This window comes from Pelorhabdus rhamnosifermentans (genome assembly GCF_018835585.1).
Lineage (GTDB): Bacteria > Bacillota > Negativicutes > UMGS1260 > UMGS1260 > Pelorhabdus > Pelorhabdus rhamnosifermentans.
Window position 1 is genome coordinate 57,672 of sequence record NZ_JAHGVE010000018.1, and the last position, 47,616, is coordinate 105,287.

At 42.5% G+C, this 47,616-nt stretch carries 45 protein-coding genes (1 of these 45 cut by a window edge); 37 read left to right on the plus strand and 8 right to left on the minus strand.

Annotated features, from left to right (window positions below):
- On the minus strand, positions 1–507 hold the 5' portion of the coding sequence (gene xdhB, locus Ga0466249_RS18335) for a xanthine dehydrogenase subunit XdhB (RefSeq protein WP_215830931.1). It extends 375 nt beyond the left edge of the window; the window shows 507 of its 882 coding nt (coding positions 1–507); its start codon is at positions 505–507; the stop codon falls past the left edge of the window.
- Entirely contained in the window at positions 500–2,809 is a 2,310-nt protein-coding gene (gene xdhA / locus Ga0466249_RS18340; protein ID WP_215830932.1) for a xanthine dehydrogenase subunit XdhA, read from the minus strand. Before xdhA ends, xdhB begins: the two co-directional genes overlap by 8 nt.
- Positions 2,810–2,898: 89 nt before the next feature.
- Between xdhA and Ga0466249_RS18345 the strand changes: the two genes are divergently transcribed.
- The 22 genes from Ga0466249_RS18345 to gatB all read left to right on the plus strand — a co-directional run bounded on the left by Ga0466249_RS18345 (position 2,899) and on the right by gatB (position 28,578).
- Positions 2,899–3,084, plus strand: coding sequence for a hypothetical protein (locus tag Ga0466249_RS18345; RefSeq protein WP_215830933.1), 186 nt, complete (start codon positions 2,899–2,901; stop codon positions 3,082–3,084).
- Positions 3,085–3,236: 152 nt separating this feature from the next.
- Entirely contained in the window at positions 3,237–4,520 is a 1,284-nt protein-coding gene (locus tag Ga0466249_RS18350) for an amidohydrolase family protein (RefSeq protein ID WP_246588857.1), read from the plus strand.
- A 111-nt stretch (positions 4,521–4,631) separates the two neighbouring features.
- On the plus strand, positions 4,632–5,960 hold the full coding sequence (locus Ga0466249_RS18355) for an NCS2 family permease (RefSeq protein ID WP_215830934.1): 1,329 nt from the start codon (positions 4,632–4,634) through the stop codon (positions 5,958–5,960).
- Between the two features lie 76 nt (positions 5,961–6,036).
- Positions 6,037–7,767 carry an adenine deaminase gene (gene ade / locus Ga0466249_RS18360; protein WP_246588858.1) on the plus strand — a complete coding sequence of 577 codons (1,731 nt, stop codon included), beginning with the start codon at positions 6,037–6,039 and terminating at the stop codon, positions 7,765–7,767.
- A gap of 175 nt (positions 7,768–7,942) precedes the next feature.
- The gene (locus Ga0466249_RS18365; RefSeq protein ID WP_215830935.1) at positions 7,943–9,190 is read left to right on the plus strand and encodes a YgeY family selenium metabolism-linked hydrolase; all 1,248 of its coding nucleotides are present in this window, start codon (positions 7,943–7,945) and stop codon (positions 9,188–9,190) included.
- A gap of 62 nt (positions 9,191–9,252) precedes the next feature.
- The gene (locus Ga0466249_RS18370) at positions 9,253–10,257 is read left to right on the plus strand and encodes an ornithine carbamoyltransferase (RefSeq protein WP_215830936.1); all 1,005 of its coding nucleotides are present in this window, start codon (positions 9,253–9,255) and stop codon (positions 10,255–10,257) included.
- A gap of 1 nt (position 10,258) precedes the next feature.
- Positions 10,259–11,653 carry a dihydropyrimidinase gene (gene hydA, locus Ga0466249_RS18375; protein WP_215830937.1) on the plus strand — a complete coding sequence of 465 codons (1,395 nt, stop codon included), beginning with the start codon at positions 10,259–10,261 and terminating at the stop codon, positions 11,651–11,653.
- 100 nt (positions 11,654–11,753) lie between these two features.
- Entirely contained in the window at positions 11,754–12,548 is a 795-nt protein-coding gene (gene yqeB / locus Ga0466249_RS18380; protein WP_215830938.1) for a selenium-dependent molybdenum cofactor biosynthesis protein YqeB, read from the plus strand.
- Between the two features lie 18 nt (positions 12,549–12,566).
- On the plus strand, positions 12,567–13,346 hold the full coding sequence (locus Ga0466249_RS18385) for an XdhC family protein (RefSeq protein ID WP_246588859.1): 780 nt from the start codon (positions 12,567–12,569) through the stop codon (positions 13,344–13,346).
- Positions 13,339–13,650: an XdhC family protein gene (locus Ga0466249_RS18390; protein ID WP_215830939.1), complete on the plus strand. Its 312-nt coding sequence runs from the start codon at positions 13,339–13,341 to the stop codon at positions 13,648–13,650. Before Ga0466249_RS18385 ends, Ga0466249_RS18390 begins: the two co-directional genes overlap by 8 nt.
- Before the next feature lie 243 nt (positions 13,651–13,893).
- The gene (pcrA, locus tag Ga0466249_RS18395) at positions 13,894–16,239 is read left to right on the plus strand and encodes a DNA helicase PcrA (RefSeq protein WP_376769310.1); all 2,346 of its coding nucleotides are present in this window, start codon (positions 13,894–13,896) and stop codon (positions 16,237–16,239) included.
- Positions 16,240–16,395: 156 nt separating this feature from the next.
- Positions 16,396–18,600 (plus strand): NAD-dependent DNA ligase LigA, encoded by a 2,205-nt coding sequence (ligA, locus tag Ga0466249_RS18400; protein WP_215830941.1) that lies wholly within the window; start codon positions 16,396–16,398, stop codon positions 18,598–18,600.
- Between the two features lie 390 nt (positions 18,601–18,990).
- Positions 18,991–20,229 (plus strand): pyridoxal phosphate-dependent aminotransferase, encoded by a 1,239-nt coding sequence (locus tag Ga0466249_RS18405; protein WP_215830942.1) that lies wholly within the window; start codon positions 18,991–18,993, stop codon positions 20,227–20,229.
- Positions 20,230–20,283: 54 nt separating this feature from the next.
- Positions 20,284–21,543 carry a Glu/Leu/Phe/Val family dehydrogenase gene (locus Ga0466249_RS18410; RefSeq protein ID WP_246588860.1) on the plus strand — a complete coding sequence of 420 codons (1,260 nt, stop codon included), beginning with the start codon at positions 20,284–20,286 and terminating at the stop codon, positions 21,541–21,543.
- Positions 21,544–21,594: 51 nt separating this feature from the next.
- On the plus strand, positions 21,595–22,947 hold the full coding sequence (locus Ga0466249_RS18415) for a pyruvate carboxylase subunit B (RefSeq protein ID WP_215830943.1): 1,353 nt from the start codon (positions 21,595–21,597) through the stop codon (positions 22,945–22,947).
- 145 nt (positions 22,948–23,092) lie between these two features.
- Entirely contained in the window at positions 23,093–23,218 is a 126-nt protein-coding gene (locus tag Ga0466249_RS27275) for a hypothetical protein (RefSeq protein WP_281422671.1), read from the plus strand.
- Positions 23,219–23,377: 159 nt separating this feature from the next.
- Positions 23,378–24,460 carry a type II asparaginase gene (locus Ga0466249_RS18420; RefSeq protein ID WP_215830944.1) on the plus strand — a complete coding sequence of 361 codons (1,083 nt, stop codon included), beginning with the start codon at positions 23,378–23,380 and terminating at the stop codon, positions 24,458–24,460.
- 399 nt (positions 24,461–24,859) lie between these two features.
- Positions 24,860–25,093: a BRCT domain-containing protein gene (locus Ga0466249_RS18425; RefSeq protein WP_312889797.1), complete on the plus strand. Its 234-nt coding sequence runs from the start codon at positions 24,860–24,862 to the stop codon at positions 25,091–25,093.
- A complete protein-coding gene (locus Ga0466249_RS18430; protein WP_215830945.1) occupies positions 25,086–25,325 on the plus strand; it encodes a DUF1653 domain-containing protein in 240 nt (79 codons plus the stop codon). The genes Ga0466249_RS18425 and Ga0466249_RS18430 overlap by 8 nt, the downstream gene beginning before the upstream one ends.
- Positions 25,326–25,377: 52 nt before the next feature.
- A complete protein-coding gene (gatC, locus tag Ga0466249_RS18435; protein WP_215830946.1) occupies positions 25,378–25,668 on the plus strand; it encodes an Asp-tRNA(Asn)/Glu-tRNA(Gln) amidotransferase subunit GatC in 291 nt (96 codons plus the stop codon).
- A 13-nt stretch (positions 25,669–25,681) separates the two neighbouring features.
- A complete protein-coding gene (gatA, locus tag Ga0466249_RS18440; protein ID WP_215830947.1) occupies positions 25,682–27,139 on the plus strand; it encodes an Asp-tRNA(Asn)/Glu-tRNA(Gln) amidotransferase subunit GatA in 1,458 nt (485 codons plus the stop codon).
- 2 nt (positions 27,140–27,141) lie between these two features.
- Complete coding sequence (gene gatB / locus Ga0466249_RS18445) at positions 27,142–28,578, plus strand: Asp-tRNA(Asn)/Glu-tRNA(Gln) amidotransferase subunit GatB (protein ID WP_215830948.1); 1,437 nt, start codon at positions 27,142–27,144, stop codon at positions 28,576–28,578.
- Positions 28,579–28,962: 384 nt separating this feature from the next.
- Here the strand turns inward: gatB and Ga0466249_RS18450 are convergent, their stop codons facing one another.
- A complete protein-coding gene (locus tag Ga0466249_RS18450; RefSeq protein WP_215830949.1) occupies positions 28,963–29,301 on the minus strand; it encodes a helix-turn-helix domain-containing protein in 339 nt (112 codons plus the stop codon).
- A gap of 291 nt (positions 29,302–29,592) precedes the next feature.
- Here Ga0466249_RS18450 and Ga0466249_RS18455 point away from each other — a divergent pair, with 291 nt between their 5' ends.
- On the plus strand, positions 29,593–30,654 hold the full coding sequence (locus Ga0466249_RS18455; RefSeq protein ID WP_215830950.1) for a PocR ligand-binding domain-containing protein: 1,062 nt from the start codon (positions 29,593–29,595) through the stop codon (positions 30,652–30,654).
- 24 nt (positions 30,655–30,678) lie between these two features.
- The gene (locus Ga0466249_RS18460; RefSeq protein WP_215830951.1) at positions 30,679–31,137 is read left to right on the plus strand and encodes a chemotaxis protein CheW; all 459 of its coding nucleotides are present in this window, start codon (positions 30,679–30,681) and stop codon (positions 31,135–31,137) included.
- A 91-nt stretch (positions 31,138–31,228) separates the two neighbouring features.
- Here the strand turns inward: Ga0466249_RS18460 and Ga0466249_RS18465 are convergent, their stop codons facing one another.
- Both Ga0466249_RS18465 and Ga0466249_RS18470 read right to left on the minus strand, forming a co-directional pair.
- Complete coding sequence (locus tag Ga0466249_RS18465; protein ID WP_215830952.1) at positions 31,229–31,789, minus strand: CBO0543 family protein; 561 nt, start codon at positions 31,787–31,789, stop codon at positions 31,229–31,231.
- A gap of 27 nt (positions 31,790–31,816) precedes the next feature.
- Positions 31,817–32,266, minus strand: a complete 450-nt coding sequence (locus tag Ga0466249_RS18470) for a CBO0543 family protein (RefSeq protein WP_215830953.1) — start codon at positions 32,264–32,266, stop codon at positions 31,817–31,819.
- Between the two features lie 229 nt (positions 32,267–32,495).
- Here Ga0466249_RS18470 and Ga0466249_RS18475 point away from each other — a divergent pair, with 229 nt between their 5' ends.
- From Ga0466249_RS18475 to rlmD, 8 genes are all read left to right on the plus strand, one after another.
- The gene (locus Ga0466249_RS18475) at positions 32,496–34,334 is read left to right on the plus strand and encodes a spore germination protein (RefSeq protein ID WP_215830954.1); all 1,839 of its coding nucleotides are present in this window, start codon (positions 32,496–32,498) and stop codon (positions 34,332–34,334) included.
- Positions 34,335–34,356: 22 nt separating this feature from the next.
- Positions 34,357–35,460, plus strand: a complete 1,104-nt coding sequence (locus tag Ga0466249_RS18480) for a GerAB/ArcD/ProY family transporter (RefSeq protein WP_215830955.1) — start codon at positions 34,357–34,359, stop codon at positions 35,458–35,460.
- Entirely contained in the window at positions 35,442–36,689 is a 1,248-nt protein-coding gene (locus tag Ga0466249_RS18485) for a Ger(x)C family spore germination protein (RefSeq protein WP_215830956.1), read from the plus strand. Before Ga0466249_RS18480 ends, Ga0466249_RS18485 begins: the two co-directional genes overlap by 19 nt.
- Before the next feature lie 16 nt (positions 36,690–36,705).
- Positions 36,706–36,867: a hypothetical protein gene (locus Ga0466249_RS18490; protein WP_215830957.1), complete on the plus strand. Its 162-nt coding sequence runs from the start codon at positions 36,706–36,708 to the stop codon at positions 36,865–36,867.
- A gap of 42 nt (positions 36,868–36,909) precedes the next feature.
- A complete protein-coding gene (locus Ga0466249_RS18495) occupies positions 36,910–38,184 on the plus strand; it encodes a Ger(x)C family spore germination protein (RefSeq protein WP_215830958.1) in 1,275 nt (424 codons plus the stop codon).
- 10 nt (positions 38,185–38,194) lie between these two features.
- Positions 38,195–38,875: a CPBP family intramembrane glutamic endopeptidase gene (locus Ga0466249_RS18500; protein ID WP_215830959.1), complete on the plus strand. Its 681-nt coding sequence runs from the start codon at positions 38,195–38,197 to the stop codon at positions 38,873–38,875.
- Positions 38,876–39,063: 188 nt separating this feature from the next.
- Positions 39,064–41,469 (plus strand): Lon protease family protein, encoded by a 2,406-nt coding sequence (locus Ga0466249_RS18505; protein ID WP_312889798.1) that lies wholly within the window; start codon positions 39,064–39,066, stop codon positions 41,467–41,469.
- Between the two features lie 74 nt (positions 41,470–41,543).
- The gene (rlmD, locus tag Ga0466249_RS18510) at positions 41,544–42,923 is read left to right on the plus strand and encodes a 23S rRNA (uracil(1939)-C(5))-methyltransferase RlmD (protein WP_215830980.1); all 1,380 of its coding nucleotides are present in this window, start codon (positions 41,544–41,546) and stop codon (positions 42,921–42,923) included.
- Positions 42,924–42,975: 52 nt separating this feature from the next.
- Here the strand turns inward: rlmD and Ga0466249_RS18515 are convergent, their stop codons facing one another.
- The 3 genes from Ga0466249_RS18515 to Ga0466249_RS18525 all read right to left on the minus strand — a co-directional run bounded on the left by Ga0466249_RS18515 (position 42,976) and on the right by Ga0466249_RS18525 (position 45,207).
- Complete coding sequence (locus Ga0466249_RS18515; protein WP_215830960.1) at positions 42,976–44,214, minus strand: site-specific integrase; 1,239 nt, start codon at positions 44,212–44,214, stop codon at positions 42,976–42,978.
- 70 nt (positions 44,215–44,284) lie between these two features.
- The gene (locus tag Ga0466249_RS18520) at positions 44,285–44,830 is read right to left on the minus strand and encodes an ImmA/IrrE family metallo-endopeptidase (RefSeq protein WP_215830961.1); all 546 of its coding nucleotides are present in this window, start codon (positions 44,828–44,830) and stop codon (positions 44,285–44,287) included.
- Between the two features lie 32 nt (positions 44,831–44,862).
- On the minus strand, positions 44,863–45,207 hold the full coding sequence (locus tag Ga0466249_RS18525) for a helix-turn-helix domain-containing protein (RefSeq protein ID WP_215830962.1): 345 nt from the start codon (positions 45,205–45,207) through the stop codon (positions 44,863–44,865).
- 238 nt (positions 45,208–45,445) lie between these two features.
- On the opposite strand from Ga0466249_RS18525, the gene Ga0466249_RS18530 reads away from it, so the two are divergent.
- The 5 genes from Ga0466249_RS18530 (at position 45,446) to Ga0466249_RS18550 (ending at position 47,550) form a co-directional block, all read left to right on the plus strand.
- Positions 45,446–45,640 carry a helix-turn-helix transcriptional regulator gene (locus tag Ga0466249_RS18530; RefSeq protein ID WP_215830963.1) on the plus strand — a complete coding sequence of 65 codons (195 nt, stop codon included), beginning with the start codon at positions 45,446–45,448 and terminating at the stop codon, positions 45,638–45,640.
- Between the two features lie 63 nt (positions 45,641–45,703).
- A complete protein-coding gene (locus Ga0466249_RS18535) occupies positions 45,704–45,922 on the plus strand; it encodes a helix-turn-helix domain-containing protein (RefSeq protein WP_215830964.1) in 219 nt (72 codons plus the stop codon).
- Between the two features lie 16 nt (positions 45,923–45,938).
- Positions 45,939–46,889 (plus strand): DUF3102 domain-containing protein, encoded by a 951-nt coding sequence (locus Ga0466249_RS18540; RefSeq protein ID WP_215830965.1) that lies wholly within the window; start codon positions 45,939–45,941, stop codon positions 46,887–46,889.
- Positions 46,889–47,305 (plus strand): hypothetical protein, encoded by a 417-nt coding sequence (locus Ga0466249_RS18545; protein ID WP_215830966.1) that lies wholly within the window; start codon positions 46,889–46,891, stop codon positions 47,303–47,305. The genes Ga0466249_RS18540 and Ga0466249_RS18545 overlap by 1 nt, the downstream gene beginning before the upstream one ends.
- Positions 47,302–47,550: a hypothetical protein gene (locus Ga0466249_RS18550; protein ID WP_215830967.1), complete on the plus strand. Its 249-nt coding sequence runs from the start codon at positions 47,302–47,304 to the stop codon at positions 47,548–47,550. Before Ga0466249_RS18545 ends, Ga0466249_RS18550 begins: the two co-directional genes overlap by 4 nt.
- Positions 47,551–47,616 lie beyond the last annotated feature (66 nt).

The following is a 47,616-nucleotide window of genomic DNA, read 5'->3' on the forward strand; positions in this document are numbered from 1 at the left end:
AATGGCTGTTAAAATTTCGCCGTGCGTCAGCGCGACCTTGCCTGGGCCTTTGTAGAAATCCTGGATGGTGCTGGTACGAATACCGCTAGGCCCGGTGATGCAGAGTCGAGCGTTAAGAGCAAACAGAGTGGATGCGCTGTCAGCAGAGGTGGCGCCGTTACAAACGTTGCCGCCGATTGTTCCGACGTGACGGGTTTGCGGGCCTCCCACTGTACTGACAGCTTCACCTAAAAAGGGAAGATGCTGCTTAATGATGGGGTGTTCAGCGAGCGATGTGAAGGTGGTGACGGGTTTGATGACAATGGTTCCGTCTGTTTTGATACTGACGCCTTTTAGTTCGTCTAGATCATGAATGCTGATGAGATTGGCGTCTGAGACTTTCCCTTCACGGAGGCGGATGATGACATCTGTGCCACCGGCGATCAGTTGGGCTTGGGGATTGGCAGCAAGCAGGTCGATGGCATGCTGTACTGAGTTTGCTTCTTCATAGCTTGTGATATCAAACACGAGGACATCCTCCTTTATCTAGCAGTCCTGCTGCTTTGAAATTTTCAAACAGAACTTGCGGCGTCATGGGCACTTGGTTAATTGCCACGCCTGTCGCGTCAAGAATGGCGTTGCGAATGGCAGGTGCCTGAGAGATAGCAGGAGGTTCGCCAAGGGCTTTATTGCCAAACGGCGCTGTTGGATCGTCTGTTTCCACGAAGGCCACACCGATATCCGGCGTATCGGCTACAGTCATGAGTTTGTAGTCCAGCAGGTTGTTGTTGAGTGGTTTACCTGTTTTGGAGTCAAACAGGAGTTGTTCATAGAGGGCATAGCCTAACCCCATGCTGACACCACCGCATACTTGGCCTGTCGCCAGTTGTGGATTAATAATTTTGCCTGAGTCGTGGATGTTGTAGATAGTCCGTACTGCTACTTTGCCTGTAGGAATATCCACTTCTACTTCGGCAAAGGTACAACCGTAAGCGAAGGCATTCGTTTTGGTCTGATAAGAAACATCTGCCGTTATGGGAGACGCCGCTGTGAGGTTGTAATAGCTGTCTAAGGCGACATCCGCGACAGACTTCAGTTTGGTGCTGTCCTTTCGATAGAGGATCCAACCGTCAGCAATGGTAAGGGAAGCGGGGGGCAGACCCGTCATTAACTGGCAGCGGCCTAATATTTTATTATGGATTTCTTCCGCTGCCTTTTTGACGGCTGCACCGGAAACATAGGTTTGCCGTGAGGCGTAAGAGCCAGTGTCGAACGGGCTGATATCCGTATCTTGGTTGGAGATGACATGCACCCAGTCGATCGGGATGCCGATAGTGTCGGCTGCCATCTGCGCTAAAACGGTATCACTGCCCTGCCCAATTTCCGTTGCACCGATCTGGAGCTGTACGGAACCATCTTGGTTGAGGACGATGCGGGCACCAGCCAGTTCCAAGCTAATCGGCCAGGTAGCTGTGCCATAATGGAAGCAGGCCATGCCGACGCCGCGTCGCTTGGTACCTGCTTGGTTGCGATACAAGACTTTCTTTTTATCCCAGTCAAGGAGGTCACGACCTTTAGCCACGCATTCATTCATGCCGCAAGTATGATATTTCATGCCTGATAAGGGATCGACGAAGCCAGGATCATGAAAGTTTTTCATGCGAAAATCGATGGGGTCGGCGCCGATTGCACGGGCCAGGTCTTCCATATGGCATTCGAGAGCGAATATGACCTGCGGAATGCCATAGCCTCGCATCGCGCCTGCTGTGGGCATGTTGGTATAGATTGTGGTGGCATTGCAGGCCACGGCCTGATGCTTATACTGCACCCGGATGGTGCCTGATGCTTTCGCGGCGATGGCATGGCCGTGTGAGGCGTAAGCACCATTGATAGAAATAATATTGCCTTGGCAGGCTGTCAGCGTACCATCTTTTTTTACGCCCGACTTGAGCTGATACTGGGTGGAATGGCGGGTACGGGTGGCGATGAATGTTTCTTCTCGGGTCAATTCTAGCTTAACGGGACGTCCGTTGACTTTGGTACTGAGGAAAGCGGCGAGCGGTTCTACGACAACATCCTGTTTGCTGCCAAATCCACCACCGACCCAGGGCTTGACGACTCGAATTCTGCCCCAGGGTATGCCTAGGGCCTGACCGACGATGCGGCGGCAAATGTGGGGAATTTGGGTTGACGAATAAATGACAATGCGCCCATCTGGGTCCATATAAGCAAAAGCGCTGTGGTTTTCCATGGCGCAGTGTTGAACGACACTTGTTGAATAATTTGCGTCTAGTGTGTAGTCCGATGCGGCGAAAGCTTGTTCTAAATCACCGAAATGGTAGCTTGTTTCTTTGATAATGTTATCTTTTCTGCTCGAATGGATCTTCGCGGCGTCTTTTTTTAACGCATCATCAGGTGTCAGGATTGGCGGATATTCTTCATATTCCACTTCGATCAGACGCAAGGCTTTTTCAGCTGTTAATTCATCCTCAGCCACGACGGCCGCGATTTCGTCTCCCCAAAAGCGTACGTGTCCAGTAAGAAGATGGCGATCGGCTACATCCTGGTGAGCAGGGTCCATGCTATAAGGGTGTCCAGCCGTCGGAAAGGTGAACGCGGGGATATCTTCAAAGGTAATTATTTTTACCACGCCTGACAGTGCTGTTGCTTTGTCCGTATGGATGCTTTTGACTCGTCCGTTTGCGATGGTGCTGCGAAAAATTTTGGCGTATAACATATCATGGACAAAGAGATCGTCTACATATTGCGCTTTTCCAGTTACTTTTTGGACACCGTCAATGCGGGCGACGCTTTTGCCAATCGTTGGCATCGGGATCACTCCTGTTTTTTTCTATATAAATACAGCAAAATTCATGCCAAAAAGTTAAAAAGCTTTGTTAAAATTCTGTCGGTTCTGGCATGAGTTTTGCTTATACTATACGGTATATCCGGTTGGGTACTGAGATCCATACTTTGGGCCTGCCGAATCTTTATCAGAACTTTCCTGAAGGAGCCAAAGTTATTTACAACAGCCCTATGATTGCTGGCCGTGTTACGGCAGCTTTTCTGAATGTTGCTCGGAATGGTACAATTATCTCATTTTGACACAGGAACAGTTGCGAGTGCTTAGCTAAGAGCGTAAGTATTACTTGCTTTTTTGCCCGCTTGATATTGCAGCTAGGGTGGCTTCATTGCTGGATGAAATAGATAGATTCTGCCGCTTGAGGTTATCAAGCACGGAAAGGATGGATAGTGATATGTCTGATAACATCATGATCATGAAAGGAAATATTATTTTTACCCCTACCATGGGACAGTTTAAAGTTCTAGAAAATAGTTATATTGTTGTTAAAAAAAAGCAAGTAATTGGAACTTATGGTGAGCTTCCGTCCGAATATAACGGATTGCCTATTACGGATTATGGAGATCATTTAATTGTCCCAGGGTTTGTTGATTTGCATTCCCATGCCCCACAGTTTGTCAATCGAGGGCTTGGTCTTGATTTGGAATTACTTCCTTGGTTGAAGAAATACACGTTTTTTGCTGAGGCTCGGTTTGAAGATGTTTCTTATGCCGAAGAAGTTTATAAACAAGTTGTTTTAGAATTGTGGCAGCAAGGCACGACGCGTGTAGTCTTGTTCGGTACTATCCATACAGAGGCAACCATGAAGTTAATGGAACTTCTTGCTCAGGCGGGTCTTGGTGGATGTGTTGGTAAAGTCAACATGGATCGAAATTCTCCTGAATTTTTAATTGAAACAACGGAACAATCTATTGATGATACTGAAACCTTTATTAAAAATACGCTTGATAAGTATGAACGGGTAAAGCCGATAATTACGCCAAGGTTTGTACCCTCCTGTACGCCGGAATTGATGATGGGTCTTGCTCGTTTGGCTAAAAAGTATCAGGTACCTATCCAATCCCATTTATCCGAGAATCTGGATGAAATTGCGCTGGTTAAAAAATTGCATCCTGAGTGTTGTAACTATGCGAGTGTTTATCAGAAATTTGAGTTATTTGGTCAACAGCCGACGATCATGGCGCACTGTGTTCATAGTGATGAGTTGGAACAAAAATTAATGGAAGAAAACAGCATATATGTAGCCCACTGTCCATATTCTAATAATAATCTATCAAGTGGGATTGCGCCCATTAGAAGCATGATCAATCAAGGCATCGCTGTTGGACTAGGTTCTGATGTATCTGCCGGACATGAGGTATCAATAGCAAAAGTGATGGCCATGGCTGTTCAGGTTTCTAAATTAAAATGGTTAGATACTAAAAAAGAAGACCGCTTTCTTACGATACCTGAGGCGTTTTATTTAGCTACTAAAGGTGGCGGAAGTTTTTTTGGCAAAGTGGGAAGCTTTGAAGAAGGCTATGAATTTGATGCATTAATTATTGCTGAAAGATCTTTAGCCGATTCAAATCAACGTTCTGTGGAAGAACGTTTAAATAGATTTATTTATATTGGTGATGAGCGAGATATTGTTGCAAGATATGTAGCGGGTGAAAAAATTGATCGGCCAGAATTTTAGCTGCCTATTACACAACAAATACCTGAAAAGTATGAGGAGGGTGATCAAAAAAAAGGCTGAAGAGATTAAAGAGAAGGTCTTTGACACGAGGATAGGAGAGGGGAGTGAAATATGTCAGTTAACGAGGGAATACTAGAACGCGTGTTCCATCTTAAAGCGAAGAATACTGATGTCAGAACAGAAATTTTGGCGGGACTGACAACTTTTGTAGCGTTAGCCTACATTATTTTTGTTAATCCTAACATTTTGGCTGATGCTGGTATTCCAAAAGAGGCCGCCATCGCCTCTACTATTTGCGCAACTGCTGTGGCGACATTTCTCATGTCAATTTGGGCCAATTTTCCGATTGCAGTGGCACCAGGCATGGGGCTCAACGCGTTCTTCGCTTATTATGTTGTGGGTGTTTTGCACTTATCGTGGCAGGTGGCTTTAGGTGCCGTATTTTTTTCCGGTATTTTCTTCTTGATTTTGACACTAGGGGGTATTCGTCAAGCGATTATTCGTGCCGTACCAATGAATTTGAAGAGTTCCATTGGCGTCGGAATCGGATTGTTTATTGCCTTTATCGGTTTAAAAAATGCGGGAATTGTTGTTGCAGATAAGGCTACTTTTGTTACTGTTGGGCATCTTGCTGCACCAGCACCTTTCTTGGCGTGTATCGGACTTATTATTACAGCTGTATTGGTTGCCCGTGAGATAAAAGGTGCTATCCTCATCGGTATTCTGGTTACAACGCTTATGGGGATGGTAGCCGGTGTTGTACAGGTGCCTCAAGGCATTGGCGATATTATGAGTTTTCATTTACCGAATATGACGCCTACTTTTATGGAATTGGATATTAGAGGTGCCTGGGAATTCGGCATCTTTTCTATCGTCTTTACGTTTACTATTGTTGAGCTCTTCGATAATATGGGTACACTGATTGGACTTACTCGAAAAGCTAAACTGATGGATGACAAAGGGGAAATAGAGAACCTGGATCGTGCCTTGACAACTGATGCGATTGGTACGTTAATGAGTGCGATATTTGGCACTTCGACTGTCACTTCTTACGTCGAAAGTGCCGCTGGTATTGCTGAAGGCGGCAGAACTGGTCTTACGGGTATTACTATTACGGTGCTCTTTCTTGTGTCGCTTATTTTTGCACCGCTCATTGGTTTGGTGCCGGGGTTTGCTACTGCGCCCGCGTTGATACTTGTTGGCGCGATGATGATGGCTGAAATTAGTAATGTATCATTTGATGATATAACAGAAGCTGTGCCGGCCTTTTTGACAATTATCATGATGCCACTTACTTACAGTATTGCCAATGGATTTGCTTTTGGATTTGTCAGCTATACCTTCGTTAAAGTTTTGGCAGGAAGGTACAAGGATGTTAGCATCGTTATGTGGGTAGTGAGTTTAGCTTTTCTTGTTAACTTTTATATGCGGCTATATTAAATAGGAATTGAATTTTTTTTGCCAGGCAGTGCTTCGATATTGCCTGGCAAAACTATATTAAAATACTGGGTGGTTTATGATGAAACCAATCAATGATTTGGTGTCTGTGGCCCGCGGGATGCTTCCTGCCGACTTGGTGTTAAAAAACGCCAAGGTATTTAATGGGTTTACTGGTGAATTTATAGCTCAAGATGTGGCCATTGTCAAAGGCTGGATCGCTGGTGTCGGCAATTATACGGGTATTGAAGAGTTGGATTTGGCGGGAAAATACATTACACCTGGTTTTATTGATGGGCATGTCCATATTGAAAGCTCATTAGTCAGCCCGGCGGAATTTGCCAGGGCGCTCGTGGCATGCGGAACAACGACAGTGATGGCTGATCCGCATGAAATTGCTAATGTGGCGGGAGTCGATGGGATACGTTACATACTGGCGGCTTCGGAATATTTGCCTCTCAATGTTTATATCATGCTGCCTTCCTGTGTACCAACCAGTCGATTGGAAAATGCCGGTGCCAATTTAGCGGCAACCCATCTTAAGGAGTTTATTCATCATCCACGTGTGTTGGGGTTAGGAGAAATGATGGATTATCCGGGTGTGCTGGCCCAAGATTCAACAGTGCTGGAAAAGATTTATTTGGCTGATGGCAAAATTATTGACGGCCATTCGCCAGGTCTGACAGACAAAGATTTGACTGCCTATATTGCTGCGGGTATCCGTTCTGATCATGAGTGTATGAAACCAGCGGAGGCATTGGAAAAACTGGCCCAGGGGATGTTTATCATGCTCCGTGAAGGTTCGGCAGCTAAAAATCTGCTGAATTTACTACCGATCCTTAATCGATATACGGCGCGCCGCTGTTTTTTTGCGACAGACGACCGTCATCCAGAAGATCTGATTACTGTCGGACATATTAATTATATGGTGAAACTGGCTAGTGAAGCAGGGACAGACTTAGCAACAGTTCTTCAAATGGCAACAATTAATACGGCCCGCTATTTTCATCTCGATGATGTGGGAGCTATTGCCCCTGGTTACCATGCAGATATTTTGGCGTTTCCTGATTTGTCAGTCTGGCAGCCTGAGCTGGTATTAAAAGATGGCCACATTGTGGCACGCGAGGGGCGGACAACCGTGACTGTCCCCAAAATTGATGATACAGTGGTTCGGGATACGGTACATTTAGGCAGGGTAGAACAGGGGCAGCTGCGTATTGACGCTGTTTCGTCCTGGGCCAGAGTCATCGGCCTGGTACCTTATGAATTGATTACCGAGACGTTGGAAATGGAGATGCCTGTTTCAGATGGCGAATTACGGATTGACGCGGCGGAAGACTTATTAAAAATCGCTGTTTTTGAACGCCATAATAGGACAGGCAATGTTGGGGTGGGCATCTTAAAAGGGTTGGGTTTAAGAAGTGGTGCCATTGCGACTACGATTGCACATGATTCACACAATCTGGTTGTTGTCGGGGCGAGTGATGAAGATATGATTGCGGCTGTACAGGAAATCAATCGCGTGCAGGGCGGCATTACTCTTGTCAGGGAAGGGCGAGTATTGGGGACTCTGCCGCTACCACTGGCAGGATTAATGTCTGACAGGAATATTTACACGGTAAGAGAAGAGTTAGCTGCTTTGCAACAACTCGCCCGTAGTTTGGGCGTGAAAGAGTGTTATGATCCTTTCATGACCTTAGCCTTTCTCAGTCTTCCGGTGATTCCGTCGCTGAAACTGACTGACAAAGGGTTGGTAGATGTTAACCAACATCGGATTGTACCTGTATGTATTTCGAACGAGGAACAGTGAGAATGTATCAAAATAAGACAGAAATATCATATTTTCCTTGACTTTTGCTTAGAGTCATACGATTTTTCGCTGGGAGTCATAAGAACGAGCTTGGCATGATTATTGCAAAGCATATAGTTTATATTGCTTGAATTGAGTTTGTTGAAACAAGCTCAATCGGGAAGGGGATAGTATCTTGAAAGATAATTTTCAAAGAGTTTTTGAACTTGCCCAAAAATATGAAACGGATATGACGCAATTTTTGCGGGATATGATTGCCATCCCCAGCGAAAGCTGTGGCGAGCAACAAGTGATTCAAAGGATTAAACGGGAAATGAAAAAAGTGGGTTTTGATAAAGTTGAGATTGATCCGATGGGGAATATCCTGGGTTATCTGGGACATGGCAGACACGTAATCGCCATGGACGCTCATATTGACACAGTAGGTATTGGAAATCCCGCTAATTGGGGATTTGATCCTTATCAAGGGTGTGAGGATCAGGCTGTGATTGGAGGGCGTGGTGCCAGTGATCAAGAGGGCGGTATGGCTTCCATGATTTATGCCGGAAAAATTATTAAAGAACTGGGTTTGGAAGACGACTATACACTCGTTATTGTCGGCTCCGTGCAGGAAGAAGATTGTGATGGGCTATGTTGGCAGTATATTCTTCAGGAAGATAAGATTAAGCCGGAATTTGTTGTGCTGACGGAACCGACGGATGGCAAAATTTATCGCGGGCATCGCGGTCGCATGGAGATTAAAGTAGCGACGAAGGGTGTCAGTTGTCACGGTAGTGCGCCTGAGCGGGGCGACAATGCCATTTACAAAATGGCACCTATTTTAACGGAACTCCGTGCGCTGCATGAGAATCTGACTGAGCATACTTTTCTTGGCAAGGGGACACTTACTGTATCAGAAGTATTCTTTACTTCTCCCTCACGATGCGCTGTTGCGGATGGATGCTGGATTTCCATTGACAGGAGGCTTACGGCGGGAGAAACAGGCGAATTTGCTATCAAGCAGATCAAAAACCTGCCAAGCGTCCAAGCGGCTAAGGCTGAAGTGAGTCTGTATACTTATGAACGTCCGGCTTATACCGGGCTTGTTTATCCGACGGAATGCTATTTTCCAACCTGGTTGATTGAAGAAGACCATCCCGTATGCACACTACTGATGAAAGCTTACGAGGCGCTGTTCCATGCAGCTCCTGAATTAGATAAGTGGACCTTTTCAACAAATGGTGTTTCTATTATGGGACGTTATGGGATTCCTTGTATTGGCTTTGGACCGGGGCACGAAAATCAAGCGCATGCACCGAATGAAAAAACTTGGAAAGCGGAACTTGTCCGAGCAGCCGCTATGTACGCCGTCATTCCTCAATCTTATGTTAGCGAGTATGCGAAGAAAATGCCGAAGATTACGGAAAATCTGATGGAATTTTGAGGAGATTTAGGAATAAACAGGGAGTCTCAGAATGAGATAAATGGGATGGAGGAGAAATTTTTATGCAAACTGTATTTCGTGGCAGACATTTTATTAATTTAGAGGATTTTACAAAAGAAGAAGTTGACAGCATGCTTGACGTGTCGTTTGACCTCAAGAAAAGTTTTGCTATGGGTGTTCCCACCCCTTATTTACTCTATCAAACAATGTTTTTGATGTTTTTTGAGCAATCGACACGCACGCGAAATTCTATGGAAGCTGGTATTGCCCAGCTTGGTGGACATGCCAACTTTCTTGATGCAAGCAATATGCAAGTGGCTCATGGTGAAACAGCTAAAGATACGGCGATCATCTTATCACGATTTGGTCATGCCATTGCCTGTCGTTATTGCAATTGGGGGTATGGCAATAAATATTTGAATGAAATGGCCCAATGGTCAACCAAGCCTATTATGAATCTGCAATGCGATTTGTATCACCCTTTCCAGGCACTAGCCGATCTCATGACACTCAAAGAAAAAATTGGTTCGTTAAAGCGGACCAGAATATCGATTATCTGGGCTTATGCGGAGAGTCATAAAAAACCAATTTCAGTACCTGTTTCACAACTTTTGTTATTTCCTCGCTATGGTATGGATGTCACACTGGCCCATCCGAAAGGCTGGGAACTGCCTGAGTGGGTCATTGAGCAAGCGCGAGCGAATGCGTTTCAATATGGCGGCACTGTAACTGTAACGGACAATGAAGCGCAGGCCTATGAAGGGGCTCATGTGATCATTCCGAAAAATTGGGGCAACTGGGTTACGGATCAAACAGGTGCCAGCTTAGCTGGTGCTGCAAAAGTTGTTGATGATAAGCTTATGGCGCAGAAATCCTGGAAATGCACCCAGGCCAAAATTGCGACAGCTGATAAAAATGTGCTCTACATGCATGCACTTCCTGCTGACAGGAATAATGAAGTAGAAGAGTCTGTGATTGACGGCCCTCATTCGATTGTCTATGATGAAGCGGAAAATCGGATTCATACGGCTAAAGCTGTTATGACGCTGCTTATGGGTGGCAGATAAGATGGGAATTGTCTTACAAGGCGGGACAGTTGTAACTGCGACAGATTGTTATCAAGGCGATGTGAGACTAGAGGGTGAAAAAATTGCGGCCATCGGATCGCAGGTGATTCAACCGGACGATGAGGTTATTTCTGTAAACGGCTGTTATCTTTTTCCCGGTGGGATCGATACACATACGCATTTCGACTTAAATACAGGTACAACGGTGACAGCGGATGATTTTTCCAGTGGCACGGCGGCGGCTGTGCTTGGCGGAACAACGACGATTCTTGATTTTGCAACACAAAATAAGGGAGAGACATTACAGCAGGCCGTGGAAAATTGGCAGCAGAAAGCAGTCGGTAAGAGTTATAGCGATTTTGGTTTTCATATGGCCATTACAGACTGGCATGAGCAGATAGAGCAAGAAATGTTTCATTTAGTCCATGATGAGGGCATTTCATCCTTCAAATTATATTTGGCCTATAAAGGCACCCTTCAAGTCGATGATGGTGTGTTGTTTGCCGCATTAAAGCGCAGCCCCCAAATAGGTGCTTTGATGGCATTTCACTGTGAAAACGGCGATGTTATTAGTCAACTAATCAAGGAAAAACTCGCGCAAGGTCTGGTTTCTCCGCGCTATCATCCGATTAGCCATCCTGCTGCTGCGGAACAGGAAGCTGTAGCACGTGTGCTTTCCTTGGCAGAAATTGCGCGTGCTCCTGCTTATATTGTTCATGTAAGTTGCGCTAGTGCTTTAGAAAGCATTGCTGCTGCGCGAAATCGTGGTGTAGAAGTGTATGCAGAATCGTGTCCTCAATATTTGCTGCTTCATGAGTCTTGTTATGAGACAGACGATTTTACTGCGGCTAAATACGTTATGTCACCACCGCTGCGGTTGATGAGTGACACACAGGCGTTATGGACGGGACTGAGTCGTGGCGCAATTAATACACTGGGTACGGACCACTGTTCCTTTAATTATGCGGGACAAAAAGACTTGGGAATCCATGATTTTAGTAAAATTCCTAATGGCATACCAGGTGTGGAGAATCGCCTGGGATTGATGTATACTTATGGCGTTCTGACAGGGAAGATTACGTTGAATCAGTTTGTGGCATTAATAGCTACAAATGGGGCCAAACTATTTGGCCTGTTTCCGCAAAAAGGGACGATTGCACCAGGAAGTGATGCCGATATTGTTGTTTGGGACCCGACTTATCGTGGGATGATTCGTCAGGAAACCCTTCGGCAGCGCGTGGATTACACACCTTATGAAAGGTTTGCTCAGACAGGAAAGGCCCGTCATGTTTTTTTGCGCGGCAGACAAGTCGTCGTCAGTGGCAAGCTGCAAGAAGAACCTAGCGGGCGTTATTTGTTCCGCAAACCCTTTTACTCGGAGACTGTAAAAAATTAGCTCAAACTAAATGACGAAAAAATTAATGTCCTTAAAGGATTGAGCGAGGCTGAGCAAGAAATCTATCAAGAGAATTTGTGTTCCTAGTCGGAGGTTTTCCATGAGTAGATTGATTTTAATCAAAGGAGCAGGTGATTTAGCCACAGGGATCGCCCATCGGCTTTATCGGTCGGGTTTTCTTGTTGTCATGACTGAGCTTGCTCAGCCCACTGTCATTCGGCGTCCCGTAGCTTTTGCTGAGGCTGTCTATCGAGGACGGACAGAGGTGGAAGGTGTTACAGCCGTGCGCACGGAAATGGATGGTCTTGCTGCCACGTTTGAACAGGACGCCATTCCTGTTGTTGTCGATGAAACAGGAAGGTGTGTGCAAGAAAGAAACTGGGCGGCTGTTGTGGATGCCATTCTCGCCAAGCGTAATATTGCGACGGCTTTGACAGATGCTCCGCTTGTTGTTGGCGTAGGGCCGGGATTTACCGTAGGGAAAGATGTGCATTTTGTTGTAGAGACCAAGCGCGGTCATGATTTGGGACGAGTACTTTTGTCAGGGACGGCTGCTCCCAATACAGCCATTCCTGGCAATATTGGTGGTTATACGATTGAACGGTTGCTCCAGTCACCTTGTGCAGGTGTTTTTCAAGGCATGAAGAATATTGGTGATATTGTAAGAAAAGGCGAAGTCGTTGCAACTGTGGAGAAGCAGCCTGTGCCTGCTAAGATTGGCGGTGTTTTAAGAGGGTTGCTTAGAAGTGGCCTGACCGTTCAGGAGGGGATGAAAATCGGGGATATTGATCCACGGAGTTGCCGGGAATACTGTTTTACTATTTCTGATAAGGCCCGAGCCGTTGGTGGCGGCGTGCTGGAAGCCTTGCTTATGAGTAGATTGACTGGCGAGTAGTCAAGAGGAGGAATCAAATTGGCGCAGTTTGAACAATTGTTTGAGGCAACCCAAGATCATCCGGAAGTGCAAGTTCTAACACTCGTGCGAGCCCTGCCTGACCAGGTTCAGTCTGTGGGGGAGATGCTGCTTCTTTATCCTGATGGGCGTAGCGACGGTTGTCTCATTGATCAAAATTTTACAGATGAAGTGTTGCGGCATCTTCAGGAACAGGTGTGGCAAGGTCCCCGTTTACTTGAATTTGCTGAAGGAAAACAGCAGGTCTTTTGGGACAAGTGGTTGGATCGGCGCAAAGCTGTTGTTCTTGGCGGCGGTCATATTAGTCAGCCCCTTGTGCAATTTTTAGCACAACTTGATTTTGATGTGACTGTTGTGGATGATCGACCTGATTTTGCCAATGAGGCGCGGTTCCCTGAGGCTCAGCGAGTTGTGTGCAATAGCTTTGCTCAAGGCATTACGGATTTGCAATCTGAAATGAATGACCAGACGGCTGTTGTCATTGTGACGCGCGGCCATCGCTATGATCTGGAATGTTTAAGAAAAATATTAGCCATCCCGGTTGGGTATCTCGGCATGATCGGCAGTAAGCGCCGGGTTCGGGAAATTGTCCACTTGCTTGTTGAAGAAGGCTTTTCACCTGCTTTGCTGCAAAAAGTTTATGCACCTATCGGCATTGATCTTGGCGGGGCAATGCCTGCCGAAATCGCACTAAGTATTGCTGCTGAAATTATTGCAGTCTTTAATCAGGGATCACTGCGATTTCTCACTCAAACAGGAAAGGCTGAACATCATGAATAAACAAGTGCTTGAAAAGGTATGTGAGTTACAAAAAGCAGGCCAAAAAGGTGCATTAGTGACGATTATTCGGACCTGGGGTTCGACACCACGCAAGGCGGGCAGTAAAATGGTTGTCCAGCCTGACGGGGCTATGACCGGTTCCATTGGCGGCGGCTGCGCCGAAGCGGCAGTTCGTTTACAGGCGTTATCTGCCATGGATGAAGGGCGTTCTTTTGTTTATAAAGTGGATATGCTGCAGTCTGTTGCCGCTGATGAAGGTATGGTCTGTGGCGGTGTCATGGATGTATTTATTCAAATGATTTGATTGGAGTCGAAGGGGCTTGAGAGCAGGACTGTGTAGTTCCTAAGGAACTGTACAGTCCTGCTCTTGTCTAGGCTTTTCTTATTTAGGGGCAGGTTTACAATCAATTGAGTCGAATAATTTACAGTTAGGGTTTAGCAAATGTGTCATTTGGCGTATTGGAAGGGGTAGTGAACGATTTTGGCATTAAATCAATCGGAAATTACAGAATATCAGTTATTAAGGGGAAAGCTAAAAGAACAATTTTTGGCGGGACTCAATGGTGCTCAGCAGCAGGCTGTCATCCAAACAAGGGGACCGCAACTCATTATGGCAGGAGCTGGCAGTGGTAAGACACGGGTCTTAGTTCATAAAATTGCCTATTTGCTTCGTTATGGAAACGATGAAGCAGAAGATTTGCCGCCGGCTTATTTTTCTGCGGCTGATATGGCTGTACTTCGCCAAGTGGTTCAGCAACCTCAAGCGTTAAATAATCTTGATGCGCGTACAGAGCAATTGCTTGCGCAGGGAATAAAGCCATGGCAGATTTTGGCCATTACATTTACAAATAAAGCAGCGGCTGAAATGAAAGATCGTGTAGCTGCTCTTGTGGGAACGGCGGCCAAAGACATTTGGCTGAGTACATTTCATGCTTTTTGTGCGAAATTTTTACGTTATGAAATTGATCATGTCAATGGCTATAGTCGTAATTTTAATATTTATGACAGCTCTGATACGTTAAATGTCATAAAGAATTGCTTAAAAGAACTCAATCTCGATGATAAGCATTTTCCGGCCAATTCCATGGCTGCCGCCATTTCCAATGCCAAAAATTCTTTGCAGGGGCCGAGGGAGTTCACGGATGCCGCCGATAATTTTCATGACCAAAAGGTAGCGGAGATCTATCAGCTTTATCACGATAAGTTGCTGCGTAGTAATGCCTTAGATTTTGATGATTTACTCATGGTTACGGTGCGTTTGCTGGAAGAAAATCAAGCCGTACGGGAAAAATACCAAGAAAAGTTTCGCTATATTTTAATTGACGAATATCAGGATACCAACCGGGCGCAATATCAGTTAGCGCGGCTGTTGGCGGCAAAACATCGCAACATCTGTGTTGTAGGCGATGCCGACCAAAGTATTTATGGCTGGCGCGGTGCCGATATCCGTAACATTCTTGATTTTGAGTCGGATTATCCTGATGCCGTTGTGATTAAATTGGAACAAAATTATCGCTCTGTGACAACGATTCTGGATGCAGCGAATGCCGTCATCGAGAATAATACTGATCGGAAACCGAAAAAACTAATTAGTACGCGAGAGCAAGGCGAACCGATTCCTTATTATTTGGCTTATGACGAACGGGATGAAGCGCAGTATGTGACAGAGAATATTACGAAGTTGAATAGTATTCATCAGATTCCTTATGGTGATGTGGCTGTGCTCTACCGGACAAATGCGCAGTCGCGTGTCATTGAGGAAGCTTTTATGAGGCAGGGCATTCCTTATACGATGGTGGGAGGACTGAAATTCTACGACCGTAAGGAAATTAAAGATATTTTGGCTTATTTAAAAGTAATTTATAATCCGGCGGACATGGTAAGCTTAAGTCGTATTATTAATGTTCCCAAACGCGGGATTGGTGCGGCTAGCATCGATAAAATGCTGGCTGTGGCGGCAGAAAACGATCTTACCCTGTTCGATGTCATTTCTAATACCGATCAGGTGCCACGGCTCACAGCCAAGGTAAAACAAAAGTGCGAAGATTTGTCTGCATTGATTTTTACGCTTATGGGCGATTTAAATACGCTTTCTGTGCGGGATATTATTGAAAAAGTGATTGAAACGTCCGGTTATTTGGCAGAATTACAACAAGAAGGTACAGATCAAAGCGAGTCGCGTATTGAGAACATTAAAGAACTCTTAACTGTGGCCCGTGATTTTGCGAAAGACGAGGAACTGGAAAATAATTTGGAAAATTTTCTTGAACGTGTCGCTCTTGTATCAGATTTGGATACGGCTGAGTTTGTCGAAGAAAAGGTTACCTTAATGACGCTCCATTCAGCCAAAGGTCTGGAATTTCGTGCAGCTTTTCTCATTGGGCTGGAAGAAGGCATCTTCCCTCATTCAAGGGCTTTAATGAATGAAGAGGAGTTAGAAGAAGAACGTCGACTGTGTTATGTGGGAATTACGCGGGCCAAAGAAAAGTTGTATTTGACAAGCGCTAAAATGCGAACCATTTATGGTCGGACGCAAATGTCAGGGCCCTCACGGTTTATTCAGGAGATTCCGCCTGAACTGGTTGATCGGCAAATCAAAGCCAAGGCAACCTCTTTTGCAGCTACGCGTAGCAGGGACATGCATTCGCCAGTGCGTACGGGTCAGCGGCCTTCCTTTTCATTGCCTCCTGCGGTTACCATCCGTTCGTCTGTATCAAATGTGAAAAGTACCTTCGACTGGAAGGTTGGGGAAAAAGCGCAGCATGTAAAGTACGGCACAGGCACGGTAGTCAGCGTGAAAGGAACAGGGGAAGAACAGGAGATTACCATTGCTTTTCCGGCAGTAGGCGTTAAACCTTTTATGGTAAAATATGCGCCTTTAACACGAGCATAAGAGGGAGTGCTCAGACAGGGAGTGACACGCGGTGATGGTGATTTATGTTTAAAACGGAAATTGTCTAGATGTATGTTCTTTATGAATGATGAAATACCATTTTTTACTGTAGCTTAGCCACAGTAAATTAGACAGTAACGAAGCGGAGGACATCAAATGGACACACAAAATCGTATTAAAGAGTTGAGAGACAAGATCGAATATCATAATCGTAAGTATTACGATGAGGACGCGCCGGTAATAAGTGACTATGAGTACGACAGAATGTTACTCGAACTTAAAGAGCTTGAGCGTGACAACCCTGAGTTAGTAATGCAGGAATCACCTACTAAAAAAGTTGGTGGCAGAGTTAAACGAGATCTTAAAAAAATCGCTCATGATGTTCCCATGCTTTCGCTTGAAGACAAATTTTCAAAAGATGAAATAGTAGACTTCATAAGAAAGATGCAGAACGAACTCGATAGTCCAGTATTTACTGTTGAACATAAAATTGATGGTCTTTCTGTCTCGCTGCGGTATAAAGATGGAAAATTTGTACAGGGAATGACTCGTGGTGATGGAGTAAGTTATGGTGAAGACATAACTGAAAACCTTAAAATGATACGTTCCATACCACTAGAAATATCCGAAAAACTTCCTTACCTTGAAGTGCGTGGCGAAGTGTATATGGACGATGCTGCGTTTGAGGCTGTCAATGAACGCCAAGAAGAAATAGAGGGCAAAATATTTGCCAACCCTAGAAATTGTGCTGCTGGTACTTTGCGGCAATTAGATTCGAATGTAGTTGCCGAAAGAAAATTATCAATTTTTATTTTTAATATTCAAGCGGTTGAAGGAAAAAAATTTGCATCGCATGCAGAGACGCTTGATTGGCTGTCTAAACAGGGGTTTTCGGTGATACAATATGTCAAATGTGTCACGGAGAAAGATGCATGGGATGCTATTTCTTCAATAGGTGAAACACGCGGCGAATTACCGTATGGCATTGATGGTGCGGTTGTGAAGGTAGATAATTTAGCGGATCGACAGAAGTTGGGTGCCACTGCAAAAGCGCCCAGATGGGCGGTTGCTTACAAGTACCCTCCCGAAGAAAAGCAAACGAAGGTATTAGATATCGAAGTTAATGTGGGGCGAACTGGGAGATTAACGCCATTAGCTATTTTACAGCCGGTCAGGTTGGCAGGCACAACAGTGTCGCGAGCATCTTTGCACAACCAGGATCAGATTGACAGGTTAGATATACGTGTTGGCGATACAGTTGTTGTACGTAAAGCTGCGGAAATTATTCCGGAGATTGTAAGGGTTGAAAAAGAAGAACGCCCTGAGGGAACGATTACGTTTAAAATTCCTGACAAGTGTCCGGTTTGTGGAGCCCCTGCTTTTAGAAGTGACGATGGGGCCGATATTCGCTGCAGCGGGATAAACTGTCCGGCGCAACTCGTGAGACTTATTATGCATTTTGCCTCACGTGGGGCAATGGATATAGATGGATTTGGTCCGGCCGCTGTTCATGCGCTTATGAGTAAGGGATACATCAAGGATATAGCTGATATTTATTACCTCAAAAATCATCGGGAAGAGTTTCTTGCGAGTGGCATTATTACACGCCCACGTAAGAAAGTAGCTGTTCGTAAGGATGGCCGTCCGCGTAAGCAGGCAGAGCCTAATTATATTGCTAGTACTGATAATCTTCTTGAGGCTATAGAGCGTTCAAAAGATCAGAATTTGGCTCGCCTCATAAATGGGCTTGGTATAATTAATATCGGTAAACATACCGGGGATATTTTGGAGAAACATTTTCCTGACATATATGCTATTGCAAACATTAGTTATGAAAAATATGTACAACTGAAAGATGACAGGAAAAAACTAAAGAAAGAACAAAAAAAGCTTGAAAAAAGATTGGAAATTTCAGAGAACCAAGAGGATCTTAAGCAGCTGAGCGATCTGAAAGAACAGCTAAACGATGTTGAGAAACAACTACAGGAAAATGGCGATATTAAAGGTCTTGGGGACGTAAGCATTAGAGCAATTGCAACTTTTTTTGCTCAACCCCAAACCCAAACGATGCTTGCGCGACTCGAACAAGCAGGCGTGAATATGAAATCAAAAGTTGTTCAACATGTAGCTGATGATCGCCTGAATGGTGCTGCATTTGTTTTAACAGGCACGCTGCCTAGTATGTCAAGGGAAGAAGCTTCTCGACTGATACAGGCCAATGGAGGACGCGTTACGGGCAGCGTGTCAAAGAAAACGACTTATTTACTGGCAGGTGAGGGGGCTGGAGATAAGTTGAATAAGGCAGTGGCGCTAGGTGTGAAAGTTCTTTCGGAAAGCGATTTCTTTGCAATGGTTAAGTAGCCACAAATCCATTTGTTAGAAACTTAATATTCAAACCTAAAAAAGTTTACCTAACTTCATATTTGCAGAGTTATAAAAACAAAGGGGCACATAAAAGTGCCTCTTTGTTTTTCCAGCGAGCGAATGTATCTCTATTTGTGATATTTGTATTAAAAGATAAGCTTCATTTTTAATAAAGTAGCTAAGAAATTTTAGAGGAGTAAAAAGTTTAGTTTTCGTTGACAAATAAGTGAATAAAGACTATATTTAGAATAGTTAAACATTGTATACAAAGTGCAAAATACAAAATACGATAGTGGAGGTGATGTTCTAGACTTTTATCGCATCAGAGAACAGATATTGATAAATGGTTGTCTATTGTTTTTCAAAAAAATGAACAAAGGAGGACGTATGTCACAAAGCAGACTTGCAGTGCATTCTCAGGGAAAAGTTTTTATTGATGAAGTTTTTGATGCAGTTGCAGCCGCCGGGCGAGCAACTGCTAAATACGGCAAAGAAGAGGTGATCAATGCAACGATTGGCACATTATGCGATGAACAGGCAAAGATAGTCTTTCTTCCAACCGTAGAAAAAGCATTTCGGAGCTTGTCAAATGACGACATTGCTGCTTATGGCAGTGTGAGAGGGTTGCCGGAATATTTGTCGGCCACCATTGAACAGACTTTCGGTAATTATAAGCCTGAGGGTTATATTGAAGCTGTAGCCACTGCCGGTGGTGCCGGAGCGGTACATAATATCATTTGGAATTATTCCAATATTGGCGATGCCGTTTTAACGCACGACTGGTATTGGCAGCCATATACAGCAATTTGTAGTGATATCACGAGAAGATTAGAAACCTTTGCGCTTCATGATGAGAATCTACGGTTTAACATCCAATCATTTGAAGCAAAAGTTCATGAATTGATTATAAAGCAAGATAATCTCGTCATAGTTTTGAATACGCCTAACCATAATCCTACAGGCTATAGCCTGACTGACCCAGAGTGGGATCAGGTAATTCATATTATTAAACACTATGCTGTGGGCCAGAAAACGATTGTACTTCTTATTGATTCCGCCTACATGGATTACTTACCCAATGCGGATAAGGGAAGAGCTTTTATCAAGAAGTTTAGTAATTTATCGAAAAATATATTGGTTACTTTTGCTTTTAGCATGTCCAAAGGATTTACCATGTATGGACAACGCACAGGGGCGGCCATTGGTGTGTCATCAGACAAGAATGTGATTGATGAATTTGTCAATGCAACAACAATCACTTGTCGAACAAGGTGGTCGAGTGTCAGTCGTGCGGGCATGAAAGTGATGGCAAATATCTATAAGGAAGCAGAATTGTTGACTCAACTTGGTCGCGAACGATCACAATATGTAGGATTGCTTCAACGACGCGCGAGTGTTTTTGTTGAAGAAGCTAAGGCGGCTAAATTGGCGTGCTTACCATATTCCGGCGGATTTTTCCTCAGTGTACCGACTACAAATCCAACGGGGGTAAGTAAGTTGTTGCAGCAAAACAATATATTTGCCGTGCCACTTGCCAAAGGGCTGCGAATTGCGGTCTGTGCAGTGCCGATAAAGAAAATGAATGGTTTAGCAACAAAGGTAGCCGAAGCAGTTGCTGGTTTATAATCTTTCATTTGCAGCGGCTTTACTATCTAAAATATTATTGAGGAGGTTAAGATTATGTCTGAAATGTACAATCCTTATCAAAATATGCTAGAGGTTCTCGATGAAGCGGCTCAAAATTTGGGGTATACGTATAATGATTACGTAGCAGTTCGTTCTCCGGAAAGGCAATTGATCGTCTCTGTGCCTGTTGTTATGGATGATGGACATACGGAAATATTTGAAGGCTACCGGATCCAACATAGCAGTTCCAGAGGGCCCTGCAAAGGGGGTATTCGATTTCATCCTCAGTGTGATGTAGATGAAGTGAAAGCACTGGCGGCGTGGATGACATGGAAATGCGCGGTTGTAAATATTCCTTATGGTGGTGCGAAAGGGGCTATCAAATGCGATCCTTCGAAACTGTCTGAAGGGGAACTAAGACGCATGACAAGACGCTACACGGCGTCAATTTTACCTATTTTAGGACCGGAAAGAGACATACCCGCCCCTGATGTCAATACAGATGGCCGCGTGATGGCCTGGATCATGGATACGTATAGCATGCTCAAAGGATATGCCGTGCCTGCTGTCGTAACAGGCAAGCCAATTGAAATTGGCGGATCCTTGGGAAGAGGCGAGGCCACTGGGCGGGGAGTCATGTTTGCCTTACTCAATACGTTGGAGAAACTGGGGCTTAAGCATGAAAATATGACGGTTGCTGTTCAAGGTTTCGGAAATGTTGGTAGTATTGGTGCAAAACTTATGCGACAAAAGGGTTTCAAAATTGTCGCTATCGGGGATGCTTATTGTTCGCTTTATAACAAGGACGGGATTAATGTCGAGGCTGCTATTGAGTATTCCGCCAAAAATCATAAGTCACTTCAAGGCTATACCGAAGAAGGCATTCAAATGATAACGAATGCGGAATTATTAGCGCTCAATGTGGATGTTTTATTCCCGGCAGCACTTGAAAATCAGATTACTAAAGAAAATGCGGACAATGTCAAAGCCAAGGTGATCGTAGAAGGTGCTAATGGACCCACTTCCAAAGATGCCGATGAAATTTTAAATAAAAAAGGAATTATTGTTATTCCTGATATCTTGGCTAATGCTGGCGGAGTTGTTGTTTCTTACTTTGAATGGGTACAGAATATCGAGTCTTTCATGTGGGATGAAGATTACGTTAATAACAATTTGGAAAAAGTTGTAAGAAGAGCGTTTGAGGAAGTTTGGAAAGTTCACGTTGATAACCACGTTTCCATGAGGATGGCAGCATATATGGTTGCTCTGAAAAGAGTAGTTACGGCGAAGAAGCTTCGCGGCGTTTTCCCCTGATGGAAACGGATAAGGACTACAAACAATAATAATTTAGGAAGTGGGAAAGGTATGTTCGAAAATAAGGATCCTTTGAGGATCACAGAAACGTTATTGCGTGACGGTCATCAATCTTTAGCTGCTACCAGAATGCGTACTTCGGATATGGTTCCTATGTTGGAACAGCTCGATGAAATCGGCTATTTTTCAATTGAGGCTTGGGGTGGAGCTACTTTCGATACCTGCTTGCGCTTCCTAAACGAAGATCCGTGGGAAAGGCTTCGAATGTTGAAAAAGCATCTGAAAAAGACCCCTATTCAGATGTTGCTGAGGGGTCAAAATGTTCTCGGTTATAGCCATTATGCGGATGATGTCGTGATGGAATTCGTCAAACGTGCTGTAGATAACGGTGTGGGTGTTCTGCGAATTTTTGACGCACTGAATGATGTCCGGAATATGGAAGTCGCAATTAAGACTGCTAAACAAGCTGGCGCTCATGTACAAGGCGCTTTCGTTTATACAATTAGTCCGTTCCATAACGAACAGACATTTCTGGCTGTTGCTAAAGATTTAGTATCTTTGGGGTGCGATTCTATTTGCATCAAAGATATGGCTGGCCTTTTGGCACCTTACAACGCTTATAATTTGGTAAAAGTACTTAAAGCAAATATTTCGGTGCCCATTCATATACATACCCATTATACGAGTGGCATGGCGTCTATGACGTATTTAAAGGCGATTGAAGCGGGTGTGGATATCGTGGATTGCTCACTGTCCCCTTTCGCGATGGGTTCCTCACAACCAGCCACAGAAGCTATTGTAGCTGCATTGGAAGGTAATGAGCGAGATACAGGTATCAATAAAGAACAACTTTATCCGCTTGCCGATTACTTTCGCAATGTGAAGCGCGAGCTTGAAAAAACTTTTAAACTGAATACGGCTATCGAAATAGACACAAAAGTGCTCAAGTTCCAAATTCCTGGTGGTATGCTATCAAATCTTCTTAACCAAATGAAGGAACAGGGGATGGCTGATAAATTTCCCGAACTTATTGCCGAAATGCCGCGAGTTCGCGCCGAATTAGGTTACCCGCCGCTTGTAACACCCACTAGTCAGATTGTTGGATCGATGGCAGCATTCAATGTGATGTTGGGCCGTTACAAAGTGATTCCGGAAGAGGTCAAAAATTTGGTGAGGGGAAAATATGGACGTACCCCTGCCCCTATTGATCGATCTATTCGGAAGCTTATTCTTGGCGATGAACCAACCATCGATCACCGGCCAGCCGATGACATTTCGCCACAGTTAGAAAATTCCAGGCAGGAACTCGCTGCAAAAAGCTATTCAAATGTTTCTACGGAAGATATCCTTTCTTACACCTTATTTCCGGAAGTTGCTCTAAAGTTTTTGGAAGCCAATCGCTGACTGTATTTGATGCCCTGAAGAGATCAAACAAAAGCGCCTACAAAATGCCAATTTGAGGATTAAATACAAAAAAGACTTGGTCTTACGAGTCAAATTTTTCTCGGCCTTGTTTTAGTGGCCCTGTTCGGAGCCATATTCCCACACTATGGTGAAGCAATTAAGCTGTAATGTATTTGGTAATTGTATTGCTACTGTTGTTGTAGCTCGTTGGGAACATGAATTTTCTGACGAAGCCGTTCAAGTTGCTTATAAGCAGAGTTATACAGATTGATTAGATAGGTTGGTTATCACATTACATTTAAGAAAATAACCATCCTGATCTGTGGAAACAGATATCCGACTTTGATTATTATAACGAATCCGAGTATTGTAAATCATAAAAATTCACTGTAAAATTTATATGGATAAAATAACCATAGGGAGTGATATTATGAAAAGACGTTTACTATGTGTCCTTGTTACAGTATGCTTATTGATGTTCAGTTTACAGGTGGTTGTTTTAGCAGCAGATGCTCCAGCTAAGTTGCCTAACGTTGTCATTCTTGCTACAGGCGGAACAATTGCCGGTTCCGGCGCAACAACAACGACAACTGTCGGCTATACTGCCGCTACAATGCCAGTGGACAATCTGATCAACGGCGTGCCCGAGCTTAAAAATGTTGCGAATGTGACCGGTGAACAAATTTCGCAGATAGCCAGTGAAAATATGACAAACAAAGTTTGGCTGAAGCTGGCTAAACGAGTTAGCGAGCTACTGGCATCAGACAATGTCGATGGCATTGTCATTACTCATGGAACAGATACAATTGAAGAAACGGCCTACTTTTTAAATCTCGTCGTTAAAAGCGATAAACCAGTTGTTGTTGTGGGAGCTATGCGCCCACCAACAGCAATGAGCGCTGACGGCGCAATGAACTTGTATAACTCTGTTATCCTTGCTGGCAGTAAAGAAGCTGTTGGGAAAGGCGTTTTAGTTTGCATGAATGATGTAATCAACGGCGCTCGTGATGTAACCAAAACCAACACGGCTCTACTTGACACATTCCGTGCCCCTGAACTTGGTTACTTAGGTTATATGCAAGACAGCAAACCCCATTTTTACAAAGAATCAACGCGGCGCCATACAACGAACAGTGAATTTGACGTCACGAATATGACCGAGTTGCCACGTGTTGACATCGTTTATGGTTATGAAAACAACACTCGCGTTGGACTGGACGCTTTTGTCGCTGCTGGTGCCAAAGGGATTGTCCATGCTGGTGTTGGTGATGGTAGTTTATTTACTGAAGTAAAAGAAGGATTGATTGACGCCCAGAAAAAAGGTGTTGTCATCGTGAGAAGCTCTCGTGTCGGAAATGGCATTATTGCCCGTAACGGCGAAGCCAATGACGATCAGCTCCACTTCGTTGCTTCAGATACTTTAAACGCACAAAAAGCACGCATTCTGTTAATGCTAGCTTTAACTAAAACCAGTGATCCCACTGAAATTCAACGTATGTTCTGGGAATACTAAAGATTGCTGAAGGAGTCCGAAAAATTCGGACTCCTAGTAATCTTAGGAACTCTTGCCATTTTAAGTTTATCTTTTTACTTCTAGCCACTTTATGATTCTTTGTATAATATGTAATAACTTGAAATTATCATATTCCAAAGGAATGGTGGTCATGATATGATTCCATTTTTGGCCACTTTAATGTTCCAGTTATAATAGTGTAGCCCAATATTTATCGGCTGCGCTATTTTTTTTAGAATGATAATGCTAATTTTTGTAAAAATAGTAACATAAATCTGTCAGAGTCATCTTAGTGGTAGATTCTAGTACGAGGGGGTATTATAATGAATTTTGTAGCTATCGATTTTGAAACTGCTAGACGTGACCTGGCTAGCGTCTGTTCCGTGGGTATAGCGGTCGGTGGTTAATCAAGGTGTAATTTCTGAATCAACACGGATGGCCTTATCGCGAACGGAGGCCACCAAGGCCATTGAATTGGGCGGCGGAAAAGTCACAGGATCGGTAAGCAAAAAAACGGATGCTGTTGTGGCAGGTGAACAAGCTGGCAGTAAACTAGACAAGGCCCCTGCATTAGGTGTTGTTGTCATTGAGGAAGCAAAATTTAGCCACTGGCTGGAGGAAAAAAATGAGTAGCATAGAACAAGAAAAAATCAGGCCGGGCCGTTATCGGCATTATAAAGGCAATGAATATGAAATCATTACAGAAGTCACCCATTCTGAAACAGAGGAACAGCTTGTTTTATATCGGGCTTTGTATGGTGAACAGCGACTATGGGTTCGTCCTAAGGCCATGTTTTATGAAACCGTTGTTGTTAATGGACAGAAAATGCCGCGGTTTGCTTTTGTCAGGCCTGACATTCAGTGATTGTTTATGTTATAATTAACATTATTTCTACAAAAATTGGATGGTGAAAACAATGAAAATTACCGGCAAAGATGTCGAAAAGGTTGCCTTATTGTCCCGTCTGGAAGTTTCTCATGATCAGATTGATTTGTTTGCAAGCCAGCTGAATGACGTGCTTGATTATGCTGAAAGCCTCAATCAGGTTGATACAGAGCATGTCGAGCCTATGGCACATGTTTTGCCCATTCAAAATGTTATGCGTCCTGACGAAGTAAAGCCTTCGCTGCCGCGCGAAGCAGCGCAGCAAAATGCGCCTGAAGTGGAAAACGGTTACTTTAAAGTTCCCAAAGTGGTAGAAGATTAGGAGGACAAGTTAAATGTTATGGAAGAAAACCATTCATGAACTGCATGAACAGCTTGTAAATAAGGAAATATCGGCTGTCGAATTGACTCAGTCTGTATTGGGTCGTATTGATGCCGTGGAAAAAGATGTACAAGCCTATGTGACTTTGACACGCGAATCCGCTTTAGCTAAAGCGGCGGCTGTTGACGCCAAGATTAAAAATGGCGAAAATCTCTCCCCGTTAGCAGGGATTCCTTGTGCAATGAAAGATAACATCTGTACGAAAGATGTCATCACCACGTGTTCGTCCAATATGCTGAAAAATTTTGTGCCGCCTTATAATGCTACCATTATTGAGAAGCTGGCCAGAGAAGATTTTGTCATGACAGGTAAAACAAATATGGATGAATTTGCCATGGGGAGTTCGACAGAGACCTCGGCTTTTCATCCTACCCATAATCCCTGGGATCTAACGAAAGTTCCGGGCGGATCAAGCGGCGGATCGGTCGCTGCAGTTGCTGCGGGCGAGGCCATCTGGGCCATCGGTTCGGATACAGGCGGCTCCATTCGCCAACCTGCTTCTTATTGCGGTGTTGTCGGACTTAAACCGACTTATGGGCGCGTATCACGTTATGGACTGATTGCTTTTGCTTCTTCACTCGATCAAATTGGTCCTCTTACGCGCGATGTAACGGATGCGGCCCTTGTCATGAATGCCATTGCCGGCCATGACGCCAAGGATTCTACTGCGAGTCCGGCAGCTGTGCCTGATTATACGGCTTCGCTTGTCAAGAATGTAAAGGGTCTCAAAATTGGTCTGCCTAAGGAATATTTTGTGAAAGGCATGAATGCCGACGTTGAAAAGGCCGTTTATAAAGCTATCGACCAGCTCGTTAGCCTGGGTGCTGAACTTCACGAGGTATCGATGCCTCATACTGAACACGCTTTATCGGTCTATTACTTAGTAGCTCCTGCCGAAGCTTCTTCAAATTTGGCTCGCTATGTTGGCGTCGGATATGGTCATCGTACAGCAGGTAAAGATATTGTGGACATGTATAAAAAAACGCGCAGTGACGGTTTTGGCGATGAAGTCAAGCGACGGATTATGCTTGGAACCTATGTTTTAAGTTCAGGTTACTACGATGCTTATTATTTGCAGGCACTAAAAGTTCGCCGTCTTGTCAAACAAGATTTCGACAAGGCATTTGAAAAGGTCGATGTTCTTGTGACGCCGACGGCTCCTACAACAGCCTTTACACTCGGGGGAATCAGTGATCCCCTAACCATGTATTTGCAGGATGTTTGTACCATTCCGGTGAACTTAGCTGGATTACCTGGCATTTCATTACCTTGTGGATTTGCTGGTAATATGCCGATCGGTCTACAGATTATTGGCAAACCCCTTGATGAAGCAACGGTTTTACGTACGGCTTATACGTTTGAGCAAAACAATGATTACCACACGCGCCTGGCGTCGCTGGGGGAGGCATAAACATGACTTATGAAACAGTAATTGGACTGGAAGTCCATTCGGAACTCAAGACAAAAACGAAAATTTTTTGCAATTGCAGCACGAAGTTTGGCTCGGACCAGAATACGAATGTCTGCCCGGTTTGCTTGGGGCTTCCTGGTGTTTTGCCTGTACTGAACGAAAAAGTAGTAGAGTTTGCTATTCGTGCCGGTCTGGCTCTGAATTGCACCATTGCTCCCTTCAGTAAATTTGATCGTAAAAACTATTATTATCCTGATTTGCCGAAGAACTTTCAAACGTCGCAATTTGATCTGCCTATTGCAGAAAACGGTTATTTAGATATTGAAGTGAATGGTGAGACCAAACGAATTGGCATTACGCGTGTTCATATGGAGGAAGATGCCGGAAAACTGGTTCATGCCGGTACCATTACGAATTCTGATTATACTCTTGTAGATTATAACCGGACAGGTGTGCCATTGATTGAGATTGTATCTGAACCGGACATTTCCAGTCCCGAAGAAGCTAAGGCTTATTTGGAAAGGATAAAGTCCATTCTGGAGTATATTGATGTGTCCGACTGCAAAATGGAAGAAGGCAGTCTGCGGTGTGATGCCAATGTATCGCTTCGTCCTGTTGGACAGGAAAAACTAGGCACCAAATCGGAGCTTAAAAATCTGAATTCTTTCCGCGCTGTGCAAAAGAGTCTGGAATATGAAGTGGCTCGTCAGACGGAAGTACTTGAAGATGGCGGACGAGTTATTCAGGAAACGCGCTCATGGGACGATGCCAGCGGTGTGACTGCTTCTTTGCGTACGAAAGAGCAAGCCGATGATTATCGTTATTTTCCTGAGCCTGATTTGGTACCCATTATTACGAGTCCCGAAAAAATTGAATCCATTCGAAAAAGTTTGCCTGAACTGCCTGATGCGCGTCAGAAACGATTGATGGTGGATTATGGCTTGTCCTCTTATGATGCTGCCGCCATTACGGCTACGCGTGCCATGGCGGATTATTTTGATGAAGTCATGAGTCATAAGGTGGATGCGAAAGCCACAGCAAATTATCTTATGGGTGAAGTATCTAAATATTTGAATAATGAAAATCTATCTGTAAGTCAGTGTCCTGTGACAGCCGCTCACTTAGCCGGTCTCTTGGAACTCATCGGCAAAGGGACCATTTCCGGTAAAATAGCGAAAACGGTTTTTGAAGAAATGTGGAAAACAGGGAAAGATGCTGAAGCCGTTGTCAAAGAAAAAGGCCTTGTTCAGATCAGTGATGAGGGAGCCATCTTAGCCATTGTTGATGCTGTCATTGCCGACAATCCTCAGTCTATTGCCGATTATAAGGCAGGCAAGGAAAAAGCGCTTGGCTTCCTTGTCGGTCAGATTATGAAGCAGACCAAAGGACGGGCCAACCCAGCTATGGTAAATAAGATGTTACGAGAACAGATTAAATAGGTAGAGTAACTATCACAATAACATTATGTGAATCAAGAGGCTATGCTAAATCGTGTATTTAGCATAGTCTTTGTTTTTTCTGTAGAAGAATCAATCCCCTTCCCCATGTTCAGCTTACAGTCTGGCAAGTCAATAACCCGCATTCCCATGCTTCGGATTCTACGAGAACCGATGGTACTGCCGGTTATTAATTAATTCCGACTACCGTTACGGCCAATACCCTCAAGTTTTTCTTTAGGGTATTGGACCCATCCCGTAGTTGGCTGGTATCCTCCTACTCAATTAGGCATATTCTGTGCACATATAGTTATGAGTCGATAGTCGTCTCGGCGACTATCGACTCATAACTATATGTGCACTATATTTTTATTCTATATGAATGAATTATTTTTTTTTAGTGGAGTCCTCCGTATCTGATAGTAAGATTTCAATAGCCTGTTTTTTTTCTATTGGAAGATTTTTAAAAATTCCAAGTAATCTTAAATCCTCGCTTGAAATAACCAAGGTTGATTTTTGGAAGTCCGGCTGTTCGCCACTAATTAGCCAATCAGTAGTTACGCCATATAAATCAGCCAACGTTTTGAGTGTATAAGGATCAGGTGAGCTAACATTTTTCTCATAATTTGATAAGGTTTTATTGTTAATTCCTGTATAACCCTTTACTTGTACTTGTGATAATCGGGCACTTTCTCTTGCTTGCCGCAGGCGATCTCCTAGTCGCAATTGCTTTCACCTCCATGCACTCTATGATACAAAAAATCTAGTATAAAAAGGAATTAATCCAATAATCATAGAAAACTGGCATTGACTTCCAAGAAAATTGGAATTAAAATAAAGGAGTAAGTTTGTTAAAAAAAGAGGAGAAATGTCCTATTATGTAATTTTAATGTCTTAACAAATAGCTTGATGAGTATAGAATCAAGTTATTTGCTGAGACATTGGGTGAACAAGTTAAGCAGGTAAATTGTAAGACATTTTAAAATCGACCAAATATAGTTAGAAGGAGATAGGATAATGGCTGAATTGCAAAAGGTAAATGAAAAAGGTATCGGTAATGAGATTAATTTAGATCACCTTAAATTAGTCGATGTGATTGATCTGGAGTTTCTTCAGCAGTTTCAGGACGACTTTGCAAAAGGGGTAGGCTTGGCAAGTGTAACAGTTGATGCGGATGGCCATCCTGTTACCAATCCAAGCAGTTATACTCGCTTTTGCATGGATTATACTCATTCAACAGAATGTGGTGACAAGCGGTGTGCTGAATCTCATCGTAAGGGCGGTGAAGAAGCAGCTCGTACGGGTAAACCCGTAGTATATGAATGTCATGCCGGTCTTATTGATTTTGCGGCACCTATTCTGCTTGAAGGGCGATTGATTGGAACAATACTCGGTGGACAAGTTATGACAGAAGTTCCTGATGAAGAAAAATTCCGAAAAATTGCTGGAGAAATTGGTGTTGACGCCGATGGCTATGTTGAGGCAGTAAGAGAAATTCGTCAATTATCTAAGGAAAGTATTGCAGCAGCAGCAAACGTTCTGTTTACTGTTGCAAATAGCATGTCACAATCAGCTTATCACAAACTAAAATTACAAGCAGCCTCTGCAACACTGAGTGATGGAATTAGTCAGATATCTGCCACAATGGAAGAATTGGCTGCATCCGCTTCCAATGTGAGTGATACGCAAACGAATTTAAATGATGAAATCAAAAATGTGAATACAGTCACAGGAAAAATTGATGAAGTAATGGATTTTATTAAGGATATCGCTGATGAAACGAGACTCTTAGGATTAAATGCCGCCATCGAAGCTGCAAGAGCAGGCGAAGCTGGACTCGGTTTTGGTGTTGTTGCTCAGGAAATCAGAAAACTTTCCGATGATTCGAAACAGACTGTTGGTAAGATCAAAGAGCTTACGACAATTATAAAGAATTCTGTCGATAAAACAGTCATTATGGGGAATGAAACAACTTCAACGATTGAGCAGCAAGCAGCAGCCATAGAAGAAGTTACAGCGAGTGTGGAAGAAATTAATAGTTTAACAGATCAACTAAATACGATAGCAACGGAAAAATAATAGTGGTAAAGAGGGGATAATGATATGGCTAGTAGTCAATTAGTCGTATTTGCATTAGATGATCAAGAATATGGTATTGAGGTTTCTGCTGTCGATGGTATTTTACGTTCTAAGAAATTTAATATTCAGCTACTACCGGGTATGCCAAAAGAAATAGAAGGTATTATCAATTTGCGCGGGCAAATAAAATACATATTTAATTTAAGGATTAAATTTCATTTAAATGATGTACCGAGATCGGATCAAAGTAAATTTGTCATGTTGAATGTACATGACTCGATTTCGGGTTGGATTGTTGATGAAGTTACGGACATTGTGAAATTAGATGATGCAGATTTAGAACAAGCACCCGATTTTATCAGTGACTTTAATAACCATTATATTAAAGGCATTGGGAAAATTGATGAACGCTTGATTATTATTTTAGATCCGGAAAAAATTTTATCTCAAGAAGAAGTTGCAAGCATAGAGGCTTCTGCCTAAAGAAAAAAAATTACAATTTTAATCATTCACAACAAAAAGCTAGTGCTGGTATTTTACCTGTGCTAGCTTTTTGTTATATTCGTTTGGTAAGTTATTTTTCCTTCGTCCTATCTTCCATATCGATAATTATTCGGGTAAGCCATTTGCATGCAAGTGCTAGAACAATATAGATTGGATAAGAGTAATAATGTTTCCATGTAAGTAGCTGATAAAACCCCAGAAATGTCATGAGAGGTTCGGCGATGAATGAAAAAAAGGCAGAAGCAATAGCCATTACCCTAAAGAAGCTTTTCCAACTAGAAAAATATTGGTAAATAAGCATGTAGGTAACAGGTAGTAAAGCGTAGTCAATGGAGGTAAGCCGGGGAAGCATGGGGAAAACATCTAATGGATAATGCCACATAGATAGTACGAAACCCACTTCATCCAGCGTAATTGTAACTACCATGATGATTATCCCATAGAGGGACAATTCGACAATTTTCTTTTTTTCAACCAGTTTGAACCAGGCGATCCAAGGCATTATCAGTAATGCAACAAGAAGCCACCAGCGCCAAGTGCCAAAGCACTCTCCAAGCCAGTTTTCAATGCGTGCTTGTGTTAATTGCCTCACCATTTCAGCAAGTTGTTCATCCGATGGATAATTTGCCATAGTATGTACCTTTTCCTAAATTAGTCGTTATTTAAGTCTTTCAAGCCTAAAAACTTCATGAAATTTATAGAATGTCCAGAATAATAACCAGTCAGCGAGGTAAGAATACCAGATACTCCACCATTGTCGATAATACATATGGCCTGTAGCAAGGTGGATTTGTTCTACTAGTACGGCAAATGACGTCCAGGCAAACAAGTAGGTAAATAATTTGAGAAAAGTCTTTTTTCTGGGTAGCCACTGAATAAGGAGGTAAATAGCAACAATAAAAATACCGAGAGCATTGGAAAACTGTATCCATAAGGGCGATTCATTGCCGGTATAGCCCCATAATGGGTAAAATTCCACAAGTATGTCCGTGATTAATGCAAAATATGAAGCGAGAAAGCACACTGGGAAAATTTCTCGCCAACGGCTTTTATCGGCAAGTAATATCCATATTGTCCATGATAGGATGAAGCTGTTAGTAAAAAACATTGGGAGCTCCTCGGCGTTATTGCTGATCGCCATTGTTTAGTATATCTAGATATCTATTTTACGAGGCAGGAAAAGTTTTTATACAAACTAGGCTTAATAAATTACGGCGATGGATGTGTGTTAATTTTTCGCTGGATTTTACTAAAATAAATGAGATTGCACATAATAGAATCAAACGATTCATTGGGGCAAGGGGCTGGTTAAGATAGCAACTACCATTTTTCAAAAATTGCGGAATTTTTTTCAGAATCAAGTACTTTATCAACCCGTTGAGCAGCCATCTCGCTTTGTCCTTGATGAAAGTAAGGAAGATGATCGTTCTTCGGTACAAAGCCCGTTAGCATTTGATGAATTGAGTGAACTGGAGCGATTGTTACGACTGAGTCGCAGAGTAGTTACGATGATTGGTGATACACAGCATTATCTTCGTGGTGCTCACAATGAAAAAGAGTGGTCGTGTTTTCAGAATCGTTTCAATAACCTTAAAAAAGAACAATCAGAAACTGTTCCCTTGACACTGTCCTATCAAGCAGCTTTAGGTCCGAATAAGCTGCTTGTGAGTGCTAGTTTGGCTGAAAATGAAATCATTGTTGGAAAAATTTTTTCCATTGATTTGAATAAAGATATTGTCCTTAAAAAGTTTCAATTGGCTTCCCAGCCTGAATTTGGAGCCCTGCTTGTGTTTATTGATGGGATCGTTGACAAGAGAATTATCCATCAAACTATTTTAAAACCACTTATTTCAGCACAAGTGGCAAGTCATATAAAACTGCAGGGGTTAATGGCTAAGCATATTCAAGAAGTTATTCCGAACAGTCGAACTTCGCTTATCCGGGAATTCTCGGCACTTGAAGGTTCTATCAATGGAGGTGATGCGGTTTTATTTATTGAGGGCTGTGAGGAAGCCCTCGTGATCGAAGTGAGAGGCGGTAAACGCCGCGCCGTATCTACACCGCAGACCGAAGGTGTTGTGCGAGGCTCGCAAGAAGCTTTTACGGAAGTACTGCGTGTCAATACGGCACTCGTGCGTTCTGTGTTACGAACAAGCGATCTCATCACCGAGATGATCGTGATTGGCAAACGGGGACGAATGCAGTGCGCGGTCATGTATATCCAGTCAATTGCCAATGAGAAACTTGTTGAGGAAGTAAAACGCCGTTTGAGAGGGATTTCAGTAGATTATCTCGCCGATTCAGGAGCACTAATGCAATTGATTGTTGATCATCCTTATATTTGGTTTCCTCAATCGATTTCGACTGAACGGCCGGATCGGGTTGCGACAAATCTTACGGAAGGGCGGATCGCAATTTTAATGGAGGGAAACCCTTTTGTCAACATCGTTCCAACCGGGTTCGTATCTTTTTTGCATTCATCTGAAGATTCTACTTTGCCTGCTTTCTATGGAAGTATGATTCGCTATGTTCGTGTGATTGGCGCGATTTTTACGACCTTTTTATCAGCCGTATATGTGGCGCTCAGCACTTTCCATCAGGAAGCGATACCGACTGATTTGCTTTTAGCAATTGCTGCATCAAGAGAACAAGTACCTTTTCCCGCAGTGTTTGAAATCATGATCATGTTAATTGCCTTTGAATTGATACGTGAAGGTGGGCTGAGAATTCCAGGGATGCTTGGCCCTACAATCGGCATTGTTGGGGCGATTATTTTAGGTCAGGCCGCTGTTTCAGCTAAAATTGTCAGTCCACTCATGATTATCATTGTCGCAGTCAGCGGTTTGGCTTCCTATACGATACCCGAATATCGGTTCGGGATAGCGCTTAGAATTTTAGGTTTCATATTTTTAATCCTTGGATCTATTTTTGGTCTTGTCGGAATTGCCATTGGAATTTTACTTACCACAGCGATCTTAGTCAACATGAAATCCTTTGGAGTTCCTTATCTTGGCCCAGTTGCTCCGCGGGCTGATATGGGTAGTGATTTAATCGTAAGAGGTGAGGTTACAAATCAGACACGGCGGCCCGATAATTTAAACACCAAGGATCCGACAAGACAACCGCCAAATAGTAGACTTTGGTTGAATGAAGATCCAAGCGGGAACAATAAATAATATCAGGAAACAGGAGGATACTATGAGTTATCAAACAGGAACGATGGGTGTAGCTGAAGGAAGTGCACTCATATTTATTTTGCTTTTGCCACGGGTAACACTTAACGCTATGACTATAGCGCTTGGACAGATTGGGCAGATCACCTGGCTTTATGTGTTACTTCACGGATTGTATGTGGTTGTTACGGCTGGCATAATGCTTTATGTGCAATCCAAAGTCAAAGGCGATATTTATACCATGGCAACGACGTTATTTGGCAAAAAAGTCGCTTGTCTAGTCCTGTTTGTGGTTCTATTTATCTTTTTTGCCAATTCGGTTCTGTTGATCAGGCAATATGCTGAATATACGATTATTACGGCTTTACCTGAGCTGGATTTAAATTTGTCCGTTCTATTGTATGCCTTAGGCGGTTTGTTTACGGGCTATTTAGGTATCAGCGGTGTTACGCGCTGCAGTATCATTTTTATGCCCTTTTTAATTGCAGCTTTTTTGGGCGCAGCACTGATGGTTTATCCCTTTTATATTCCTTATCAATTATTGCCTTGGCAAGGCTACGGTCTTGGCCACTGTATTATGCAGTCTATTACAGGAAGCGGTTATGATTTTGGTTTTTTAGCTGTTTTTATTTTGGCACCGGCTTTTCAAAACACAAAAACGATTCGTCAGTCCTTGATAAAGGGCATTACTTCGTCTGTACTTCTAAAAAGTTTTTTTATGGTCGTTTATATTATGGTATTTGGTGTGATGGTAGGTTCTGAGAAAGCTACGCCTTTTTTCGAATTGGTGCGCCTTATTTATTTAAATCGTTTTTTTCAACATGTTGAAGCCTTGTTCATTATTGCCTGGGTCATCTTGGGTACGCTGGCAATTGCGGGCGATCTTTTTATTACAGCCTATCTTGTTGGGCGAGTACTTAATTTACCGATTATTCGGCCGATTATGCCTTGCTTGGCCATGCTAATGACAAGTGTGGCTTTGTTACCGGAGAATATTATGCAGGCTGTCAGGCTTGATAAACAGCTCATTTATTTAAACGATATTGCTGTGTACATGATTCCCCTGGCATTATTGATTGCTACTTTATCAAAGCAAATGAAGGGCACCTTATGGGAAAAAAGTTCCTAAAAGTTTTCGGGGTAATGGCTATTATGCTGCTATTGACTGGCTGCAACGGGGCGAAGGAAACGGATCAAATCGGCTATGTATTAATCATGGGATTAGATAAAGGTGAAGGGGATAAAATTAATGTCACTTATCAGGTTGCCAATCCGCTGGCTATTGGGGGACAATCTGAAGCGAGTAAGCAGACTTTTACCAGCCTTACCTTTTCAGTTTATTCGCTTGGTGAAGCTAGAAATTTGCTGAATTCGGTCATCGCTTTGACTCCAATGGTTTATCATGTGAAAGCCATTATTTTTGGGGAGGCGCTGGCTCGCAAGGGAATTGGTGATACACTAGGGCCTCTCATGCGCTTTCGGGAATATCGTGGTTCTAGCTTTATGATTGTTGTCAAGGGAACAGCAGAAGAATTTATTAAAGAAAATAAGCCGATTTTTAATTTGTCACCGGCAAAGTATGTCGAGTTGATGATGGGAAGCAGTAATGATGCCGGCTTTTATCCGGTATCTACGCTGCATAACTTTTATTTGCGTCTGAAGCAACATACGGCCTCTCCCTATGCTGTACTGGCTGCAACGAATGCTAAACAAGAAGAAAGCCTGAATCGTCCGCCCGATTCTCCACTGCCAGAGCGTAAAGAACAATCGCATACTTCTGGAAATATAAGTCGGAAAGGCGGAAGTACGCTGGAATTTGTTGGGACGGCTCTGTTTAAGGGGGATAAAATGGTTGGCATGCTTGACAGTAATGAAACAAGAGCGCTCCTGATATTATTAGGAGATTGCAATGAAGGACATATTTCTGTGGAAGATCCGTTGTCGCCTAAGCAGCAAATCTCGCTGCGGTTAAGGGCGCGAGAACGTCCGGAAATTAAAACGCAGATCGTAGATAATCGGCCCGTCATCAAAATTAGGCAAAAGGTTGAAGGGACAGTAACAAGTATTAGCAGTGGTATTAACTATGAGAGCAAAGAATACCAGAGATTACTTGAAAATCGGCTTACACAAGTCCTGACAGAGGATATGAGCCGCTTAATTAACGCATCGCAAGAAGTAAATAGCGATGTAATTGGATTAGGTTTTTATATGGCGGGAAACTTTCAAACGATGCAACAATTAGAGGAATTTCAGTGGTCAGACCGCTATGCCGATGCTGACATTGATGTTGTAGCGGAAGTAAAGATTCGAGGGTTTGGATTGATGTGGAAAACAAATTCCATTCCAGGAAAAGAATAGAAGCGAGGAAGTTAGTATGGATTATATCATATTGTTCTTGGCTGCACTTAGTGCGCTACATGCCTATTCATATGGTAATTGGCTGCGGAAAAACAAACAAACAGTTGCATTTTTTGTTATTGCTTTATGTGCGGTTATTAGTTTAGTGTTGCCGCTTTATCATATTTATTCGAAATGATTGATTATTCTTGTACTAGCTGGAGCAGAGGGGGGAGAAAAAATGCGAAAATGGCTGTGTTTGTTGTTGCTGCCTTTCATCATGTTCGTTTCAGGTTGTAACGGCGCACACGAAGCAGACCAGCTAGCTTATGTAGTAGCAATTGGTCTTGATAAAGGCGAAAATAATCATATTATTGTTACCTATCAACTTGCGATTCCTCGACAAATTAGTGGTACAGGTGGAAGCGAAAGTGATACAAGCAGTAGCAGCGAGGGAGCCACAAAAAGCTTTGTTAATATTACCCTATCAGCTTTTACTATTGCAGAAGCAAGGAATGAACTGAACTCCGTAGTGGCGTTGCCAACGGTAGTTTATCATTCCAAGATGATTATTTTTGGGGAGGGACTTGCCCAAAGTGGTTTAGGTGATATTATCGGGCCGCTATTCCGGTTTCGGGAATACCGCGGGACCATGTATGTTGCTGTAACCCAGGGGAGTGCTCAAGAGTTTTTAGAGAAAAACAAGCCGGCAATTACTAGTTCAACAGCGAAGTATTATGAATTAATGCTGCAATCGGATAGCTTATCAGGCTTCTTTCTGTCGAGCACACTGCATAAATTTTATCTCGGAATGAAGAACTATGGCAGTGCTCCTTATGCCGTATATGTTGGTGCCAACCCGAAAGTAAAAGCTGAAAAATTGTCCCCTGATACAAAGCAAAAGCCTGAAGGTTATCTAGAAGTACCAAAAGTGGCTGGAGAAATTAGTCGGATCGGCGGTGATGCTGCAGAATTTCTCGGTACGGCCATTTTCGCTGGCGATAAGATGGTGGGGCTGCTTGATAGTCATCAAACTCGGCTGGTTAGCCTGTTTTTAACCCGGCTTGCTTCAAGTTATATATCCATTGAAGATATTCACCCGGCCGCCCCAAAAAAAGGAATTAATTTGCGCTTTCGGGCTTCTGGGCCGCCGGACGTTCAAACTGAGATTGTTGAGGGGAAACCGATTGCTCATATACGCTTAAATCTTGAAGGTGAAATAACCAGTGTTGCTAGCGGCATTAATTATGAAGAACCGGAATATCGGGAAAAATTAGAGAAACGGCTGTCGGAATTATTTACGCAGGAATTGCAGGGCCTTATTTATTATTTACAGGGCTGTAATAGCGATGTTCTATCAATTGGTGATTATTTTTGTCCGCATTTTTCTACTTTTCCTGAGTTTATTGATTTTGATTGGAAAGGAAAATTTAAAGAAGCGCAAATTGATGGGGATGTTCAGTTCAAAATTAGACGGACGGGACTGCTTTGGAAAACCAATCCCATTGAGGAATGAGGAGAATGTGATGGATGAATTAAGAGCCCGTTGGAAACTACGCGATGTATTTGCTGTCTATTTTTTGCGGCTAGCCTGCGGTTTATTGCTTGTACGATATATCTTCCCAAGCACTTGGTCGACGTCTGCTTGGGTTGTTGAATTAGCTGATCGGTTGGTAGTCCTTGGGCTTGTCTATATTGTTGTCAGGCGTGAAGGCAGCAGTTGGCAGGAAATCGGTGTAAAAAGCAAGAAATGGGGTTTACAAATTGGCTGGGGTCTTTTAGTCGGCATCTTGTTGCTTGGCGTGAGCATTTATTCCGAAAAAGTCTTTACGACGCTGCTTTTCGTTTCGCCAAGTCAGCATCCACTTGTTTCCCTCGTAGAAGCAGCTTATTCGTGGCAGGATTTAGTTGTTCCTTTATTTCTTGCTGGCTTTGCGGCACCAATTACAGAAGAAGTTTTGTATCGCATGTTTACTTTTTTGCCCCTTACGAAACGCTTTGGCGTTACACTCGGTTCCCTTGGCAGTGCTGTGATTTTTGCTGCCATGCATTTTAGTATTTTTTGGCTGGCTGAAATGGTGGTTGTCGGCGTTGGATTGGCACTGCTTTATTATAAAACGCAGTCTCTTGTGAGCGCAGTTGTGGCTCATTCCTTTATTAACACAAGCAAAATTCTCATGATATTTTTGGGTATTCCCTTAGTATAAAATTGGATTTGTTTGGAGGAAGTTATGGACTGTGCAACGAAATGATTCAAAAATATACTTTGGTGAAAGTTATCATCATGAATACCTTTGAGTTGAAATAAGATACTAGTAAAGCGACGGTTGAAATTAGGCACTTGTAGGACGAAATTTTGTTTAAATGATGAAAAAGTCGATGTAGAGGGGGTTGCGTGCGCGTGAAATGCCAGGAACTATCTACAAAACAACTTCGGTTTTATTGTGATGAAAGCCTGTTCGATTTTGCGACTACAGCGGATGTCCCAGAGCCTCATGAAATGATCGGACAAGAAAGAGCTGTTAGAGCTGTTCAATTTGGTTTGTATAATAAAAATCCCGGTTATAATATTTTTATGTCCGGTCTTGTTGGCACAGGTAAGATTACTTATGCTAAAAATGCTGTGCAGCAATCAGCAAGTAAACAGTCCATTCCTGATGATTGGTGCTATGTGAATAACTTTGAAAATGACAGTCAGCCGCTAGCTCTTTCTTTGCCGCCAGGCATTGGTACCCGGTTTCGTAAAGATATGAAAGATCTTGTCGATAATTTAAAAACAGATATATCCAAGGTATTTAGCAGCGAAGATTATGAATCAGCGCGTAAGTCACTTTCAAAGAAATTTCAAGAACAACGTGCCGCTTTGCTTGATGCATTTAATGAGCAAGCGGAGCAGGCAGGAGTTATGCCGCAATGGTCGAGTACGGGTTTTGTGGGACTGCCTGTTGTTGAGGGTAAGCCTGTTACGCCAGAGGAATATCAAAAACTGGACAAGGAACAAAAAGAGGGCATTGAAAAAAAATTACTTGCTGTTCATGATCAGGCCATGGAAGTTGTAAGACGCTTGCAGCATATTGAACGAGATGTACGGGAAGAGTTAAAACAGCTTGATGAAAAAGTGGGTCTTTATGCAGCCGGACATTTAATTGAGGATTTGCATGAAACTTATGCAGGCAATAAGACCGTAGCAGCCTATTTAGAAGCTGTTCAGCGCGATATTGTGAAAAATATTAATGATTTTAAACCTTCTTCAGGCGAGGAAGAGAATAATCCTTTCGCCATGTTTAAACGCAGTCCTGATGTGAATCAAAAATATCGCGTCAATGTACTTGTGGATAACAAAGATACGCAAGGCGCACCTGTGGTTGTTGAAATTAATCCGACTTATTATAATCTTATTGGTCGCGTTGAATATGAGACACGCATGGGTGTTGTCCATACCGATTACACCATGATTAAGCCAGGCGCACTTCATCGGGCCAATGGCGGTTATCTTATTTTACATGCCCGAGATATTTTAAGTAATTTAGGAGCCTGGGAAGCGCTCAAGCGGGTGCTTAAGACGAAGAAACTGCCGATAGAAAATCTCGGTGAACAGTATGGTATGCTTGCCATGGCCTCGCTGAAACCAGAGCCCATTGATCTCGATGTCAAGGTTATCCTTGTTGGCAATCCCATGCTTTATCATCTGCTTTATTCTTATGACGAAGATTTTGGCAAGCTCTTTAAAGTGCATGCCGATTTTGATACGCAAATGGACAATAATCCTATGAATGTAAAAAAGCTGGCAGGTTTTATTAGTTCCACAGTAAAACGCAAATCACTTAAAGATTTTTCACGATCTGCGGTGGCACGCATGGTGGAATATTGCAGCCGTTTGGCTGACAGTCAGACCAAGCTTACAACACGGTTTAATGAAGTCGTCGAAGTGATTTGTGAGGCGGATGCTTGGGCTAATCTTGATAATAGTCCGCTAGTAACAGATCAGTATATTAAGCAGGCCATAGAGGAAAAACGTTATCGGTCAAATAAATATGAGGAAAAATTGCAAGAAATGTTTGCTGAGGGTAAACTGCTCATCGATACAGAAGGGAAAAAGGTTGGTCAAGTGAATGGATTGGCTGTGCTTGCAGTTGGAGAATATATGTTTGGCAAGCCTTCTCGTATTACAGCCAATACGTATATGGGTAAATCAGGTGTCATCAATATTGAGCGCGAAACAAAGATTAGCGGTTCTAGCCATACGAAAGGCGTACTCATTCTGAGCGGCTATATTGGTGAAAAGTATGCTCAGCAGCAGCCGCTTGTGTTGACATGCAGTTTGACGTTTGAACAACTCTATGAGGGAGTTGATGGTGATAGCGCGTCAAGTACCGAACTTTATGCCATTCTTTCCAGCTTATCAGGTTTGCCGATTCGACAGGAGATTGCTGTAACAGGTTCAGTCAATCAGAAAGGCGAAGTGCAGCCCATTGGTGGCGCTACGCAAAAAATCGAAGGGTTTTTTACTGTTTGTAAGCTTAAGGGTTTAACAGGCAGTCAAGGCGTTATGATTCCTTATCAAAATATCAATAATTTGGCACTCAATGATGAAGTAATTGAGGCCGTGAAAACAGGAAAATTTCATATTTATCCCATTCACACCATTGACGAGGGAATTGAAGTATTAACAGGTGTCCCAGCGGGTGACATTCAGTTTGATGGTACTTATCCGCGCGGAACAGTGCATCAGCTTGTTAGCAAAAAGTTAAACGAGTATATCGAACAATTCATAAAAATAACTAAAGATGATGATAAATAGCAAAACAGCCGCAGAGAGATTACACAGGTCTCTGCGGTGCTTTATTGAACGGAAAAGGTGATGGTAACGTGAAAATAGCTAAAAAACCGCCTGTTCAGCGGGGGGAAGTAGTATCAATTGATATTCATGGTCTGGGGCATAGTGGTGAAGGCGTGGGGAGAGTAGAAAATTATACAATTTTTGTACCAGGGGCATTGCCTGGGGAGACTGTTTCAGCCAAGATTCAGGAAGTGAAAAAAAACTATAGTAAAGCCAAGTTAGTTCGCATTATTGCAGCGTCGCCTGACAGGGTTGGCGCACCTTGTGCTAATTATGAGGCCTGTGGCGGCTGTCAGTTGCAGCATTTGCGTTATGAATCGCAGCTTGATAAGAAACGCGAAACAGTTGTGGCTGCTGTAGAGCGAATTGGAAAACTAGATCATGTCATCATTCAGCCTACGCTTGCGGCTGAGAATCCCTGGCATTATCGCAATAAGATGCAATTGCCTATCGGACAAACAGAGCACAACCTTGTTGTAGGTTGTTATGCTATGGGAAGTCATGAGATTGTGCCGATTGACAACTGTCTCATTCAACATGAACTCAATAATCGAATTGCCGCTGTTTTACCAACGATTATGAGAGGATTAGACCTTTCTGCTTATGATGAAGTGAGTCATCAAGGCGTGTTGCGATATATTATGGGGCGGGTAGGCGTTGCAACAGGCAAGGTCATGATTGTCATTGTTACGGCGACAGACAAGTTGCCTAAACAGCAGCAAATAGTAGAGAGAATAATTGAAAAAATTCCTGCTGTCACGAGTATTATTCATAATGTCAATCAAGCGCAGACAAATGTTATGTTAGGTCGTAAAAATCAAGTTATTTGGGGAAGCGACCATATTACGGATCGTTTAGGTGATCTTGCATTTCAAATTTCGCCGCATTCATTTTTTCAGGTTAACACCCTTCAGGCCCAAGTACTTTATGGACAAGCTTTGAAATATGCTAGTCTGACAGGAAATGAGACAGTGATTGACGCCTATTGTGGTACAGGGACGATTTCGCTGTTTTTAGCACGTCAGGCGAAAAAAGTCTATGGTATTGAAATTGTCGAACAGGCCATTTCGGATGCCATGGATAATGCAGAAGCGAACCATATAACAAATGCTGAGTTTATTGCAGGCGATGCGACAAAAGTGATGCCGAAGCTTTATCGCAAAGGAATTAAGCCGGATGTGATTGTTGTAGACCCTCCGCGTGCTGGTTGCAGTGTTGCCGTACTGGAAACTTTTGCAGCCATGCGGCCGGAACGTATTGTTTATGTATCTTGTAGTGCCGCCTCGCTTGCGCGTGATCTGGCCTTGCTTGATGAGCTGGGGTACAAAACAAAGGAAATTCAACCGGTAGATATGTTCCCGCAGACGTTTCATGTAGAGTGTGTTGCTCTTATTGCTAGGAAAATCGGTAGTTAGAGGTAATAAAAATATCAATCCAGGTTGATTTGCCCACCATTTGCCAACACAATTATTTTTTGGTTGGCAAGGATTGATTCGCAGCCTTTTCAAATATATCGACAGATTGCTCAGCCATCTTTTCGGTGGCATGGGTGTAAGTTCCGAGAGTGGTTTCGATGTTGGCATGCCCAAGCCGATTTTGTACGTCTTTAATATTTGCTCCATTTTCAATTAAGGTTGTTGCATGAGTGTGTCGCAGCGAATGAAAATTAAATATTATCCCCAGTTCATAATGGATTACCTTAGCAGCGTATTTAAATGAATCGGGGGTAATCATTTCCCCATTTTCTTTTGTACAAATCATATTAATTGGATTCATAGCGCTAGCATTGATAGAAATTTGCAATGAGTGGATTCTTCTTAATTTTTGGTCATTGATTAATTCTTCAACTTCATACTGCTGGATAAAGTATTGACCATATTTTAGACGGTTTTCTGTTTGCCATTTTTTGTGCTTTTTTAAATCAGTAAGCAAGGTTTTTCCGATTTTAATATTTCTTACGGAGGAAGATGTTTTTGTTGATCCAAAATACCAATCCTTTTCACGTTTGTAAATCAATTTGTTAATATCAATTGTTGCATTTTCTAAATCAATATCGTCCCAGGTCAAGCCCATTACTTCCCCAATTCGGCAGCCCGTATAATAGCCAATCATGAGGGGAATGTGAAAGGTTGATCCTAGAGGAAAACGTTCGATGATTTGGCTAAAATCATCGTTTGAAATAACTTTATGATCAATTTCACGCTTAGAATGGTCATATTTTGGATATTTGACATATTGCATTGGCGTATCCTTAATGAATTTGCAGGGGTGGACGGCATATTTAAGTGAGCCATTAAGGACAGTTGTTATGTTCATTAAATGATTTTTACTATAACCGCTTAGATATTTACCATTGATGAACTCTTGTAAAATTGCGGGTGTCAATGACTTTAACTTGTAAATGCCTAAGGCTGGTTTAATGTGATTTTTGATTATAAGTTCGTAACAAGTTTGAGTGTTGTACTTACAGTTAATAAGTACGTAGTTCTTGAACCAGTAATCCATATAATCCGAGACGGACATTTCACTTGGCTCAAAATGTAACCCTGCATTATTGTATTCCTGTAGTGCGATTCGTAAGGCTGCTTCCGCGTCTTTTTTAGTTCTTCCGCCTACTCTTTCAATTCTTTTCCTTTTACCATCAACATTGGAAGCTTCAAAACTATAATACCATTTGTCACCACGTTTTCTGGTATGACCTTCCATAGCATACTCCTTTCGTTTAACTTATGTTATTTAAAACACAGCTTGTCCTTTAGATGGGCTGTGTTTTTTATCATTTATAAGCTGCTGCAGTTTGTTCAAATGACTTTTTTTCTGTCGCAAATATATTTTCAATCCTTTCTCTGGTACATAAATGCAATTCGTCCAAGCGATTAATTAAGGCTTCCCAAGAAACGCCGAATCCATTTTTATACTGACCGATTTCTCTAACTGATGTAATAGGCATATTTACATATTTACATATTAATGGTTCTGGCATTAAAAAATTTGTTGCAAATATATCCGCTTCTCTGTTTAAAAGCCATAATTGCCGATCGGAAAGGTAGTTTGTATCAAAATCTATAAAATGATTCAAAACAATATGACCTAATTCGTGAGCATAAGGAAAATTGCCAATACTACCAGCTAAATCTCTATTAATGAATATTTGATATTCATGCCCATCGTATCTGCAAAAGCCAAAATCATTTCTTGATTCTTCACAGAAGCCACTAAAATAAAACAATCTACCATATTGTTTTAGTATAAGTTTTGCAGGAACTTCAGGCGATGTGATTTTAAAATTATCTAAAATTGAATAAGCCGTCGAACGTGCCATCGAACCTCTTACTCTGACAGGAACCAATAGTATCACTCATCCTCTATAGCCGTTTCGATAATTCTTGCAATAAGACGCTCTTTTTCGGGCGTTATTTTTTTACCATCGCGGCGAAGTATTTTTACTACATTAGGGAATTGTTTATCAAATTCACGCTTGTCACCTACTTGGTTAATAGAATTTGTTCCTGCCAATATAAAATCGGATGAAACACCTAAAGCTCTAGCTATATTATGAAGATTATCCAAACCAGGATTTCTTTTTCCGCGTTCTATTTCAGAAACAAATGAGACAGAAATTCCGGCAGCATCAGCCACTTGTTTTAAGGTGTAACCTCTTTCATTTCTAAGCGCTTTTATTTTCAATCCAATGTTCATACAAAACCCCTCTTATAGATTATTCAATGATTTAAGTATATTATTTTACACTCACAGTGTAAATATTCACTTGAAGTGTAATTTCAAGTAATGTTACGATATAAAGAGATTAGCTCTGTTATTCTAATTAAATCGCAGTAAATCACCAAATTTAGATATATTCAGCACTTTATTTTTAACTTATAGTGTAATAATATTTACACATGAAGTGTAATCAAGAAAAAAAGAAGGTGAAAATATGTCACTATCTGAGACGATAAAAGCAAAAAGAAAAGAAAAATGTTTATCACAAACAGAACTTGCCTTACGTATCAATCGCAGCCCTCAATTGATTTGTGATATTGAAGCTGGGCGGAAAAATCCCAGCCTTGATACATTGGCCTTGTTAGTAAAAGAACTTGCTTTTTCATTAGATGCAATTTTTTTTAAATAAAAATTACACATACAGTGAAATTAAAGGTAAAATGTTTTTCTTAAAGTGTAAAGGGAGGTTTCTATGAACGAAGATATTCTCTACACAGTTAAGGAGGTTGCAAAGCTAATTAAAACAAATCCCGCCTTTGTGTATAAACTTATTAACCGTGGCTACTTACCAGCATTGAAACTAGGTAGTTTTAAAATAAGACGTGTTTCGTTAGAAGAATTTTTAAAAAAATATGACGGATATGACCTAAGTAATTTAAATACGGTTGTCAAATTGTCAGAGCAATCATAGAAAGCAAGGTGATCAAATGAACGAACCAGCAAACACGGTTGACACTCTAACAGTCGAAATATTGATTCTGAAACAGCAAACCGCGCAGAACATCATTGAAATTGGTAAGCGGTTGAATCAAGTAAAAGAGCAGTTGCCGCATGGTGAGTGGCAAGAGTATTTAGAAACAAAGGTTGATATTAGTTATCGTAGTGCTGTAAGACTTATGCAAGTAGCTAGAGAGTTTTCAAATGTGCCAACGTTGGCAGGTTTGCCGTCATCAAAAGTATTTGCGCTGCTGGATTTACCGGAACCAGACCGTGAACCATTCCTATCCGAACCGCACGCCCTGCCAAACGGCGAAACAAAAACAGTTGATGAAATGACCACACGTGAATTACAGGCCGCTATAAAAGCCCGTAAGGAAGCTGAAACCCGAGCACAGGAAGCAGAAAAAGAAGTCAATAGATTGCAAAAAGTCGCACTGACTATTTCGGCAGAGAACGATGGGGCTATGGAAGCCGCTATGAAATTAAAAAAAGATAACTCAACCCTTAATCAAGCCAATAAAGTCCTTGAGCAAAAACTAAAATCAGCAGGCGATCCAATTATCGTTGAGCAGCCTGTGCAGGTTGTACCTCCTGATTACGAACGCATTAAACGCGAAAATGCTGAGTTCAAAGCAAGGCAACAAAACATGAGTTTACAGCAATTAGCTCAGGTTGATGAAAACTACCAGCAATATCTAAAGTCCGAAGCGGAAGAGGAAAAAGCAGCCAAATTAGTACATAAAGTTTTAAGTGCGCTACTGGATTTACCAACTGGTCTGGAAATAGAAGAACTGGCAAGATGTTATTTAAAATTTTCTCCTGCTGCTGTGACAGATGAGATTACAGTGACTTGCGGGGAAATCGAAACAGGCATTGATAGGCTGCAAAAACTCAACAGTGCTTTAAAAAGCGTAACTAAATTAAAGGCGGTGAAATAATGGCTAAAGCAAAACGAAAAAGTATTACAAGTTTTCTTGAAGATCTGTTCCGGAGTAATCCAAGTCTATCTATTGATGAATTAACCAGTTATGTTCAGACGTATGTGGAAAGACCTGATGTAAATAAATTAATTCGGCAGCATTACCGTAATATTACAAATCGGGTGATTCGCACAATTCACAATAAAAACGGAAAACGCCGTGTATATGCGGATAAAAAATTAGATGTGTATGTTGATGTCGAGCATGAAAACGATATTGATCGTTTGAAACGAATACGCAAAACTTTACGATATCAATCAAACGGGAATGAGTCTGCATACAAATTGGTTACTAAGCGACTAGCTGAGTTATCCGGGCAGACAGTATTGGATTTTGAGAAAAACAATCCGTGTGAGAAAGATGTTGTTGGATGAAGCAATTGGAAGAATCGAAGTTAACCAGAGAATTAAATGAGGCTAAAGCCTTGATTGCAATAATGAAGCCCATTGTAGATGGTGCAGTCGAATGGTCACAGGTTAAAGATGGAACTGTTAATTATCCGGATTATGTAAGCGTAAACAAACCGTCTAAAAATCAGTATTTATATGGTATGTGTGTAGAACTTGATCTTTATAATTCCGTTAAAAAGTACGCTAAAGTGGACAAGCAAAGGAGGTGAAAATTCATGAACGAAGGCACAGAAAAAAACGTCACTACTGGTAATAGTGACGAGGCAAATTTCAAA

Coding starts and splice junctions, on each gene's coding strand:
- Ga0466249_RS27275 (WP_281422671.1), top strand. CDS start 23,093: ATGGTGAAGCAATTAAGCTGTAATGTATTTGGTAATTGTATTGCTACT.
- Ga0466249_RS18525 (WP_215830962.1), bottom strand. CDS start 45,207: ATGAACATTGGATTGAAAATAAAAGCGCTTAGAAATGAAAGAGGTTAC.
- gatA (WP_215830947.1), top strand. CDS start 25,682: ATGTTATGGAAGAAAACCATTCATGAACTGCATGAACAGCTTGTAAAT.
- Ga0466249_RS18390 (WP_215830939.1), top strand. CDS start 13,339: ATGAATAAACAAGTGCTTGAAAAGGTATGTGAGTTACAAAAAGCAGGC.
- Ga0466249_RS18420 (WP_215830944.1), top strand. CDS start 23,378: ATGAAAAGACGTTTACTATGTGTCCTTGTTACAGTATGCTTATTGATG.
- xdhA (WP_215830932.1), bottom strand. CDS start 2,809: ATGCCAACGATTGGCAAAAGCGTCGCCCGCATTGACGGTGTCCAAAAA.
- Ga0466249_RS18415 (WP_215830943.1), top strand. CDS start 21,595: ATGTTCGAAAATAAGGATCCTTTGAGGATCACAGAAACGTTATTGCGT.
- Ga0466249_RS18355 (WP_215830934.1), top strand. CDS start 4,632: ATGTCAGTTAACGAGGGAATACTAGAACGCGTGTTCCATCTTAAAGCG.
- ade (WP_246588858.1), top strand. CDS start 6,037: ATGATGAAACCAATCAATGATTTGGTGTCTGTGGCCCGCGGGATGCTT.
- yqeB (WP_215830938.1), top strand. CDS start 11,754: ATGAGTAGATTGATTTTAATCAAAGGAGCAGGTGATTTAGCCACAGGG.
- Ga0466249_RS18460 (WP_215830951.1), top strand. CDS start 30,679: ATGGCTAGTAGTCAATTAGTCGTATTTGCATTAGATGATCAAGAATAT.
- Ga0466249_RS18500 (WP_215830959.1), top strand. CDS start 38,195: ATGGATGAATTAAGAGCCCGTTGGAAACTACGCGATGTATTTGCTGTC.
- gatC (WP_215830946.1), top strand. CDS start 25,378: ATGAAAATTACCGGCAAAGATGTCGAAAAGGTTGCCTTATTGTCCCGT.
- Ga0466249_RS18410 (WP_246588860.1), top strand. CDS start 20,284: ATGTCTGAAATGTACAATCCTTATCAAAATATGCTAGAGGTTCTCGAT.
- hydA (WP_215830937.1), top strand. CDS start 10,259: ATGGGAATTGTCTTACAAGGCGGGACAGTTGTAACTGCGACAGATTGT.
- Ga0466249_RS18545 (WP_215830966.1), top strand. CDS start 46,889: ATGGCTAAAGCAAAACGAAAAAGTATTACAAGTTTTCTTGAAGATCTG.
- Ga0466249_RS18535 (WP_215830964.1), top strand. CDS start 45,704: ATGAACGAAGATATTCTCTACACAGTTAAGGAGGTTGCAAAGCTAATT.
- Ga0466249_RS18430 (WP_215830945.1), top strand. CDS start 25,086: ATGAGTAGCATAGAACAAGAAAAAATCAGGCCGGGCCGTTATCGGCAT.
- gatB (WP_215830948.1), top strand. CDS start 27,142: ATGACTTATGAAACAGTAATTGGACTGGAAGTCCATTCGGAACTCAAG.
- Ga0466249_RS18520 (WP_215830961.1), bottom strand. CDS start 44,830: ATGGCACGTTCGACGGCTTATTCAATTTTAGATAATTTTAAAATCACA.
- Ga0466249_RS18350 (WP_246588857.1), top strand. CDS start 3,237: ATGTCTGATAACATCATGATCATGAAAGGAAATATTATTTTTACCCCT.
- Ga0466249_RS18530 (WP_215830963.1), top strand. CDS start 45,446: ATGTCACTATCTGAGACGATAAAAGCAAAAAGAAAAGAAAAATGTTTA.
- Ga0466249_RS18455 (WP_215830950.1), top strand. CDS start 29,593: ATGGCTGAATTGCAAAAGGTAAATGAAAAAGGTATCGGTAATGAGATT.
- Ga0466249_RS18515 (WP_215830960.1), bottom strand. CDS start 44,214: ATGGAAGGTCATACCAGAAAACGTGGTGACAAATGGTATTATAGTTTT.
- ligA (WP_215830941.1), top strand. CDS start 16,396: ATGGACACACAAAATCGTATTAAAGAGTTGAGAGACAAGATCGAATAT.
- Ga0466249_RS18370 (WP_215830936.1), top strand. CDS start 9,253: ATGCAAACTGTATTTCGTGGCAGACATTTTATTAATTTAGAGGATTTT.
- Ga0466249_RS18485 (WP_215830956.1), top strand. CDS start 35,442: ATGGGAAAAAAGTTCCTAAAAGTTTTCGGGGTAATGGCTATTATGCTG.
- Ga0466249_RS18465 (WP_215830952.1), bottom strand. CDS start 31,789: ATGGCAAATTATCCATCGGATGAACAACTTGCTGAAATGGTGAGGCAA.
- Ga0466249_RS18550 (WP_215830967.1), top strand. CDS start 47,302: ATGAAGCAATTGGAAGAATCGAAGTTAACCAGAGAATTAAATGAGGCT.
- Ga0466249_RS18345 (WP_215830933.1), top strand. CDS start 2,899: ATGAGTTTTGCTTATACTATACGGTATATCCGGTTGGGTACTGAGATC.
- Ga0466249_RS18490 (WP_215830957.1), top strand. CDS start 36,706: ATGGATTATATCATATTGTTCTTGGCTGCACTTAGTGCGCTACATGCC.
- Ga0466249_RS18495 (WP_215830958.1), top strand. CDS start 36,910: ATGCGAAAATGGCTGTGTTTGTTGTTGCTGCCTTTCATCATGTTCGTT.
- Ga0466249_RS18540 (WP_215830965.1), top strand. CDS start 45,939: ATGAACGAACCAGCAAACACGGTTGACACTCTAACAGTCGAAATATTG.
- Ga0466249_RS18480 (WP_215830955.1), top strand. CDS start 34,357: ATGAGTTATCAAACAGGAACGATGGGTGTAGCTGAAGGAAGTGCACTC.
- Ga0466249_RS18405 (WP_215830942.1), top strand. CDS start 18,991: ATGTCACAAAGCAGACTTGCAGTGCATTCTCAGGGAAAAGTTTTTATT.
- Ga0466249_RS18470 (WP_215830953.1), bottom strand. CDS start 32,266: ATGTTTTTTACTAACAGCTTCATCCTATCATGGACAATATGGATATTA.